At 72.7% G+C, this 56,091-nt stretch carries 56 protein-coding genes and 1 tRNA gene (1 of these 57 only partly in view); 41 read left to right on the top strand and 16 right to left on the bottom strand.

All coding sequences use genetic code 11. From position 1 onward, the window contains the following. Positions 1–1,191, top strand: part of the annotated coding region (locus tag AAG827_RS08170; RefSeq protein ID WP_341925410.1) for a DUF3516 domain-containing protein (this coding region is incomplete at its 5' end). The annotated region extends 256 nt beyond the left edge of the window; 1,191 of its 1,447 annotated nt are in view. A gap of 99 nt (positions 1,192–1,290) precedes the next feature. Here the strand turns inward: AAG827_RS08170 and AAG827_RS08165 are convergent. Further along, positions 1,291–2,517 (bottom strand): glycosyl hydrolase, encoded by a 1,227-nt coding sequence (locus AAG827_RS08165; protein WP_341925408.1) that lies wholly within the window; start codon positions 2,515–2,517, stop codon positions 1,291–1,293. Between the two features lie 405 nt (positions 2,518–2,922). Here AAG827_RS08165 and AAG827_RS08160 point away from each other — a divergent pair, with 405 nt between their 5' ends. The 13 genes from AAG827_RS08160 to AAG827_RS08100 all read left to right on the top strand — a co-directional run bounded on the left by AAG827_RS08160 (position 2,923) and on the right by AAG827_RS08100 (position 12,836). Further along, positions 2,923–3,759: a ParA family protein gene (locus AAG827_RS08160; protein ID WP_341925416.1), complete on the top strand. Its 837-nt coding sequence runs from the start codon at positions 2,923–2,925 to the stop codon at positions 3,757–3,759. Further along, positions 3,744–4,082 (top strand): hypothetical protein, encoded by a 339-nt coding sequence (locus AAG827_RS08155; protein WP_341925406.1) that lies wholly within the window; start codon positions 3,744–3,746, stop codon positions 4,080–4,082. Before AAG827_RS08160 ends, AAG827_RS08155 begins: the two co-directional genes overlap by 16 nt. A 7-nt stretch (positions 4,083–4,089) precedes the next feature. After that, positions 4,090–4,941 carry a segregation/condensation protein A gene (locus AAG827_RS08150; RefSeq protein WP_341925404.1) on the top strand — a complete coding sequence of 284 codons (852 nt, stop codon included), beginning with the start codon at positions 4,090–4,092 and terminating at the stop codon, positions 4,939–4,941. 5 nt (positions 4,942–4,946) lie between these two features. Beyond that, positions 4,947–5,672 (top strand): SMC-Scp complex subunit ScpB, encoded by a 726-nt coding sequence (scpB, locus tag AAG827_RS08145; protein ID WP_341925414.1) that lies wholly within the window; start codon positions 4,947–4,949, stop codon positions 5,670–5,672. Further along, entirely contained in the window at positions 5,669–6,433 is a 765-nt protein-coding gene (locus AAG827_RS08140; protein WP_341925402.1) for a pseudouridine synthase, read from the top strand. The genes scpB and AAG827_RS08140 overlap by 4 nt, the downstream gene beginning before the upstream one ends. A 177-nt stretch (positions 6,434–6,610) precedes the next feature. Next, positions 6,611–7,054, top strand: coding sequence for a PA2169 family four-helix-bundle protein (locus tag AAG827_RS08135; RefSeq protein ID WP_341925401.1), 444 nt, complete (start codon positions 6,611–6,613; stop codon positions 7,052–7,054). 348 nt (positions 7,055–7,402) lie between these two features. Next, positions 7,403–7,786, top strand: coding sequence for a chorismate mutase (gene aroH, locus AAG827_RS08130; RefSeq protein WP_341925400.1), 384 nt, complete (start codon positions 7,403–7,405; stop codon positions 7,784–7,786). Further along, positions 7,779–8,849 carry a prephenate dehydrogenase gene (locus AAG827_RS08125; protein WP_341925397.1) on the top strand — a complete coding sequence of 357 codons (1,071 nt, stop codon included), beginning with the start codon at positions 7,779–7,781 and terminating at the stop codon, positions 8,847–8,849. The genes aroH and AAG827_RS08125 overlap by 8 nt, the downstream gene beginning before the upstream one ends. A gap of 41 nt (positions 8,850–8,890) precedes the next feature. Continuing rightward, complete coding sequence (cmk, locus tag AAG827_RS08120) at positions 8,891–9,547, top strand: (d)CMP kinase (RefSeq protein ID WP_341925396.1); 657 nt, start codon at positions 8,891–8,893, stop codon at positions 9,545–9,547. Further along, positions 9,544–10,293 carry a lysophospholipid acyltransferase family protein gene (locus AAG827_RS08115; RefSeq protein WP_341925395.1) on the top strand — a complete coding sequence of 250 codons (750 nt, stop codon included), beginning with the start codon at positions 9,544–9,546 and terminating at the stop codon, positions 10,291–10,293. The genes cmk and AAG827_RS08115 overlap by 4 nt, the downstream gene beginning before the upstream one ends. Then, positions 10,290–11,645, top strand: coding sequence for a ribosome biogenesis GTPase Der (gene der, locus AAG827_RS08110; protein ID WP_309648151.1), 1,356 nt, complete (start codon positions 10,290–10,292; stop codon positions 11,643–11,645). The genes AAG827_RS08115 and der overlap by 4 nt, the downstream gene beginning before the upstream one ends. A 19-nt stretch (positions 11,646–11,664) precedes the next feature. Continuing rightward, a complete protein-coding gene (locus AAG827_RS08105) occupies positions 11,665–12,633 on the top strand; it encodes a hypothetical protein (protein ID WP_341925393.1) in 969 nt (322 codons plus the stop codon). 129 nt (positions 12,634–12,762) lie between these two features. Continuing rightward, positions 12,763–12,836, top strand: a tRNA-Pro gene (locus AAG827_RS08100). Between the two features lie 73 nt (positions 12,837–12,909). Here AAG827_RS08100 and AAG827_RS08095 read toward each other — a convergent pair. Further along, the gene (locus AAG827_RS08095) at positions 12,910–13,767 is read right to left on the bottom strand and encodes a GNAT family N-acetyltransferase (RefSeq protein WP_341925392.1); all 858 of its coding nucleotides are present in this window, start codon (positions 13,765–13,767) and stop codon (positions 12,910–12,912) included. 208 nt (positions 13,768–13,975) lie between these two features. Between AAG827_RS08095 and AAG827_RS08090 the strand changes: the two genes are divergently transcribed. From AAG827_RS08090 to AAG827_RS08080, 3 genes are all read left to right on the top strand, one after another. After that, complete coding sequence (locus AAG827_RS08090; RefSeq protein ID WP_341925391.1) at positions 13,976–14,752, top strand: DinB family protein; 777 nt, start codon at positions 13,976–13,978, stop codon at positions 14,750–14,752. 78 nt (positions 14,753–14,830) lie between these two features. Then, positions 14,831–15,292, top strand: a complete 462-nt coding sequence (locus tag AAG827_RS08085; protein WP_341925390.1) for a hypothetical protein — start codon at positions 14,831–14,833, stop codon at positions 15,290–15,292. A gap of 125 nt (positions 15,293–15,417) precedes the next feature. Then, positions 15,418–15,759, top strand: a complete 342-nt coding sequence (locus AAG827_RS08080) for an HPF/RaiA family ribosome-associated protein (protein ID WP_341925389.1) — start codon at positions 15,418–15,420, stop codon at positions 15,757–15,759. Positions 15,760–15,802: 43 nt separating this feature from the next. Here AAG827_RS08080 and AAG827_RS08075 read toward each other — a convergent pair whose 3' ends face one another. Further along, positions 15,803–16,627 (bottom strand): ceramidase domain-containing protein, encoded by an 825-nt coding sequence (locus tag AAG827_RS08075; RefSeq protein ID WP_341925388.1) that lies wholly within the window; start codon positions 16,625–16,627, stop codon positions 15,803–15,805. Positions 16,628–16,738: 111 nt separating this feature from the next. Here AAG827_RS08075 and AAG827_RS08070 point away from each other — a divergent pair, with 111 nt between their 5' ends. The 3 genes from AAG827_RS08070 (at position 16,739) to AAG827_RS08060 (ending at position 21,757) form a co-directional block, all read left to right on the top strand. Next, positions 16,739–18,547, top strand: a complete 1,809-nt coding sequence (locus AAG827_RS08070; RefSeq protein ID WP_341925387.1) for a 1-acyl-sn-glycerol-3-phosphate acyltransferase — start codon at positions 16,739–16,741, stop codon at positions 18,545–18,547. Between the two features lie 3 nt (positions 18,548–18,550). After that, the gene (locus tag AAG827_RS08065) at positions 18,551–19,990 is read left to right on the top strand and encodes an HAD-IB family hydrolase (protein ID WP_341925386.1); all 1,440 of its coding nucleotides are present in this window, start codon (positions 18,551–18,553) and stop codon (positions 19,988–19,990) included. Positions 19,991–20,095: 105 nt separating this feature from the next. Continuing rightward, positions 20,096–21,757: a bifunctional 3'-5' exonuclease/DNA polymerase gene (locus AAG827_RS08060; protein WP_341925385.1), complete on the top strand. Its 1,662-nt coding sequence runs from the start codon at positions 20,096–20,098 to the stop codon at positions 21,755–21,757. A gap of 53 nt (positions 21,758–21,810) precedes the next feature. Here the strand turns inward: AAG827_RS08060 and AAG827_RS08055 are convergent, their stop codons facing one another. From AAG827_RS08055 to AAG827_RS08045, 3 genes are all read right to left on the bottom strand, one after another. Further along, entirely contained in the window at positions 21,811–22,437 is a 627-nt protein-coding gene (locus tag AAG827_RS08055; RefSeq protein ID WP_341925384.1) for a vitamin K epoxide reductase family protein, read from the bottom strand. Further along, complete coding sequence (locus AAG827_RS08050; protein ID WP_341925383.1) at positions 22,434–23,204, bottom strand: DsbA family protein; 771 nt, start codon at positions 23,202–23,204, stop codon at positions 22,434–22,436. Before AAG827_RS08050 ends, AAG827_RS08055 begins: the two co-directional genes overlap by 4 nt. A gap of 78 nt (positions 23,205–23,282) precedes the next feature. Continuing rightward, the gene (locus AAG827_RS08045; RefSeq protein WP_341925382.1) at positions 23,283–23,996 is read right to left on the bottom strand and encodes a hypothetical protein; all 714 of its coding nucleotides are present in this window, start codon (positions 23,994–23,996) and stop codon (positions 23,283–23,285) included. Between the two features lie 289 nt (positions 23,997–24,285). Here AAG827_RS08045 and AAG827_RS08040 point away from each other — a divergent pair, with 289 nt between their 5' ends. The 3 genes from AAG827_RS08040 to bluB are packed head-to-tail and all read left to right on the top strand — an operon-like array spanning position 24,286 to position 27,445. Further along, positions 24,286–24,954: a SatD family protein gene (locus tag AAG827_RS08040; protein WP_341925381.1), complete on the top strand. Its 669-nt coding sequence runs from the start codon at positions 24,286–24,288 to the stop codon at positions 24,952–24,954. Further along, complete coding sequence (locus AAG827_RS08035) at positions 24,905–25,666, top strand: hypothetical protein (RefSeq protein ID WP_341925380.1); 762 nt, start codon at positions 24,905–24,907, stop codon at positions 25,664–25,666. Before AAG827_RS08040 ends, AAG827_RS08035 begins: the two co-directional genes overlap by 50 nt. A 45-nt stretch (positions 25,667–25,711) precedes the next feature. Then, complete coding sequence (gene bluB / locus AAG827_RS08030) at positions 25,712–27,445, top strand: 5,6-dimethylbenzimidazole synthase (protein ID WP_341925379.1); 1,734 nt, start codon at positions 25,712–25,714, stop codon at positions 27,443–27,445. A gap of 28 nt (positions 27,446–27,473) precedes the next feature. On the opposite strand, the gene AAG827_RS08025 is transcribed toward bluB, so the two are convergent. Together AAG827_RS08025 and AAG827_RS08020 are read right to left on the bottom strand one after the other, a co-directional pair. Beyond that, entirely contained in the window at positions 27,474–28,352 is an 879-nt protein-coding gene (locus AAG827_RS08025; protein ID WP_341925378.1) for a helix-turn-helix domain-containing protein, read from the bottom strand. Between the two features lie 17 nt (positions 28,353–28,369). Then, the gene (locus tag AAG827_RS08020; RefSeq protein ID WP_341925377.1) at positions 28,370–29,518 is read right to left on the bottom strand and encodes a CDP-glycerol glycerophosphotransferase family protein; all 1,149 of its coding nucleotides are present in this window, start codon (positions 29,516–29,518) and stop codon (positions 28,370–28,372) included. A gap of 196 nt (positions 29,519–29,714) precedes the next feature. Between AAG827_RS08020 and AAG827_RS08015 the strand changes: the two genes are divergently transcribed. Further along, positions 29,715–30,602: a pseudouridine synthase gene (locus AAG827_RS08015; protein ID WP_341925412.1), complete on the top strand. Its 888-nt coding sequence runs from the start codon at positions 29,715–29,717 to the stop codon at positions 30,600–30,602. Here the strand turns inward: AAG827_RS08015 and AAG827_RS08010 are convergent. After that, on the bottom strand, positions 30,566–31,582 hold the full coding sequence (locus AAG827_RS08010; RefSeq protein ID WP_341925376.1) for a hypothetical protein: 1,017 nt from the start codon (positions 31,580–31,582) through the stop codon (positions 30,566–30,568). The two genes, AAG827_RS08015 and AAG827_RS08010, sit on opposite strands and share 37 nt — an antisense overlap. 61 nt (positions 31,583–31,643) lie before the next feature. Between AAG827_RS08010 and AAG827_RS08005 the strand changes: the two genes are divergently transcribed. Together AAG827_RS08005 and AAG827_RS08000 are read left to right on the top strand one after the other, a co-directional pair. Further along, positions 31,644–32,375, top strand: a complete 732-nt coding sequence (locus tag AAG827_RS08005; RefSeq protein ID WP_341925375.1) for an SDR family NAD(P)-dependent oxidoreductase — start codon at positions 31,644–31,646, stop codon at positions 32,373–32,375. Between the two features lie 42 nt (positions 32,376–32,417). After that, positions 32,418–33,062: a hypothetical protein gene (locus AAG827_RS08000; RefSeq protein WP_341925374.1), complete on the top strand. Its 645-nt coding sequence runs from the start codon at positions 32,418–32,420 to the stop codon at positions 33,060–33,062. 88 nt (positions 33,063–33,150) lie between these two features. Here AAG827_RS08000 and AAG827_RS07995 read toward each other — a convergent pair whose 3' ends face one another. From AAG827_RS07995 to AAG827_RS07980, 4 genes are all read right to left on the bottom strand, one after another. Then, positions 33,151–34,398: an acyl-CoA dehydrogenase family protein gene (locus AAG827_RS07995; protein WP_341925373.1), complete on the bottom strand. Its 1,248-nt coding sequence runs from the start codon at positions 34,396–34,398 to the stop codon at positions 33,151–33,153. A 99-nt stretch (positions 34,399–34,497) separates the two neighbouring features. Further along, positions 34,498–34,929: a VOC family protein gene (locus AAG827_RS07990; RefSeq protein ID WP_341925371.1), complete on the bottom strand. Its 432-nt coding sequence runs from the start codon at positions 34,927–34,929 to the stop codon at positions 34,498–34,500. 32 nt (positions 34,930–34,961) lie between these two features. Beyond that, entirely contained in the window at positions 34,962–35,276 is a 315-nt protein-coding gene (locus AAG827_RS07985; RefSeq protein WP_341925370.1) for a hypothetical protein, read from the bottom strand. A gap of 127 nt (positions 35,277–35,403) precedes the next feature. Next, complete coding sequence (locus AAG827_RS07980) at positions 35,404–36,594, bottom strand: ATP-binding protein (RefSeq protein ID WP_341925369.1); 1,191 nt, start codon at positions 36,592–36,594, stop codon at positions 35,404–35,406. 115 nt (positions 36,595–36,709) lie between these two features. Between AAG827_RS07980 and AAG827_RS07975 the strand changes: the two genes are divergently transcribed. Both AAG827_RS07975 and AAG827_RS07970 read left to right on the top strand, forming a co-directional pair. Further along, a complete protein-coding gene (locus AAG827_RS07975) occupies positions 36,710–37,132 on the top strand; it encodes a hypothetical protein (protein ID WP_341925368.1) in 423 nt (140 codons plus the stop codon). Positions 37,133–37,204: 72 nt separating this feature from the next. Continuing rightward, positions 37,205–38,758, top strand: coding sequence for a hypothetical protein (locus AAG827_RS07970; protein ID WP_341925367.1), 1,554 nt, complete (start codon positions 37,205–37,207; stop codon positions 38,756–38,758). Between the two features lie 45 nt (positions 38,759–38,803). Here AAG827_RS07970 and AAG827_RS07965 read toward each other — a convergent pair whose 3' ends face one another. After that, positions 38,804–39,238 carry an SRPBCC family protein gene (locus AAG827_RS07965; protein WP_341925366.1) on the bottom strand — a complete coding sequence of 145 codons (435 nt, stop codon included), beginning with the start codon at positions 39,236–39,238 and terminating at the stop codon, positions 38,804–38,806. Between the two features lie 171 nt (positions 39,239–39,409). Here AAG827_RS07965 and AAG827_RS07960 point away from each other — a divergent pair, with 171 nt between their 5' ends. The 5 genes from AAG827_RS07960 (at position 39,410) to AAG827_RS07940 (ending at position 46,626) form a co-directional block, all read left to right on the top strand. Continuing rightward, positions 39,410–40,159 carry a fused MFS/spermidine synthase gene (locus AAG827_RS07960; protein WP_341925365.1) on the top strand — a complete coding sequence of 250 codons (750 nt, stop codon included), beginning with the start codon at positions 39,410–39,412 and terminating at the stop codon, positions 40,157–40,159. A 218-nt stretch (positions 40,160–40,377) separates the two neighbouring features. Beyond that, positions 40,378–41,382, top strand: a complete 1,005-nt coding sequence (locus AAG827_RS07955) for an iron ABC transporter substrate-binding protein (RefSeq protein ID WP_341925364.1) — start codon at positions 40,378–40,380, stop codon at positions 41,380–41,382. A 116-nt stretch (positions 41,383–41,498) separates the two neighbouring features. After that, the gene (locus tag AAG827_RS07950; protein ID WP_341925362.1) at positions 41,499–42,974 is read left to right on the top strand and encodes an iron ABC transporter permease; all 1,476 of its coding nucleotides are present in this window, start codon (positions 41,499–41,501) and stop codon (positions 42,972–42,974) included. Further along, entirely contained in the window at positions 42,971–44,017 is a 1,047-nt protein-coding gene (locus tag AAG827_RS07945) for an ABC transporter ATP-binding protein (RefSeq protein ID WP_341925360.1), read from the top strand. The genes AAG827_RS07950 and AAG827_RS07945 overlap by 4 nt, the downstream gene beginning before the upstream one ends. Continuing rightward, positions 44,014–46,626, top strand: a complete 2,613-nt coding sequence (locus tag AAG827_RS07940; protein ID WP_341925359.1) for an AMP-binding protein — start codon at positions 44,014–44,016, stop codon at positions 46,624–46,626. The genes AAG827_RS07945 and AAG827_RS07940 overlap by 4 nt, the downstream gene beginning before the upstream one ends. Here AAG827_RS07940 and AAG827_RS07935 read toward each other — a convergent pair. Then, on the bottom strand, positions 46,592–46,903 hold the full coding sequence (locus AAG827_RS07935) for a hypothetical protein (RefSeq protein WP_341925357.1): 312 nt from the start codon (positions 46,901–46,903) through the stop codon (positions 46,592–46,594). The genes AAG827_RS07940 and AAG827_RS07935 overlap by 35 nt on opposite strands. A 171-nt stretch (positions 46,904–47,074) precedes the next feature. Here AAG827_RS07935 and AAG827_RS07930 point away from each other — a divergent pair, with 171 nt between their 5' ends. From AAG827_RS07930 to AAG827_RS07900, 7 genes are all read left to right on the top strand, one after another. Then, on the top strand, positions 47,075–47,962 hold the full coding sequence (locus AAG827_RS07930; RefSeq protein ID WP_341925356.1) for a B12-binding domain-containing protein: 888 nt from the start codon (positions 47,075–47,077) through the stop codon (positions 47,960–47,962). Positions 47,963–48,034: 72 nt separating this feature from the next. Next, positions 48,035–48,481, top strand: coding sequence for a pyridoxamine 5'-phosphate oxidase family protein (locus AAG827_RS07925; protein ID WP_341925355.1), 447 nt, complete (start codon positions 48,035–48,037; stop codon positions 48,479–48,481). Between the two features lie 32 nt (positions 48,482–48,513). Beyond that, entirely contained in the window at positions 48,514–49,419 is a 906-nt protein-coding gene (locus tag AAG827_RS07920) for a carbamate kinase (RefSeq protein ID WP_341925354.1), read from the top strand. Positions 49,420–49,530: 111 nt separating this feature from the next. Next, entirely contained in the window at positions 49,531–50,469 is a 939-nt protein-coding gene (locus tag AAG827_RS07915) for a universal stress protein (protein WP_341925353.1), read from the top strand. Then, complete coding sequence (locus AAG827_RS07910; RefSeq protein ID WP_341925352.1) at positions 50,462–52,837, top strand: phosphoketolase family protein; 2,376 nt, start codon at positions 50,462–50,464, stop codon at positions 52,835–52,837. Before AAG827_RS07915 ends, AAG827_RS07910 begins: the two co-directional genes overlap by 8 nt. A 93-nt stretch (positions 52,838–52,930) precedes the next feature. Next, positions 52,931–53,827: a universal stress protein gene (locus AAG827_RS07905; RefSeq protein WP_341925351.1), complete on the top strand. Its 897-nt coding sequence runs from the start codon at positions 52,931–52,933 to the stop codon at positions 53,825–53,827. Between the two features lie 68 nt (positions 53,828–53,895). After that, positions 53,896–54,528, top strand: a complete 633-nt coding sequence (locus AAG827_RS07900; protein WP_341925350.1) for a helix-turn-helix domain-containing protein — start codon at positions 53,896–53,898, stop codon at positions 54,526–54,528. Between the two features lie 10 nt (positions 54,529–54,538). Here the strand turns inward: AAG827_RS07900 and AAG827_RS07895 are convergent, their stop codons facing one another. After that, positions 54,539–55,774 (bottom strand): DUF222 domain-containing protein, encoded by a 1,236-nt coding sequence (locus AAG827_RS07895; RefSeq protein WP_341925349.1) that lies wholly within the window; start codon positions 55,772–55,774, stop codon positions 54,539–54,541. Positions 55,775–55,882: 108 nt separating this feature from the next. On the opposite strand from AAG827_RS07895, the gene AAG827_RS07890 reads away from it, so the two are divergent. Then, a partial coding sequence (locus AAG827_RS07890; protein ID WP_341925348.1) for a GrpB family protein occupies positions 55,883–56,091 on the top strand: 209 nt, incomplete at its 3' end.

Here is a 56,091-nt window from a genome sequence, read left to right as displayed (position 1 = left end):
GAGGACCGGCGCAGCCAGCTCCGGCTGGCGCGTCGCGCGCTGCGGCTGCTGCGCAGCCTCGTGCACTCGGGCACGGTGACGCGCCTGGAGGAGCCCGACGAGCACGGGCGCCGCTACGTGCTGACCGTCGACCTGCCGCTCGACTTCGCGCTCAACCAGCCGCTCGCGCACTTCGCGCTGGCGGCGCTCGACGTGCTCGACCCCGAGGCGGAGACCTACACCCTCGACATCGTCTCGGTGATCGAGGCCGTGCTGGAGGCGCCGCGGCAGATCCTCTTCGGCCAGCAGCGCCAGGCCCGCGGCGAGGCGATCGCCGAGATGAAGGCCGACGGCCTGGAGTACGACGAGCGGATGCTGCTGCTCGACGCGATCACCTGGCCGCAGCCGCTGGCCGAGCTGCTCGAGGCGACGTACGAGATCTATCGCCAGCGTCACCCGTGGCTGCGCGAGGACGCGCTCGGGCCGAAGACGATCGTGCGCGAGATGTATGAGCAGGGGATGAGCTTCACCGACTTCGTCAGCCGCTATGAGCTGGCCAGGTCGGAGGGGCTGGTGCTGCGCTACCTCACCGACGCCTACCGCACCCTGCGCCAGACCGTGCCCGAGGCGCACAAGACCCCCGAGCTCGACGACCTGGTCGACTGGCTCGGCGAGACCGTGCGTCAGACCGACTCGTCGCTGCTCGACGAGTGGGAGGCGCTCTCGGACCCCGAGCACGTCGCGCGGACCGTGGCCGAGGGCGCGCCGCCGCCGATGAACCGGCCGATCTCGGCGCAGGAGCGGCCCTTCCGCACGATGATCCGCAACGCGATGATGCGCCGCGTCGAGCTGGTCGCGCGCGACGACCTCGACGGGCTGATGAAGCTCGAGCGAGCTGCCGCCGACCGCACGGACCCGCCCTTGGAGGTGCTGGTCACGCGGTCGGTGTGGGACCAGGCGATCGAGGAGTACTACGCCGAGCACGACACGGTCGACATGGGTCCGGACGCGCGCGGCCCGGAGCTGTTGTCGATCACGCCGTCGGAGGTTGACCCCGAGTCGCCCGGCCGCAGGTGGGACGTGCAGCAGACGATCCACGACCCGGAGGGCCACCACGACTGGGTGATCGAGGCCGTGGTCGACCTCGACGCCTCCGACGAGCTCGGTGAGCTGGTGCTCACCACGACCGCGATGCGGTGCCTGGGGGACTAGGTCGACTGCTGGGGCGTTTGCAGCCGGGACGTCATGCGGATCGTGGAGGCGACACCTCGCGACGCATGACGTCGCGAGACGGCAGCAGAGCCTCGGCGGTCAGGGGAGGGGACAGAGCCCGTCGGGGCAGGAGTCGAGCCACGCTCGGCCTGTGCGCAGCGAGCCGATCTGCTTGAGCCCGGTGTAGCCGTCGGCGCCGTCGCCGTCGTCGAACCACAGCAGCGCGTAGGTCGGGCGCACCCCGAGCGCGATCGCCGAACGGGCGATGACGGTGGGGTCCCAGTCGCCGTCCGTGCTGCCGTGCGGGCCGACCTCGGTGATCGCGGTGCGCGGGCGGTTGGCCGCAAGCTCGGCGAGACCGGTCAGGTCGAGGGGGTCGGCCTGGCCGGAGCCGTCGCCGACCGGGTCGTAGGAGTCGATGCCCACCAGGTCGACGTCGTCCGGGACCAGCGAGAGCGGGTCGGCGATGCCGTCATAGCTGACCACGTTGGCCGACCAGCCCCACACGATGTTGTGGACACCGGCATCCACCGCGCGCTCCTGCATCGCGGCCCACAGTGCGCGGTAGTCCTCCGGATCGGGGTGACCCCACCAGAACCAGTCGCCGTTGGCCTCGTGGAAGGGGCGGAACAGCACGGCGGCCGGCTGGAACAGCCCGTCGTCGCCGGACTGGAGCCGCTCGAGCAGCGCGAGCTTGGCGTCGTAGTCGGCCCAGAAGGCCACGGCCTGAGGCGTCCCCGGCTCGAGCAGGGCCGCCAGGTCGGTCCACCTCCGGTCGCGGGCGTCGAGTCCGCTGTCGGGGTTGGGCGTGTGCCACGAGGCCGTGAGGACGACGCCGTCGGCCGCCAGCTCGAGCAGTCGCTGGAGTGGCGGGTCGTAGAAGCCGAACTGCTCGCCCTGCTCGAGCTCCTGGAGGTCGAAGCCGACCAGCGCCACCTGGCGCCCGCCCAGCTGCCGCAACGGCGCCTGATAGGCATCGTTGGAGAGGTTGAGCTGCTGCCCCACGCCCATCAGCCCGTCGCGCTGCCACGTGTCGAGCGTCTGGGCGAGGCAGCGGGCCTCGGGCGTGGCGTCCTCGTCGACCAGCGGGACGTCGGGCGTGCAGTCGGGGGTGGGCGTGAGGGGCGTCGACGGTGCGGGGACGGTCGCCTCGGGCGTGGGGGACGGCGTCGGGGTGCTGGTCGTGCTCGAGGTCGGGCCCGAGGAGGCGGAGGGCCGGGCGTCGCCGTCGGTGTCCGTCATGAGCACGACGCCACCGCCGGCGAGGACCCCGAGGACGAGGACGAGGGCACCGACCTCCAGGACCCGAGCTGCTCGTCGACGCACCCTGCCAGTGTCTCACCCACACCCTCGTTTGCCCCCCGAACAGGACCGGACCTAGAGTCCGCGGCGAGTCGCCGCAATGTCGTCGTGTCGACATTGTGTGATGGGGGAGCACGACCCCCGGACCGGACCTAGGAGTGGCACATGAGCGACAACCAGATGTTCCCCGGATTCGGCGGGAGCTCCGCCCCCGCGATGCCGCCGAGGTCGCCGATCCCTTCCCCACCGCTCGGAGATGACGTGTCTGACCTTCCCCTCAACGACCCCCTGCCGTTCGAGAAGCCGATCCGCCGCGAGGAGGCCCCCAAGGAGGAGCCGCACCGTGGCGGCGTGCCCGAGGTGGCGGCCAGCAACGAGGCACCCTCCGTCGTGCGCGAGAGCGCTGCTCCCACCGATTCTCCCCTCGTGATGGGCCCGACCGGGCGCCCGATGCCGCACCTGCCCGAGCCGTCGGTGCTCACCAGCCACGGCAACGCCCGCGTGATCTCGATGTGCAACCAGAAGGGCGGGGTCGGCAAGACCACGACCACGATCAACCTGGGGGCGGCGCTCGCGGAGTACGGCCGCAAGGTCCTGCTCGTCGACTTCGACCCGCAGGGCTCGCTGTCGGTCGGCCTGGGCCTCAACCCGCACGAGATGGACCTGACGATCTACAACCTCCTGATGGAGCGCGACGTCAAGGTCGAGGACGTCGTCGTGCCGTCCGGGGTGCCCGGCATGGACCTGCTGCCCTCCAACATCGACCTGTCGGCCGCCGAGGTGCAGCTGGTGCACGAGGTGGCGCGCGAGCAGACCCTCCAGCGGGTGCTGGCGCCCGCCCTCGAGACCTACGACGTGATCCTCATCGACTGCCAGCCCTCCCTGGGGCTGCTGACCGTCAACGCGCTCACCGCCTCCCACGGCGTGATCGTGCCGCTCGAGTGTGAGTACTTCGCGCTGCGCGGCGTGGCGCTGCTCAAGACCACGATCGACAAGGTCCGCGAGCGCCTCAACCCGCGCCTCGAGATCGACGGCGTCCTCGGCACGATGTTCGACGGCCGCACGCTGCACTCGCGCGAGGTCATGGACCGGCTGGTCCAGGCATGGGGCGACAAGGTCTTCCACACCGTGATCCGTCGCACCGTGAAGTTCTCCGACTCGACCGTGGCCGGCGAGCCGATCACGACCTACGCCTCGTCGTCCGCCGGTGCCGACTCCTACCGCCAGCTCTCCAAGGAGGTGGCGGCCCGGTGTCTCGACGTGTGAGCATGCCCGCGGCCGACGACCTCTTCCGGCCCACCGCAGCCGTCCGTGCCGTCCCCGACGCTCCCGAGCCGGCCGAGACGAGCCAGGAGGCGGCCGCGCCGGCCAAGCCGTCGGGTCGGATCCGGCACGACGAGAAGATGACCGTCTACGTCACCTCCGACGAGCTGCTCCAGATCGAGCACGCCCGGCTCGCGCTGCGTGCCGGTCATGGCCTGGCCGTCGACCGCGGCCGCCTCGTGCGCGAGGCGGTGGCGCTGGTCCTGGCCGACTTCGACACCCATGGCGCCGACAGCGTGCTGGTGCGGCGGTTGACCGACGGATGACGGGCGGATGACCAGCCTCGCCACCCCGGGCGAGACCGGTGAGACTCCGGGCTTCGAGCTGCGCCTCGACAACTTCGAGGGGCCCTTCGACCTCCTGCTGAGCCTGATCTCCAAGCACAAGCTCGACGTCACCGAGGTCGCGCTGGCCAAGGTGACCGAGGAGTTCATCACCTTCGTCAAGATCGGCGGCCCGGTCTGGGACCTCGAGCAGACGACGTCGTTCCTGCTGGTCGCCTCGACCCTGCTCGACCTCAAGGCCGCCCGGCTGCTGCCGCAGGGCGACGTCGAGGACGAGGAGGACCTGGCGCTGCTCGAGGCGCGTGACCTGCTCTTCGCCCGCCTCATGCAGTACAAGGCGTTCAAGCAGGTGGCGGGCTTCCTCGAGGTCCGCCTGGCCGAGGAGTCGCGGCGCTACCCGCGTGCGGTCGGTCTCGAGGACCGCTTCGCGACGCTGCTGCCCGAGGTGCTGATCGGCATCGGGCTCGACCAGTTCGCCCAGCTCGCCGCCAAGGCGCTGGAGCCCAAGCCGGTGCTCGAGGTCTCCCTCCAGCACATCCACGCGGCCAAGGTCAGCGTGCGTGAGCAGGGCGCGATCGTGATGGAGCGGCTGCGCCGCTCCGGCACCCTCACCTTCCGCTCGTTGTGTGGCGACTCGCCCGACCGGCTCACCACCGTGGCCCGCTTCCTGTCCCTGCTGGAGCTCTTCCGCGAGGGCGCCGTCGCCTTCGAGCAGGTCACCGCGCTGGGCGAGCTGACCATCCGCTGGACCGGCGGCGAGGACGACGAGATCGAGATCACCGACGAGTTCGACGGAGCGCCGCCCGAGGAGGGCGCCCCCGTCGACGAGGAGACACCATGACCGACATGCCCACCGACGGCGAGCAGCTCGACGTACCCCTGGCGGAGCTGCGGCCCTCCCTCGAGGCGGTGCTGATGATCTCCGACCAGGCTCTCGACGACGCCAGCCTGGCCTCGGCGGTGGGTTACCCGGTCGACGAGGTGACCGCGGCGCTCGCGGCACTGGCCGCGGAGTACACCGAGCAGGGGCGCGGCTTCGAGCTGCGCAACGTCGGAGGTGGGTGGCGGTTCTACTCGAGGGACGCCTACGCCGCCGTGGTGGAGGCGTTCGTGCTCGAGGGCCAGCAGGCGCGGCTCACCAACGCGGCGCTGGAGACCCTCGCGGTCGTGGCCTACAAGCAGCCGGTCTCGCGCGCCCGGGTGTCCGCGATCCGTGGCGTCAACGTCGACGGCGTCATGCGCACCCTGATCTCGCGCGGGCTGGTCGAGGAGGCCGGGCAGGACGGCGAGACCGGAGCCAACCTGTTCCGCACCTCCACCTACTTCCTCGAGCGGATCGGCGTCACCTCCCTCCAGGACCTGCCGGAGCTCGCGCCCTACCTGCCCGACCTCGACGACCTCGAGGACGAGCTCGCCGAGATGGCTGCCTCCGAGATGCCGCACGAGAGCGCGGCAGGCTCCGCCGGCGAGGCGGCAGCCGCGTCGGGGGCCGGTGACGCCGCCGTCGAGGCCGCTGCACCCGCCGACTCGGCGGTGCCGGAGGATGAGCCCGTGACCGAGGACCAGCCATGACCCGTGAGATCGCCACCGACGAGGACGGCCTGATCCGCCTGCAGAAGCTGCTCGCGCAGTCGGGCGTCGCGTCGCGCCGCAAGTGCGAGGAGCTGATGCTCGACGGCGAGGTCGTCGTCGACGGCGAGACGATCACCCGCCTCGGCACCAAGGTCGACCCCCGCACCGCGGTGATCCGGGTCAGCGGCAAGCGGCTCCCGCCGGTCTCCGAGCTCGTCTACCTGGTGCTCAACAAGCCCCGTGGCGTCGTCTCGACCATGTCGGACCCCGAGGGGCGCCGCACGATCAGCGACGTCGTCGCGCACCGGTCCGAGCGGCTCTTCCACGTCGGTCGCCTCGACACCGACACCTCCGGCCTGCTGCTGCTCACCAACGACGGCGACTTCGCGCAGCGCATGGCCCACCCGTCCTACGAGGTCGACAAGACCTACGTCGCCGAGGTCGACGCCGAGGTCACCAAGGCGACCGTTGCCGAGCTCCTCGAGGGCGTCACGCTCGACGACGGCCCCGTGACCGTGACCGCGGCCAGGATCATCAGCGTCTCCGGGCGAGGTCGCGGCGCCAAGTCGATCGTCGAGCTGGTCATCCACGAGGGCCGCAACCGGATCGTGCGACGGCTGCTCGAGCAGCTCGGCCACCCCGTGCGCCGGCTGACCCGCACCGCGATCGGACCGGTCCAGCTCGCCCAGCTGCCCAGCGGCGGCCTGCGCGACCTGACCAACGACGAGCTCGGCGAGCTGCTCGACAACGCCCAGCTCTGACGGGGTGTGTCCCTGCTCGGTTTACACCGGCTCCCCTAGACCGCCACCGTCCACGGGGCGCTGGCTGTTGGTTGCCATCCGCTTCCCGACTGCGCTGCTCTGGCGCTGAGCCGGACACGGTTTGCCGCACTGCCCGACGGGTACCGCTCGGCAACCCATTCGATCGAAGGAGCGGACGTGACGGACGACGCGCAGGTTGCCAAGGAACTGGTCGAGACGCTGAAGGACGGTGAGCGAGGCTTCGCCAGCGCCGCCGAGAAGCTGAGGGACAGCGACCGTGCGACGTGGGCGGAGACGCTGCAACGCTTCGCCGAGCAGCGCGCCGGCTTCTGCCGCGAGATCGTCGAGCTGGGTCACGAGTACGGCGACGATGTCGACGCGAGCGGATCGGTCGCCGCGGCCCTGCACCGCGGGTGGATCTCGCTGAAGGACGCCGTGAGCGGCGACGACGCCGGCGCTGTCCTCTCGGCCGCCGCGACGGGCGAGGACCACGCGGTCTCGGAGTACGAGAAGGGGCTCGAGAGCGACCTCAGCCCCGGCTTCCGCGAGGTCGTGAGCCGGCAGCACGTCGCGGTCCTCGCCGCCCGCGACGAGATCAAGGCCCTGCAGAGCGCCGACTGACCTGAGGGGCGCGAGGCGGTCATGGCCTCTCGCCGAGCGGCCGCCGCGCCGTCAGCGGCTGATCCAGAGGCACTCTCCCGTAGCCGGACGTACTCATTGTTCGATCTTCGCCTTGCTCCAGCGTGACTGCATGGGCTCAGACTCAGATGAGTACGTCCGGCTACGGAGCACCGACTCACGGCATCAGCGTGCGCTGTGGTCAGGCATGAGCGGGTTCGACCGAACCATCGCCGTGGTGAGCCGCCCGCCTGACGGCGCCGCGCCCGGCGTCCCCGGCCCGGGCACTAGCCTTGCTCGCGACCAGGGAGGGCCCGAGGACGGCCCGACGACGCGGGACGAGGAGCAGACGTGGCAGTGCGAGCGGTGCGGGGAGCGACCCAGCTCGACGAGGACGTGCGCGAGCAGATGCTCGAGCGGGTGGCCGAGATGGTCACGGACGTGATGACCTCCAACGGCCTCGAGGTCGACGACTTCATCTCGGTGATCTTCACCGCCACCAGCGACCTGGTCTCCGAGTTCCCCGCCTACGCCGCCCGCGGGCTGGGCTTCGGCGAGGTGCCGCTGATCTGTGCGCGCGAGCTCGAGATCGAGGGCTCGATGCCCCGCGTGGTGCGGATGATGGCCCACGTCGAGACCGACCTGCCCCGCGCGGACATCACCCACGTCTACCTCCACGGCGCGGCCGCGCTGCGCTCCGACCTCACCCGGGTCAGGTCCGTCCCTGATGCCTGAGGGCAGGGGGCCGCTCGTCGGACCGGTCGAGGTCGTCGGCGTCGGCCTGATCGGCACCTCGATCGGCCTGGCCTGCCGCCGCGTGGGCCTCGAGGTCCTGCTGACCGATCCCTCCGACGACCACCTGCGCACCGCCTCGGGCCTGGGCGCGGGCCGCGTCAGGACCGACGACGACCGGCCGCAGCTCGTCGTGGTCGCCGTGCCCCCCGACCACCTGGGCCAGCAGATCGCCCGGGCCCTCGACTCCGGTGCCTTCGTCACCGACGTCGGCAGCGTCAAGGCCGGCCCGCTGGCGGCGGTCGCCGCTCACCCCGCCCTCCCGCACTACGTCGGCGGGCACCCGATGGCGGGCAGCGAGCGCTCCGGCCCCCTCGCCGCCAGCGCGTCGCTCTTCGACGGCCGCCCCTGGGCGGTCACCGCCCACGGCACCGCGGATCCTCGCGCCGTGGACCTGGTCGAGGCCCTGGCGGCGCTCTGCGGCGCCGTGCCCGTGCGTCTGACGCCCGACGAGCACGACCGGGCCGTCGCGCGCACCTCGCACCTGCCTCACCTGATGGCCTCCCTCGCTGCCGGAGCCCTCGCGGACGCCCCGAGCGACCACCTGGCCCTGTCGGGGCAGGGCGTGCGCGACGTCACCCGCGTGGCAGCGGGCGACCCGCGTCTCTACGGCCAGATCGTGTCGGCCAACGCCACCGCGGTCGCGGCCCTCCTCCGCGGGGTGCGCGAGAGGTTGGACACGCTCATCGAGGCGTTGGGTGCGGGGGACCGGACCGGTCTCGAGGCCGTCCTGAGCCAGGGGGTGGCCGGCACGCAGGCGATCCCGGGCAAGCACGGCGGCCCGGCGCGCCCCAGCGGCAGGGTCTTCGTCGCGGTGCCCGACCACCCGGGCGAGCTCGCGCGGCTCTTCGCCGACGCCGGCGCCAGCGAGGTCAACATCGAGGACGTCCGCATCGACCACGACCCCGGCCGACCCGTCGGCCTGGTCGAGCTGGTCGTCGACGTGGACCGGATCGACCACCTGCTCGCCTCTCTCGAATCCCGGGGTTGGGTGACTCACCGGTAAGGTGCCCTCCCGTGGTGAGCAGTGCGGGGTCTCGTGTGGTGGTGGCTGTCGACGGGACCTCCGGGTCCGGCAAGTCGAGCACCTGCCGCGGCGTCGCGACCCGTCTGGGCCTGCGCTACCTGGACACCGGTGCGCAGTTCCGCGCGATCACCTGGTGGATGCTGCGCGAGGGTGTCGACGTCCACGACGCGGAGGCCGTCGCCGCCCGCTGTGACGAGGCGCCGATCGTCTCCGGCACCGACCCGTCCGGTCCCACGATCGAGATCGACGGCGTGGACGTGGCCGTGGCGATCCGCAGCGACGAGGTCACCCGCCACGTCTCGCCCGTGAGCACCGTCCCCGCCGTGCGCGCGCGGCTGCTGGAGCTCCAGCGCGCCATCATCGAGGACGCGACCACCGACGGCGGCATCGTCGTCGAGGGCCGCGACATCGGCTCCGTCGTGTGGCCCCAGGCCGACGTCAAGCTCTACCTCACCGCCGACACCGAGGCGCGGGCCCTTCGTCGCGCCGCCGAGCAGGGTGGCTCCGACGTGGCCGCCACCGCACAGGTCCTCGCCGAGCGCGACCGCATCGACTCCGGGCGCGCCACCGCACCCCTCGTGCGCGCCGACGGTGCCGTCCACGTCGACACCACGCCGTACTCCCTCGAGGAGGTCATCGACCTCGTCGTCGGGCTGGTCCTCGAGGCCGGGTCATGAGCGTCCACGACACCCTGCCGCGCACGACCACGACGCCCCACCCGCCGACCTGGATGCTGCGGGGCCTGCGGCCGGTGTCGCGCTGGCTGCTCCGTCGCCGGTACGACGTGCGGGTGCACGGCAGCGAGCGGGTCCCCGCCACGGGGCCCGTGATCTTCGCGGCCAACCACGTCGGGGTGATCGACGGGCCGCTGCTGGCGATCTTCGCGCCGCGGCCGGTGCACGCGCTCACCAAGATCGAGATGTTCGCCGGACGCATGGGCGGCTTCCTGCGCCACTCCGGCCAGATCCCCCTCGACCGCTATGCCACGGACCCCCGCGCGGTGAAGCTCGCCCTGCGGGTGCTGCGCGACGGGGGAGCCGTCGGGATCTTCCCCGAGGGCCATCGTGGTGCGGGTGAGCTCGAGCGCTTCCACCGCGGTGCGGCCTACCTCGCCCTGGTCACCGGCGCGCCGATCGTCCCGGTCAGCATGATCGGCACCCGCGAGCCGGGCGGCCACACCGGCTCGATCCCGCCGCGCCGCGCCAGGCTCGAGCTGGTCTTCGCGGCGCCGTACTCCCTCGACCCGACCCCCTGGCCACGCCGACGCGACCACGTCGAGCAGGCCTCCCTCGAGCTGCGCGAGCGCATGCTCCATGATCTACGTGAGGCGCTGGCGGCCACCGGCCGCAGCCTCCCGGGCCCGCTCCCAGCCGGCGAGCAGCTGCCCGACCCCTCCGGTGGCGTGACAGGAACGACGACGTGAGCGAGACGCTGGAGCCCGACGAGACGACGACGGACGGGCCTGTGCCCGTCCTGGCGGTGGTGGGACGGCCCAACGTGGGCAAGTCGACGCTGGTCAACCGGATCATCGGCCGCCGCGAGGCGGTCGTGGAGGACGTGCCGGGCGTGACCCGCGACCGGGTCTCCTACGACGCCAACTGGAACGGTCGCGCCTTCACGGTCGTCGACACCGGCGGCTGGGACCCCGATGCCAAGGGTCTGGCGCTGAGCATCTCCGCCCAGGCCGAGATCGCGGTGACGCTGGCCGACGCCGTCCTCTTCGTCGTCGACGCCGGGGTCGGCATCACCGACCAGGACGAGGCGGTCGTCAAGATCCTGCGCAAGTCCGGCAAGCCGGTCGTGCTGGCGGCCAACAAGGTCGACGACCAGCGCACCGAGGCCGAGGCCTACGGGCTGTGGAACCTCGGGCTCGGCGAGCCCTACCCCGTCTCCGCCCTGCACGGCCGCGGCTCGGGCGACATGCTCGACGCCGTCCTCGCCGCGCTGCCCGAGCCCCCGCCCGAGCGCATCGGCGAGATGGGCGGCCCGCGACGCATCGCGATCGTCGGCAAGCCCAACGTGGGCAAGTCGTCGCTGCTCAACCGCCTGGCGGGGGAGAACCGTGTGGTCGTCGACAACGTCGCCGGCACCACCGTCGACCCCGTCGACGAGCTGATCGAGCTGGGCGGCCAGACCTGGCGCTTCATCGACACCGCCGGCATCCGCAAGCGGGTCAAGGAAGCGTCGGGGCACGAGTACTACGCCTCCCTGCGCACGACGACCGCCATCGACCGCGCCGAGCTCGCGGTCCTCGTCGTCGACGGTGGGCAGTCGCTCTCGGAGCAGGACATCCGGATCATCCAGACCATCCGTGACGCCGGCCGCGCGCTGGTCATCGCCTTCAACAAGTGGGACCTCGTCGACGAGGAGCGTCGCTACTACCTCGAGCGCGAGATCGAGCGCGACCTCGTGCAGGTGCAGTGGGCGCCGCGGATCAACATCACCGCGCGCACCGGCTGGCACGTCGACCGGCTCGTCCCCGCGATCGAGAAGGCGCTGGCCGGCTGGGAGACCCGCATCTCCACCGGCACGCTCAACGCGTTCCTCGGTCGCCTGGTCGCGGAGCACCCGCACCCGGTGCGCAGCGGCAAGCAGCCCAAGATCCTCTTCGGCACGCAGGCGACAACGGCGCCTCCGACGTTCATCCTGTTCACGAGCGGCAAGCTGGACGCGGGTTACGAGCGCTACATCGAGCGGCGGCTGCGCGAGGAGTTCGGCTTCGCCGGCACGCCGATCATCCTGCAGCAGCGACCCCGCGAGAAGCGCAAGCGGTAGTCCACGACAGGAGAGCGTCATGAGGGTCCGGATCACCACGGTCGTGGGGGTGCTCGCGCTCGTGGCGCTCGTCCCGTCAGCGGCAGCAGCGCCGGCCGCAGCACCGGTCGCGTCGACGGCGTGCTCGGTCCTCCCCGCCGACAACTGGTGGCACGCGGACGTCTCGTCGCTGCCCGTGCACGCCAGGAGCGCCCAGTGGCTGTCCCACATGTCCACCGGGTCCGACCTGCATCCTGACTTCGGTCCGTCCTTCGGCGACGGCCCCGACTACGGCATCCCGGTCACCGTGGTCGGCTCGAGCCACGCCAAGGTGCCCGTGCGGTTCACCTACGCCGACGAGTCCGACCGGGTGCGCTACCCGCTCGGCCCGGACACCCGCATCGAGGGCGGGCGGTCCTCCGACGGCGACCGGCACGCGATCGTCGTCGACCGGGGCCGCTGCCGGCTCTACGAGACCTACGAGACCCGGCTGCGCGACGGGCGCTGGCGGGCCGGCTCCGGGGCCGTGTGGTCGCTGCGCAGCAACGCCCTGCGGCCCGACGGGTGGACGTCGGCCGATGCGGCGGGCCTGCCGATCCTCCCGGGTCTGCTGCGGTGGAACGAGGTCCGCGACGACGAGATCGACCACGCGATCCGCTTCACGACCGACGTCACCGGCAAGCACCACCTGTGGCCGGCCCGCCACGACGCCGGGTCCCGCTCGAGCCTGGCCTACCCGCCCATGGGCGCCCGGTTCCGGCTGCGTGCGGGCTGGTCGGCGGCCGGGCTGTCGTCGTACGCCCAGCGGGTGGTGCGGGCCATGAAGACCTATGGCCTGGTGCTCGCCGACAACGGCTCGCCGTGGTTCTTCCAGGGCGAGCAGCACGCTGCCTGGCCCGAGCGGCTGATCGAGGACCTGAAGACGATCCCGGCCTCGGCCTTCGTGGCCGTAGACACCTCCTCGCTGCAGGTCTCGCCCGACTCCGGCGCCGTCCGGACCGGCGGCTGACCGGATCTCCGGCGTGAGCGTCGACTAGCAGACGTCGTTGGGTGAGCCCGATTCCCGGGTGCGCGCCGCCCTGTTGTAGGGTTCACGCGCTTGGGAAAAGGCCGGTCTGACCGGCCTCGACCAGGCGTTCGGGCTGTGGCGCAGCTTGGTAGCGCACTTGACTGGGGGTCAAGGGGTCGCAGGTTCAAATCCTGTCAGCCCGACCGAAGAGGACCGGCTCTGACCTGCATCACTTCAGGTCAGGGCCGGTTCTGTCGTCCAGGGGGGGAGGGTCCGTCAGGCGGGCCGTCGCAGGTCCCGCACGGGCGGCTTCTCGTCGTAGCCGGCGGCACGGTAGGTTGCCACGGCACCCAGGTTGCTGCTCGGGGTGCTCACGAACGCGTGCGAGGCCCCCATCTCCTGCAGGGCCGCGGCGGCCGCGAGGCAGATGGCGCGACCGTGACCGCGGCCGCGGTGGTCACGACGGACGCCCATGGGCTCGAGCTCGCCGGGTCCTCCAGACCGGCCCGCCCACACGGTGACCATGGCGACCGCGTCGCCCTGGTCGTCGTAGCCCACCAGCGACCGGGCTCGTGCGTAGGCGGGGCCCTGCGTCAGGGCACGCCACCGCTCCTCGGTGAAGGTGCTGGGGGCGAACGCCGAGCGGTGGACGGCGAGGCGGTCCTCCAGCCGACCCGGGTCGACGTCCTCGGTGCGGAGGCGGGGCGAGGGCACCTCCTGCGACAGGTTGCGCACCAGCGGGGTCCACGGCTCGTCGTGCTCCCAGCCGTCCGCCAGCAGCAGGTCGTGCAGCGGGCCCTCGAAGCGCGCCTCGAGGGCGACGTCGCCGGGTGGAAGGACGCCTCTGTCGGCAGCGGCGAGGTCTGCCGCCAGGTGGCGCACGAAGTCCTCGTCGTGACGGAGGCCCGGTGCCACCGTGAGGCGCAGGAGGTCCGGCTCGTCGAGGAGGCCGACCGCGGCGAGGCGGTCGTCGACGCGCCATACGCGCAGGGCGGCGGCGAGAGCAGGCGCTCCGAGCTGGTGGTTCCACCCCAGGTCGCCCACGTGCAGCGTGGCCAGGTCCGGGTCGTGGGCCCAGGCACGCATCTCCTCGATGATCGCGGCCAACGACTCCACGCACGGGGTGACCGACATGTCCCCAGGTCTACCGGCGGGCGCGGTGCGGCAGCAACCGAGTATCGAGGCGCCGAGACGCCGAGCCGCCGAGACGTCCGGGCCGGTTGCGCCGCCATTTCGTCCGCAACCCGCTCTACGGTCGGAGACATGACGACACGTGAGACGACCGATCCACTGCCCGACCACGCGACCGGCAGGCCTCGGGTCGCCCGAGGCCCGGTGCGCCGTGGCTGAGTTCGGCGAGGAGGACCTCAGCGGCTCGACCTTCGACTGGACCGACCTGAGCGGATCGACGTTCCGCGCGGCGTCGCTCAGCAACGTGACGATCCGCGGCACCGACCTGCACCACGTGCGGATGAGTGGCGTCGAGCTCTGGGACGTCGACATCACCGGCGAGATCCAGGGCCTGCGGATCAACGGCGTCGACGTGACGGACTACGTCGAGCAGGAGGTGCTGCGCCGCGAGCCCGAGCTGGCCAGGATGCGTCCCGACGACCCCGCGGGCTTCCGCGAGGCCTGGGACCTGGTCGAGCGGCGCTGGGACGGCACCGTCGAGCGGGCCCGGGGGCTCGATCCGGAGCTCCTGCACGAGCAGGTCGACGGGGAGTGGTCGTTCGTCGAGACGCTGCGGCACCTCTCCTTCGCGACCGCCGCGTGGGTCAGCCGTGCGATCGAGGGCGACCCCGCCCCGTGGCACCCGCTCGACCTGCCGTGGGACGAGGCACCCGAAGGTCGTGGGTTCCCCCGCGACCGCTCGGTCAGGCCGTCGCTCGACGAGGTCCTCGAGATCCGTCGCGCCCGCCAGGCCGACGTACGTCGCGTGGTCGAGAGCCTCACCGAGGAGATGCTCGCCACCGAGCACACCCCGCCCGACGACGAGAGCTGGCCGCCGGCGCGACCGTTCTCGGTCAAGGACTGCCTCTCGATCGTGCTCAACGAGGAGTGGTGGCACCGGACCTATGCCGAGCGTGACCTGGCCGTGCTCGAGACGCGCTCGACGTAGCCCGGGGCCGAGTCCGGGGTGCCGGGGCGCTCCGGGGAGGATGGGACGACCAGCCCGGCACCCACGTGAGGACCTGTCATGACGCTCCGCCCCCTGACCCTCTCCGCCGCCGCCCTGACGGCGGTCCTCGCCCTCGGCGCGTGCTCCGGTGCGGCCGACGAGGACGCAGCCCCGGTGGACGCGCCGTCCACCCAGGCGACCGAGACGCCGAGCGCCAGCCCGTCGGCCCCTGCCGCGACCGACCAGCCGACGGAGGCACCGACCAGCGAGGCACCGGTCGAGGCCGACCTCGCGATCGTCATTGCGGGGGACGAGGTCTCGCCCAACGCCGTCGAGATCTCGGTGGGTCGCGGCGAGCCCGTCCTGATCTCCTTCGACACCGACCGGGGCGGGGAGCTGCACGTCCACTCCAAGCCCGAGCAGTACGTCGAGTTCGAGGCGGGCACGTCGCAGCAGGAGCTGGTCATCGAGGTGCCCGGCCAGGTCGAGGTCGAGGACCACGACACCGGCGACGTGGTCGCGGTCATCTCGGTCACCTAGGCACCGCCACGGCCGTCGTCGGCCCGCGTGATCGGGACGTAGGGCCCTGCTCGCGCGGCCCGGACGGTGCTCTGCTGGGAGGAGTCGGAGGATCGACTCCGGCACCCAGCCGAGGAAGTGATGACGTGGACATCCAGATCAACACCGACAGGCACGTCGCCGTCGACGACCAGCTCCGGGACCGTGTCCGGGAAGAGCTGGACAGCGTGCTCGCGCACTTCGAGCACACGGTGACCCGGGTCGAGGTCCACTTCCGTGACGACAGTGCAGCGCGGGCCGTCGGCCCCCACATCAGGTGCCTGCTCGAGGCGCGGCCATCGGGCCGGGAGCCCGTGACGGTCGAGGCCTTCGCCGCGACCGCGACCCAGGCCCTGGTGGGCGCCGGTGCCAAGCTGGAGTCCCGCCTGCAGCACGTCTTCGACCGCGTGGGCGCCACCCGGCTGCGGGCGACGATCCGAGGCCGCTAGCGCGCCGGAGTGCCCTGGCAGGCGGATGTCCGTGAGCGGCTGCTCACCGACCTGCCGGCGACGCCCCGCCCCCGGGGACGTCCGAGGTCCGCTCGCTCGCATACAGGCGGAACAAGAAGTACGCCGCGACGGCCCCCAGCAGGTGCCACGCCGCATGGCCCTGGAGCAGCGAGTCCGGGTCGCACCAGCCGTGCTGGGACAGGATCCAGATCGTGAACGCGAGGAGCATCGAGGCCAACGCGGCCGAGCCGAACCTCAGGTCCGCACGTGCTCGACCACGCCGCCACAGCCGGGTCTCCACTCCCACAGCGATCATCAGGAGGAGGCCGAACGCGGCGTTGCCGGCGAAGTGCACCACCGGGATCTCCCGGTCCCAGAGGCCGATCAGCTCGCACCCGGCAACGAGCAGCAGGAACAGCTGCCAGAAGAACACCGAGTCTCGCTGCCACCAGCGGGTCAAGGCGTAGGCCGCGGCGAAGCCCGCGACGAGATACATCGAGGTCACGTCCAGCAGACCGCCCAGCGACGACTGGGTCGCGTGCATGGCCGCGCTCGCCGGTCCGAGGAGGACCACGATGCATGCGAGTCCTGTCGCTAGCCCGGGGAACCGCGGCAGCGTGTCGCCCAGCAGCTCCGGACGACGAGCCCGCCACGCGATGGCCAGACCGGCGACGACGAACCCCAGGTTGGACAGGGCGTTCGCCGGCTGCTTAACCCACCCGGTGCGGGCGGCCTCGCAGAAGTTGGCACCACGGCCCGTGTCCGCGCCCAGCCATCCGAAGCGAACGCCCAGGACCAGCAGCCCGATCGACGCGGTCGACGTCGCGATCGCCGCCACCAAGGGACGGGGATCACGGTCGGCGGACACCTGGTGAACCTAGCGGCACGCGGAGTCGAGCGCGCGAGACTGCGGCGACGGGATCGACTCGCGCGGCAGCATGCTCGATCCTGCTGTGACGCGCGCCACTAGGCTGCGCGGATGAGCAACGTCGATCGTGAACGCCGGGCTGTCGAGCTGGTGATGGGCACGACCCAGTACTCCGAGACGCTCGACGCTCTCGTGGAGCGGACCGGTCGCACCGAGGCCGACCTGAGGGACGACTCGCAGACCGCGCTGGTCGAGATGTCGGCGTACGTCGACGAGTCGGCCTCGCGGGTGTGGGACCGGATGGGTCGCTGGTTGACGCGCTCCTACGAGGTCGACGTCGACACCAGCAGGCTGAAGGAGCTGGCCGAGCTAGGACGTCAGCACTCGTTGGTGTTCCTTCCCAACCACCGCTCCTACCTCGACCCGCTGGTCCTGCGGGCGGCCACGACCGGGCACGGCTTCCCCAGCAACTACACCCTCGGCGGCATCAACCTCGCGATGTGGCCGTTCTCGGAGCTCGGAAAGCGCAGCGGGTTGATCTTCATCCGCCGCTCGAGCCGCGACGACCCGGTCTACCCGGCCATGCTCCGTCTCTACCTGGGATTCCTGCTGCGTCAGCGTGCCAACCTCGAGTGGTATTTCGAAGGGGGGCGCACCCGCACCGGCAAGCTCCGCCCGCCGCGGATGGGGGTGCTGCGCTACTTGGTCGACGCCTTCCGCGCCAACGGCGACGACGCCGACGACGCCTATCTCGTGCCGGTCTCCATCGTCTACGACCAGCAGCACGAGGTCTCGGCCCTCTCGCGCGAGGAGAGCGGCGGGACCAAGGCGCCCGAGAGCCTGACCTGGCTCTACCGGTTCGCTCGCGCCCAGGGGCGGCGTCGCGGGCGCGTCCACGTGCGGTTCGGTCCTCCGCTGTCACTGCGCGAGGCCCTGGCCGATGCCGGCTCGCGCGCCGAGTCCGACGATCTCACCGCCGTGGTGCCCCGTGTCGCGTTCGAGGTGGCCCACCGCATCAACGCCGCGACCCCGATCACACCGTCGGCCCTGGTCACCTTCGGGTTGCTCGACAACGACGGTCGGGCGATGACCCTGGCCGAGACGCTCGGCGTCCTGGAACCGCTGGTCGCCTACGTACGTCGCCGCCAGCTGCCGCTCACCGCCGATGTCGATCTCGGGCGCCCCGAGGGCCTTCGCAGGGCCCTGGCAACCCTGGTGCGCGAGGGCGTGGTGGTCGAGTACGCCGGCGGGCTGGAGCCCGTCTACGCGATCGCGCCCGATCGACAGCACGAGGCGGCGTTCTATCGCAACACCGTCACCCACTACTTCATCGACCGCGCCATCCTCGAGGTGGCCCTCGTCCAGGCCGCCGCCGAGGACTCGGCCGCCGACGTCGACGTCGTCGCGGCCACCTGGACGCGCGCCCTGGCGCTGCGCGACCTGCTCAAGTACGAGTTCTTCTTCGCCACCAAGCGGGAGTTCGACACCCAAATGCGCTACGAGACCGACCTGGTGCGTCCCGGTTGGGCCGAGGAGAGGCCCACCACGAGCGAGATCACCCAGCTGCTCTCGGGCACCCAGCTGCTCCTCGCCCACCGGGTGATCGGTCCGTTCCTGGAGGCCTACTCCGTGGTGGCCGAACGCTTGGTCACCCGAGAGCCTGCTGCACCGCTGGACAGCGACGGACTGATCGCCGAGAGCCTCGGGGTCGCCCACCAGCGGTGGCTGCAGCAGGACCTCCACTCGCCGGAGTCGATCTCCAAGGACCTCATGGGTGGCGCGCTCAAGCTCGCCGGCAACCGCGACCTCCTCGGGCCCGGGGGCGACGAGCTGCGCCAGGCGCGCCAGCGCTTCGCCGATGAGCTGGTCGCGGCGGTCGACGCGATCGCCGTCGTCCGCTCCCTCGCGCTGGAGGAGTGATCCGTGGCTGACATCGACGTCCTTCTGGCCGCCGTCGCAGCGGGCCCGCAGGGCCCCGACGTCGGTGCCTTCTTCGACTTCGACGGCACCCTGATCCACGGCTACTCGGCGGCCCTCTACTTCCGACAGCGGTTGGCGAGCAGGGCGGTGAGCCCGCAGGAGCTCATCGGGACCATCGTCGAGGTCTTCAACATGCAGCAGCGCGGACACGATGTGACGCGCCTGGTCGGCGTCGGTCTCGGCGCCTTGACCGGCAGCGCCCTGACCGACCTGGAGGAGATGGGGCAGCAGCTCTTCCGGTCCCGGATCTCGGGCCGGCTCTACCCCGACGCCCGCCGTCTGGTCCGGGCCCACCTGCGCGCCGGCCACACGGTTGCCCTGGCCTCCTCGGCCACGAGGTTCCAGGCCCAGGCTGCCGCGCAGGATCTCGGGATCGAGCACCTGCTCGTCACCGAGGTCGAGGCTCTCGACGGCATCGTCACCGGACGCGTCGACGGGCCGATCCTCTGGGGACCCGGCAAGGCAGCGGCCGTGGAGGCCTTCGCCGAGACTCAAGGCCTGGACCTCGGGGAGTCCTACGCCTACGGCAACGGGGGAGAGGACGTCTTCTACCTCGAGACCGTGGGGCGACCCCGACCCCTCAACGCCGACAGCACCCTGACCCAGGCGGCGGCGGAGCGCGGCTGGCCGGTGCATCGGCTGCATCGCCAACGGCGTCTCACCGCTGCCAACGTGCTCCGCTCGGCTGCGTCCTTCGCTGGTCTGGCCACGGGGGTCGCCGCAGGGTTGGGGATGGGACTGCTCAACCGGGACCGACGTACGGCGCTCACGGTTGCCGCTGCGATCAGCTCCGAGCTCGCCCTGGGCGCAGCCGGTGTCTCACTGGAGGTCGAGGGTCAGGAGAACCTCTGGCTCTCGCGCCCCGCGGTCTTCGTCTTCAACCACCAGAGCCAGCTCGACGTCGTCGTCCTCGCCGCGCTCCTGCGTCGCGACTTCACCGGTGTGGCCAAGAAGGAGCTTGCCAAGGACCCCACCTTCGCCGCGATGGGCTGGCTCGCCGACGTCGCCTACGTCGACCGCACCGACCGGATCGCCGCCCGCGAAGCCCTCGCGCCGGCCCTCGAGAGCCTGGGGTCGGGCACCTCCCTGGTGATCGCCCCCGAGGGAACCCGCTCGCCCACGGCACGGCTGCTCCCCTTCAAGAAGGGGGCCTTCCACCTGGCCATGCAGGCGCAGGTGCCGATGGTGCCTGTGGTCCTGCGCAACGCCGGCGAGATCATGCCGGCCCACTCGATGATCCTCACGCCGGGAACCGTGCAGGTGCGGGTGCTCGCCCCTGTGCCGACCGCCGACTGGACCGCTGACAACCTCGACGAGCAGGTCGCCCTGGTCGAGCAGCTGTTCGCCGACACCCTGGACGATTGGGACCGACCACCAGCGTGACCCTGCGGTCGGAGGCTCCCTGAGACCTCGGGGTCGCCGGTGGTCACCGGTCTCGCCCGACCACGGCCGCGCCAGATCTCCACCGTGAGGTGTCAGGGTGTCCTCGTGAACCGCGTCTCGCTGTCGCGCCTGCCGGGCGAGCGCGTGCTGGTGGTCGAGGGCGACGAGGTTCACGAGGTGGCGACAGCCGACCTGGCGTCGTACGTCGGGGCGCGCGAGGCCGAGGGCACGCCCGGGCTGCGGTGGGTCTGGGACGACACGGCCCGGTGGGCGCCGATCCTCCTCGAGGCCGGCGTGCGCGTGCAGCGGTGCCACGACCTGCGGCTGGGCCACCACCTGCTGCGGTGCGCACCGGCGGCCGACGCGCGACTGCTGGAGGGCGAGCAGAGCGTGCACTGGGACCGGCTCGGGCCGAGCGCGCCGTCGGACCCGGCGCTCTTCTCGGTCGACGACACCGCCGAGCACCTGCGCGCCGACTGGGAGGACGCGCGTCAGCTGGCAGTCGTCGCCGCGTCCGCCGAGCCGGCCGCGCTCGGGCTGCTCCTGGCAGCCGAGTCGGCCGGTGCCCTGGTGGCGGCCGAGATGACCTTCGCCGGGGTGCCGTGGCGGACGGACGTCCACGAGCGGCTGCTCACCGACCTGCTGGGTCCGCGCCCGCCTCGTGGCGCGCGACCGCCGGTGCTGGAGGCGCTCGTGGCCGAGGTCCGGGAAGCCTTCGCCGCCCCGGGGCTCAACCCCGACTCGCGTCCGGAGCTGCTGTCGGCGCTGCGGCGAGCCGGGCTCGAGGTGGCCGACACCCGGGCGTCGTCGTTGCGGGCGCTCGAGCACCCGGGCATCCCGGTCCTGCTGCGCTACAAGCAGCTCTCCCACCTCTTCCAGACCAACGGGTGGGCCTGGAGCGACCGCTGGGTGCGCGACGGCCGCTTCCGTCCGTCGTACCAACCGGCGGGCTCGAGCACGGGCCGCTGGTCGAGCAACGGTGGGGGAGCGCTGTCGTTCCCCGTGCAGGTGCGGCCTGCGGCGGTGGCCGACGACGACTGGACCTTCGTCGTCGCCGACGTCGCGCAGCTGGAGCCGCGCGTGCTGGCCGGCATGAGTGGTGACCGTGCGTTGGCCAGGTCGGCCCGGGGTGCCGACCTCTACCAGGGGATGGTCGAGGACGGTGCGGTCGCGACCCGCACGCACGCCAAGCTCGGCCTGCTCGGCGCGATGTACGGCGCCACGAGCGGCGAGAGCGGTCGCTTGGTCGCGGGGCTGACCCGGCGCTATCCCGACGCCTTCGGACTCGTCGAGGAGGCGGCCCGCGCCGGCGAGCGCGGGCAGGTCGTGCGCACCCTGCTCGGCCGCGGCTCGCCGGGGCTCGGTGAGGCGTGGGACCGCGACCCGGACGATCCGCCGGCCGACCCGGACAGCCAGACCCGCTACCGGCGGGCCTTTGGGCGCTTCACCCGCAACTTCGTCGTGCAGGGCACCGGTGCGGAGTGGGCGCTCTGCTGGATCGCCGACCTGCGCAACCGGCTGTGGCTGCTGGGTGCGGACGGCTCGCTGACCGAGCGCCCGCACCTGGTCTTCTTCCTCCACGACGAGGTCGTCGTGCACACCCCGGTGGCGCTGGCCGAGGCCGTGGCCGAGCAGACCCGGCAGGCCGCCGAGACGGCCGGACGCCTGCTCTTCCGCGACCTGAGCATCGACTTCCCGCTCACGGTCTCGGTGGTGCCGTCCTACGCCGACGCCGGCAAGGCCGGCGCGACGGTCATCCCCGGTTGAGCGCGACGGCCGCGCGGGCCCGACCCGGCAGCCGCACTCACCCTCTGGACCGGTCAGACCAGCGTGCTCCAGTAGTCCCAGAAGCGGACCAGCGCGAGCACGACCACCAGCAGGTACCAGCCGAGCACGAGCAGGTAGCGCACCGACCAGAGCGCGTCGACGACCCGGCTCCGGGTGGTGGTCCGCAGCGCGACCAGCACCGACCAGACCGCGATCGGGATCGTCACCGACCAGACCACCAGGCACCAGGGACACAGGGCGCCGATGCGGTAGAGGCTCTGGAACGCGAGCCAGTGCACCAGCGCCAGCCCCAGGCTCGCCCCGCCAGCCAGGCCGACGAGGACCCACGAGGGGAGTCGGGCGCCGGAGGCCAGCAGCACGCCGACGGTGACGACGACGCTGAAGCCGACGAGTCCCAGCAGCGAGTTGGGGAAGCCGAACGCCGACGCCTGGTCGGTGACCATGACCGAGCCGCAGGACAGGACCGGGTTGAGGTCGCAGGACGGCTTGAACGTCGGGTCCTCCAGGAGGCGGATCTTGTCGACGGTGAGCGCGAACGCCGCGGCCAGGCCGATCGCGCCGAGCACGGCCAGCCCGAGGCCGAAGCCGCGCGTCGGCACGGCGTCCGCGCGCGGCTCTGCCTGATCCTCCTCGTGAAGCTCCGCGCCGAGGTCGGTCATGACAGGGCCGCGTCGACGGCCGCCTCGAGCTGCGCGGCCTCGACCGGCTCGCCGTTGACGAAGACGGACGGGGTGCCGGTGACGCCCTCGTCGAACACGGCCTGGGTGGTGTCCGCGGCCCAGTCGTCGTAGGGGCGGTCCGCGATGCAGGTCGACACGTCGCCGGCCCCGGCGTCCGTGGCGATCCGGGTGAGCTCGTCGTCGCTCAGCCCGGCGCCACCCTCCGGAGGCTGCTGGTCGTAGAGCGCCTCGTGCATCGTCATCCACGCGTCAGGACCGGCGTCCTCGAGCACGCACATCGAGGCGTTGAGCGCCCGGCTGGAGTAGTCGGTGGTCGACGCACGGTCGAGGAACGCGATCGGGCGGTACTCCACGGCGACGTCCTCGCTGTCGCGGTACTGCGCGAGCAGGTCACCGAACGCCGTCTCGAACTCGCGGCACGCCGGGCACTGGAAGTCCTCCACGGCCTGGATGGTCACGGTGGCGTCGTCGGCGCCGAAGCGGACCGAGCCGTCGCTGGTGAGGCCCGGGGGAGTCGCCCCAGGCTCGTCGGAGCCACGGTTGGCAAGGATCCCGACGGTGGTCGCGACCACCACGATGAAGGCCGTGGCGCCGATGCCGGCCTGGATGAGCAGGGTGCGGCGCTTGGCCCGCTTGTCCTGGTCGCGGACCAGCCGGGCGGCTGCGGCGCGTTGCTCGCTGCGGTCCTGTGCGCCGGAGCGGGGGACAGGTGGGAGGTGGGGCTGCTGCTTCTTGTTCTTGGACATGGAGGTTCCTTCGCGGACGTCCGGGTGCCGCGCGAGCGTCGGGATGGACGGGGCGCGGGCAAGGGGTGGGTGACGAGGTCAGGCCGCGAGGAGCGGTGGCCCGCGCCGGCTGCGCGGCGACGCGAGGTGGTCGGTCGTGCGGACCGGCAGCCGGTGCGCGGGGAGCGGGACGACCCTGGCGGGGAGGCCGACCGGGTGGTGGACGACCACCTCCGGCACGACTTGCCGGCCGGCCAGTGCCACCAGGGTCCACAGGGCACGCTCGCCGCGGGCGAGCCAGAGCCCGACGAGCACGGCGACGGCGAGGTGCGCGGCCATCATCGGCGCGTTGGCCTGGACATCGTCGAGGAGGTGCCCGACGGGCAGGACCGGTCTCGGCGCGTCCACACCGGCGACCGGCGCGTAGGCGTCCTGGAGCGAGCCCAGACGACGTCCGTCGACCATCGGCAGGGAACCGGTCGCGCCTGGGACCGTCGTGCCACGGCCGGTCCTGCCGAGGTCGGTCGTTGCTGCGCGCGCGACGTCACCGACGTGACCGGCGGTGGCACCCAGCAGGACGTGGAGCAGCGTCTGGCCGACGCTCACGACGGCCACGACACGGGCGGTCGAGGCCGGGCGGGTCAGCATCGGCACGCTCAGGAGGACCGAGACGGCGAAGAACGCGATCAGCACCGGCAGGCCCGGGAGCCGGCCGTCGGCTGTCACATGGCCTGCGACACCGAGGAAGAAGAACACCGAGGCGACCACGAGCGCGCGCGACCACAGCACGGCTGCATCGACCCGGGTCACCACGACGTCAAGGTCCCACAGCTTCCTGAAGGCGCTCTCAGGCGAATGCAGCAGTTCACCCCTTGACAGTCCGAGGTTCCCAAGGGGTCGGATACGTGTCACTGTGGGGTGTCACGTCGTGGGGGTGACCGTCCTCGAGGCCGGATCACCATCTCCTCGTGCGCGTGGGTCATCGTTCCCGTCTACGGAGACGGGAACGGTGGTGCCGCGAGGTCCCCACACCGGTCTGGGGCGGCCGAGGACGACCGGGCGAACGCTTAACTTTGCGATAGTTCAGGTATATCCTGAACTAGTGCCCCTCCTTCATCCCTTGATCGGCGACGTCGTCGGCTCCCGTGCGATCGCCGACCGGGCCGGTTTCCAGGTGCGGCTCGCCGAGGTGCTGGACGAGGTCTCCGCGTTGCTCTCCCCGGCGCAGGTGCTCGAGACGACCGTCGGTGACGAGTTCCAGGGTGCCTTCACCACCATCGCGGACGCAGCCCTGGCCGCGCTGCTGGTCCGACTGGCGCTGCTGCCCGACGCCGACGTGCGCTGCGGCCTCGGCCACGGCGAGGTGACGGTGCACGGCCAGGAGCGACGCCCCCTGCTCCAGGACGGTCCGGGCTGGTGGGCCGCGCGCGACGCCCTCGACGTGCTGGGCGCGCCGCGCCGCGCCGCGCAGCGGACCTGGTACGTCGGACCCGACGCCGGCCGTGTCAACGCCTTCCTGCTCACGCGCGACGCCCTGGTCGACCGGCTCGGTGACCGGGGCTGGCGACTGCTCGCGTCGGCCCTGGCCGGGGCCAGCCAGACCGAGATCGCGGCGGCCGAGGGGATCAGCAAGTCGGCGGTCAGCCAGCAGTTCGCCCGGGGTGTCGGTGCCGTGCGCGATGCTCATCGCAGCTTCGCCGCCGATCTCGAGGAGGACTCACGTGAGCCTGGTGCTGGTGGGCCTGTGGCTGGCCGCGATCGGGGTCGGTGACCTCCTGCGCGCCTCCCACGACGTCGTCACGCTGCGCCGGCTCGGTGGCTGCCTGGGTGCCGCGGCCGCCGTGCTGCTGCTGGGCCTGGTCCTGCTCGAGCCCGGCCTCGCCCGGGGGCTGCTGCTCCTCGTCCTGCTCGGCGTCCTCGTGGCCGCCTGGCTGGCTGCCTCCACCGCGGCTCTTGACCCGCGGCGCAGCGCTCGTGAGCGTGACCTGGCCCGGGCGGCGGCCTTCGCCGCGCTCGCCACCGGAGCGGTGGCGGCGACGCTCGGGGTCCAGCTCATCGACGACCCGCTGACCTGGCCCGGCTTCGTCGACCGCACGATCGCCTCCCGGTGGCCGGCCTCCGACCTCGTGGTCGCGCTCGGTGTCGTGGCCGCCCAGCTGGTGACGGCCAACATCGTGGTGCGGCTCCTGCTCGACGCCGTCGGGGTGCCGGCCACGACCAACGAGAAGCAGCTCAAGGGCGGTCGCGTGCTAGGCCCCATGGAGCGGATCTTCATCGTCGGCCTCGGTGCCCTGGGCGAGCTCACCGCCGCCGCGATCGTGGTCGCCGCCAAGGGGCTGCTCCGCTTCCCCGAGCTGCAACGCGCCCAGCAGCAGACGCTGCCGGCGGACGGGCCCAGCGACGTGACCGAATACTTCCTCATCGGCAGCTTCGCCAGCTGGCTGCTCGCCCTCGGCGGCGCCGCGCTGATCCACCTCGCCTGATCCCAGCCCCGGACCGCGAGGAGGACCGCCCTAGACTCGCCGACCGTGACCTGGAAGCGGCCGGTGCCCCTCATCGGCGACCGCACGACGGCAGCCGAGAGGGCTGCCGACGTCGCTGCCTGGGCGTTCCCCGACGAGGCGCGCGGGGCGTTCTACGAGGTGCTCGCCGCCCGTCGCGACATCCGTCGCTTCCGACCCGACGCGGTCGGCCCCGAGGTGCTGGAGCGGGTGCTGTCGGCGGCGCACGCCGCACCGTCGGTGGGCCACAGCCAGCCGTGGCGCTTCATCGTCGTCTCCCGCCCCGAGACCCGCGAGCGGGCCGCGCGGATGGCCGACGAGCACCGGCTGCGCCAGGCGCGGGGGCTGGACCCCGACGCCGCGCGACGCCTCCTCGACCTCCAGCTCGAGGGCATCCGGGAGGCGCCCCTGGGAGTCGTGGTGGCCTGCGACCGGCGCACGCCCGCGGCCGGGGTGCTGGGCCGCGCCACCTTCCCCGACTCCGACCTCTGGTCCTGCGCGACCGCGATCCAGAACCTCTGGTTGGCAGCCCGCGCCGAGGGCCTCGGGGTCGGTTGGGTGACGCTCTTCGACCCGGTGGAGCTCGAGGACCTGCTCGGGCTGCCGGAGGGCGTCGTGACCCTCGGGTGGCTGTGCCTCGGCTGGCCCGACGAGCGGCCGCCCGCGCCCGGCCTGCAGCGCGCGGGCTGGTCGCACAAGCGGCCGCTGAGCGAGGTCGTGCTGGCCGAGCGCTGGAGCGAGGACGCCTCCGCACCGCCGGTCTCCCACCTCCGCGCCCCCGACCGGGGCGAGGTCGTGGGGGTGCGCGACGAGGCCGACGCGCTGCTCACCCCGCCGGGGTCGCTGGGGGTGCTGGACCGCTACGTCGACCGGGTCGAGGCCGTGCTGCGACACCGCGCCCCCGGTGGCGACCAGGACCACGACCCCACCGGTGCGCTGCTCCTGGCGGTCGGCCGCCACCCGGTCACCGCGCTCGGCGTCTCGGCCTTCGCCGACGACGTCACCGACGAGGTGCTGGCCGCCAGCCTGGCCGGGGAGTCGATCGGGGCCGCCACCGCGCGCTCGACCGGACTGGCCTTCCGGGCGGTCGACGCCGGCACCTCCACGGGCGACCTGGTGCACACCGACGCCCTCAGCCACGCCCGGGTCGAGGAGCTCCTCGAGCACGGGCGTCGCCTCGGTGCCGAGCTCGCCCGGGACCACACCGTGCTCGCGCTGGGTGAGGCCGGCATCGGCAACACCACGGTCGCGGCCGCCCTGACCGCGGCCCTGCTGGACCTGCCCGCGACCGAGGTCGTCGGGCTGGGCGCCGGCTCCGACTCCGCGATCCTCGACCGCAAGACCTGGGTCGTCGACCAGGCCCTCGCCCGCGCACGGGACCAGCACGCCGGCACCCGCCGCCTCGACGCCACCGCGGCGCTGGCCGCGCTCGGCGGCCCCGAGACCTGCCTCCTCGCCGGTGCGGTGCTCGGCGCAGCCGCCCACGGCGCCGTCACCGTCCTCGATGGGCTGGCCACGAGCGTCGCCGGCCTGGTCGCCGTCGAGCTCGAGCCCGGCGCCGCGGCCTACCTCGTCGCCGGCCAGCGCAGCCGGGAGCGCGCGCACGCGCCGGTGCTCGAGCACCTGGGGCTCGAGCCCCTGCTCGACCTCCGGCTGCGCGCGGGCGAGGGAGTGGGCGCCACCCTGGCGGCGGGCCTGCTGCTCACCGCGATCGACGTACGACGTCGCACGGGTCGCACCACCGCCCCCGCCGAGCGCTGAGCGCTGAGCGCCGAGCGCTGAGCGGGCCTCAGCTCGGGGTGCGCCCCACCCACCGCACCAGGTCGAGCGCGAAGTCGACGTACTGACGCGCGACGTGCTCGGCCGGCTCGGGTCCGTCGGCCCGGAACCACTGAGCCAGTGCGGTGCACATCGTCACGACCGCGCGGGCCGCCTCGTGCGGCTGCGTCGTCAGGAACAACCCGGCCTCCACGGCCGCGTCGACGTCGGCGTCGACGAGGTGCTGCACGTCGCGCCGCAGGCCGGTCAACCGCTCCCGCGCCTCGGGCTCCAGGCTGCGCATCTCCGAGGCACCCACGAGGCCCAGCTCGCGGCGGTGCGTGTGGTAGAGCGCGAGGCACTCCACGACCAGGGCGAAGCGCTCGACGGGATCGGAGCCCTCGCTGCGCGCCGCCTCGCACCGTGCCCCCAGGTCGGACATCGTCAGGTCGAGGAGGGCGACGAGCATCTCCTGCTTGCTGGCGTAGTAGTGGTAGAGACCGGGCACGGAGAGGTTGGCCCGCTCGGCGATCGTGCGCATCGGGGCGCCGTGGTAGCCCAGGTCGACGAACGACAGCAGCGCTCCGTCCAGGGCGGGGTCGAGGAGCAGCGGGGCGAAGGTCCGCCAGTGACGCGGCTCGCTGCTCGGCACCGGCAGGCTCGGGGCCTCAGCACCGGACCCGGCCGCCTGGCCGAAGAGCCGGTCGACGCTCACGTCGAGGACGGCGGCGAGGCGCTGCACCCGGTCGGTGGTGACCCCGGTCCGGCCGTTCTCGATGGCGCTCAGCGTGGCGGGGCTGACCTCGAGCAGGTCCGCGAGGTCGCGCAGGGTGAGTCCCCGCTCGGCGCGCACGTCTCGCAGCCCACGCCCCAGGGCGGCCCGGTGGGCGGCGGTGGGAGTCGAGGTCATGACGCCATCATCGCGGGTCAGGCGGTGATGGCGTCGCTCCCGTCGTCGGTCGTCGTGGCGCCGAGGAGTCGGTCGCGCCGCGCGACCAGCGCGGAGACGGAGTCGAGGAACCGTACGGTGCTGTCGCCGACCTGGAGGTCGTCGAAGTAGTGGTGCCGCATCGCCACCCGGGCGAGGTGGTGCTCGTCGTGGTCGAGCCGGGCGGCGACGAGCGCCGTGAGCGAGGCCAGGTCCTGCTCGTCGACGACGTCGGCGCAGCGGCTCACCGGCACGTCGCGGCGCAGCCGGTCGGCGTCGTGGTGCCGGTCGGTGATGAAGATCGGCTTGTCGGTGCGCAGGTAGAGCCAGTCGAGCCCCACGGACGACACGTCGGTGACCATGGCGTCGCAGTCGGGGATGATCGCCAGGATGTCGCCGACGGTGACCGCCACGTGCCCGGCGTCGGGATCGCGGTGCGCGGCATCACCCACCAGCGCGAGGATGTCGAGGTGCGCGGCCGCCACGGCGGGCGTGGTGCTGGTGACGACCTTGGGGTGGGGCTTGTAGACCAGCCGGACGTCGGGGACGTCGAGGATCGCGCGCACGAGGTCGACGCCGCGCGTGTCCAGGGAGGTGTAGTCGTTGTAGTCGGCGTCGCCCTCCCACGTGGGGGCGTAGAGGACCGTGCGCCGGGTGCTCGGCGCGAGCAGGGGCGACGGGCGGAGGTCGAGCTGGGGGCGCCCGATGCGGACCAGGCGGGTGGTGTCGAACTCCATGAGACCGGCCACGTGACGCTCGACGGCGGCCTTGCCGGCGACGAAGACGCGGTCGTAGGCCTTGGCGTTGTTGCTCGCCATGGACTGCTTGTCGCTCTCACCGTGGTTGATGTGCACGTGCAGGAGGCGGGCGTCGATGAGCGACTGGAAGTTGAGGATCGAGTTGTTGCAGTAGAGGACGACCTTGGCGTCGAGGCGCGCGTAGAGGTCGGTCAGCTCGGGGAACGACGGCGCCTCGAAGACGGGCAGCGTCGTGCGGGCCCGGATGACGGCCGCGGACCCTGGGTCGCGGACGACGATCCCGACCGGGTGGGCAGCGTGGAGCACCTCGAGGACGGGGAGCCACTGGACCAGCTGGTAGGTCCGCGTGGGGTCGTCGGCGAAGTAGGCGATGACCGAGACTTCGTGCACTTGAGAATTCTACGCCGGGAGCGTGAGTCGCCGCCTCGCCCGGGTGGGTGGGACCTGACGGCCCTCGTCGGTGGGCCCCTAGCCTGGCGTCGTGCCCCCTCGCTCCCCGCTGCCGCCGCGCCACGGGCTGAGCGCCGCCTGGGTGCGTACGCCGGACCGGGTGCGGCCCGGCGGGACCCCTGCGACCTGGTCGACGATGGGGGGTTGGCTGCGCGACAAGGTGGGCGGGCGCACCGACCTGGACGCGATGCTCGGCGACGGGCGCTTCGTCTACGACGACCTGCGGCCCGTGGCGGACGACGATCCCTACCAGCCCCACACCTTCGTCTGGTTCCACCGGGACCTGCGCGAGGAGGTGGTGGTGCCGGGGGAGATCCGGGTCGTGCACCGCGACGAGCGGATCCTGGTCGTCGACAAGCCCGCCTTCCTCTCCACGATCCCGCGCGGGCAGCACGTGCAGCAGAGCGTCGTGGTGCGGCTGCGTGACGAGCTCGGGCTGCCGGAGCTCTCGCCCCTCCACCGGCTCGACCGCATCACCTCCGGGCTGCTGCTCCTCGCGACCGAGAAGCGCTGGCGCGGGGCCTACCAGGTGATGTTCGAGCACGGGACGGTCCGCAAGACCTACCGCGCGCTCGCACCGTGGCGCGCCGACCTCGACCTGCCGCGCACCGTCCGCGACCACCTCCGCAAGCAGCGCGGAGTGTGGCAGGCCGAGGTGGTGCCGGGTGCTCCTGTCAACGCCGAGACCCTGGTCGAGGTCGAGTCGCGGGTCCCGGGGGACGGGCCCGGCGAGCAGGACCTGGCGGTCTACCGGCTCACGCCGCGCACCGGTCGCACCCACCAGCTGCGCCTGCACCTGCACGGTCTCGGGATCCCGATCGTGGGCGACCCGCTCTACCCCGTCGTGCGCGAGACCTCGATCGACGACTTCAGCCGGCCGCTGCAGCTGCTGGCCGCCGAGCTGTCCTTCACCGACCCCGTCGACGGGACCCCACGACACTTCGTCAGCGACCGACGGCTGCCCCTGGTGGCGGAGGGCGGCGCCGCTCACCCGAGCAGCGCGGCGACCTCGGGGGAGTCGTAGAACGGCGCCACCTGCTCGCGCAGCAGCCGCTCGAGGTCGCCGGACTCCTCGAGGGCCCCGACGACGCCCGGAGCGATCCGGACCAGGTCGGCGACCAGGTCGGCGCGCTCGAGGTCGAGCTCGGCGAGCAGCTCGGTGGGGGTGTAGCCGCCGAAGCGCTCGAAGAACGCCTCCACGACCGCATCGGAGAGCCGAGCGACCCGCTCGTGCGCCAGGGTGCTGATCGCCAGGTCGTGCACGGCGTCGACGACCCCCGACATCTCGTCGGTGCTCACGTGCTCGCCGAGACCGGACACCGGCTCCTGGGCGACCAGGTCCCACACCTGCAGCACGGCCTCGCGGGTGGTCGGGTCCTGGAGGGTCTCGATGATGATGCGGTTGAGACGTCGTACGGCGAAGGTCCCGCCCTTGCCGACCGTGTCACCGATGAGGCCCTCGAGCTGCTTGTCGGCGGCGCCGACCATCTTGCTGGCGGCGCTGGTGCCGAAGGACATCAGGGAGCCGAGGCCGGGCACCTTGTCGGCGACGGCCTTGTTGGCCTGCAGCACCTCGGCGACGACGCGTCCCATGAAGCGCGAGGCCGTCGTGCCGACCAGCGGGCTGGCGGTGAGCCGCTCGAGACCGCGCTCCAGCACCGGGCTCAGCGCGAGCAGCTCGTCGAGGAGCGCCTCGACCTGGTCGCGGTCGACGACGTCGCCGAGCGGGTAGGCCTGGTCGGGTCCGTCGTGGACCACCTGGACGGCGAGCTCGACGATGGCGCTGACCGCGGCGCTGCTCGGGACGCTCGCGAGCGAGCGCGTGACGATGTCCTTGACCGCCTCGAGGTCCACCAGGTCGGCCAGCTGGTGGGTGCCGGCGGCGTCGAGCAGGCTGTCGGCGATGGTCGCGACCGTCGGACCGAGGTCCTCGCCGGTGAGCCGGTCGAGGTGGAAGCGCACCTGGGCGTCGAGGAGCTGCTGTGCGAGGGTCGGTGTGGGCACGAGGGAGAACTTAGTGCCAGACTGCAGAACTAGATCGTGTTCTAGTTTGTGGAGGTTGGTCATGGGTGGACGGTTCGACGGCAAGCGGGTCCTCGTGACCGGGGCGTCGGGCGGTGTCGGCCGCGCGACGGTCGAGCTGCTGGCGGCGGAGGGGGCCGCGGTGGTCGGGCTCGACCTGGCGCCCAGCGACGAGTCGGGCGCGACGGTGCTGGCCTGCGACGTCAGCGACGAGTCGTCGGTGCGGGCCGCCGTCGCTGCGGCGGCCGAGCGGCTGGGCGGGCTCGACGTGGTGGTCAACGTCGCCGGCATCGACCAGTTCCGCCGGTTCGAGGACCTCGACGTCGCCACCTGGCAGCGCCACCTCGGCGTCAACCTCACCGGGCCCATGCTGGTCAGCCACGCAGCGCTCCCGCATCTGCGGGAGTCGCGGGGCAACATCGTCACCATCGCCTCGATCGCGGGGCTGCGGGCCCAGCCCTACCAGGCGGCCTACTGCGCCTCCAAGGGCGGCGTGGTCCTGCTGATGAAGTCGCTCGCGCTGGAGCTCGCCGCCGACGGCATCCGGGTCAACACGGTCTGCCCCGGCGGGGTCCAGACCGACCTGCCGACCAACGCCGCGGCTGAGCACCCCGACAGCGACCTCGACTGGGGGCTGCTGATGGAGACCGCCGGGGCGCGCTACGGCTTCATGCCGCCCAGCGACATCGCCGACGCGGTGGCCTACCTCGCCTCCGACGCCGCGGCCTCCGTCACCGGCGCCGTGCTGTCGGTCGACCGCGGCACCGCCTGCTGAGGCAGTGCCGGCGTGGTCCGGTGGGTGCGGCAGGCTGGACCCATGACCGCCGACGACGCACCGCTCGGGGAGCGCCTGGCCTCCTGGCTGGAGGACCTCGACCTCACCGGTCAGCTCGCCGCGGCCGGGCTGCCGACCTTCGAGCGCGACGAGGGTGGTCGCGCGCTGTGGACCGACCCGCTCACCGGGTCACCGCTCGCGGCCGACCAGCTCGAGGAGCTCGACCGGCTGCTGCACGAGCAGGGCGCCGAGCCCGAGCACGCCGTGCCGGTCGCCCTGGTGCTCATGGCGCGACAGGCCAGGCTGCGCGAGGAGCTGCTGGGCAGCGCGTGGTTCGGCTACGAGGAGCTCGCGCAGGTGCGCGGGGCATCGGTCAACGCGACCCGCTTCGCCGTGCACAAGGCCGGCACCGACCACCGGCTGCTGGTGCTCGCCACCGACCTCCGCACGGTCGTCCCCGCCTTCCAGCTCGACGAGTCGGGCGAGCCGCGGCCCGAGCTCGCACCCGTGCTGGGACCGCTGCTGGCGGCCGGCATGGACCCCTGGCGCGCCTGGGCCTGGCTGACGCAGCCCGCCGCGCTGCTCGGCGGCCTGGTGCCGGAGCAGGCTGCGCGCGACACCGACGACGCCGCCCTGGTGCAGCACGCGGCGGTGCGGCTGGCCGAGCGGGTGACCGCTCGGCCCTGAGCCGCCGGGCTCCTGGTGGCCGAGCCCGTGACGTCATCCGGGGGTGGAGTCGCCTCCACGCTTCGCATGACGTCCCGCGCTGGCAGCGTCAGACGACGACGGCGCCGGGCGGCAGCACCGGCGTACGACCGAGCTCGGAGCGCGCGATCGAGCGCAGGTGCACCTCGTCGGGGCCGTCGAAGAGCCGCATGGCGCGGTGCCAGGCATACATCGCGGCCAGCGGGGTGACGTCGGTGATGCCGGCGCCGCCATGCACCTGGATGGCGCGGTCGATGACGTTGGTGGCAGCGCGGGGGACGGCGACCTTGGCCATGGCGACGAGGTCCTTGGCGGCCTTGTTGCCCTCGGTGTCGATGACCTGGCAGGCGCGGTAGCACAGCAGCCGGGCCTGCTCGATCTCCAGACGGGACTCCGCGATCTGCTGGCGTACGACGCCCTGGTCGGCGAGCGGCGCCCCGAAGGCGATGCGCGACTCGGCCCGCTCGACCAGCAGCGCGAGCGCCCGCTCGGCCGCACCGAGGGCCCGCATGCAGTGGTGGATGCGACCCGGGCCGAGCCGGGCCTGGGCGGCCGCGAAGCCACCCCCCTCCTCGCCGATGACGTTCGTGACAGGGACCCGCACGTCCTCGAAGGTGACCAGCGCATGGCCGTGCTGGTCGTGGTGGCCGAAGACCGGCAGGTCGCGCACGACCGTCACACCGGGGGTGTCACGGGGCACGATCACCATCGACTGCTGGCGGTGCGTGGCGGCCTCGGGGTCGGTCTTGCCCATCACGATAAGGACCGAGCAGCGTGGGTCCATGGCGCCGCTGGTCCACCACTTGCGTCCGTTGATCACGTAGTCGTCGCCGTCGCGGACGATGCGCGTCGCGATGTTGGTCGCGTCGCTGCTGGCGACGTCGGGCTCGGTCATCGCGAAGGCGGAGCGGATCTCGCCGGCGAGCAGCGGCTCGAGCCAGGTGGCCTTCTGCTCGTCGGTGCCGAGCAGGTGCAGCAGCTCCATGTTGCCGGTGTCGGGAGCCTGGCAGTTGATCGCCTCGGGTCCCAGGTCGTTGCTCCAGCCGGAGAGCTCGGCGATCGGGGCGTACTCGAGCTGGGTGAGCCCGGACTCCGAGGGCAGGAAGAGGTTCCACAGGCCGAGCTCGCGCGCCTCCGCCTTGAGCCGCTCGATGACCGGCGGGACGTCGTGCCCGTGCGGACCGCTCGCGGCACGGTGGGCGGCGTACTCCGCCTCGGCGGGCAGCACCCGGTCACGCATGAAGCCCTCCATGGCCAGGCGCAGCTCCTGCGCACGGGCGGACGGGGCGGGGATGGTGTGGTCGCGCAGGTCGGTCACGGATCTCCTGAACTAGGGCCGAGCGATCACTCGGGCACCCCTGCACTATCCCTGCTGCCCCGGCGGCCCGCAAGGCGGGCGGCCCGGGCGTGCGCCGGTTCAGCCGAGCGCGGCGGTCAGCTCCAGGTTGATGTCGTCGGGGTCCTGGAAGGAGAGGATCGCCAGCCCCGCGTCCTCCATGACGTTGAGCTCGCCGTGCGGGATGCCGGCCTCGTCGAGGTTGGTCAGCGCCTGCTTCAGCGCCTCGAGGCCGTCGACTTGGAAGCTGACGTGGTCGAGACCGGTGCTGCTCGAGTCGAAGCTCTGCGAGCCGACGGGGCGCAGGCCGAAGAGGGTGCCCTGCGGGGTCTGGTAGATGACGCCGCCGTAGAACTGCTCGGGGGACTCGGTCACCCCGGGCTCGTCGACGTGCGCGGAGGCGTCGATCGCGGCGGGCCAGCCGAAGACGGTGTCGTAGAACGCCTTGGAGCGCTCGATGTCGGTCACGGTCAGGCGGACGTGGGCGTAGCCCTGGGATTCGATGAGTGCCATGCCGGTCCGGTACCCGCTCGGTGATGCGTCACTCAGGCGGTGAGACGTACGTCGCGCAGCAGCCACCGTCGTACGGTCTCGGCCAGCGCCCGCTCGGTGAGCTCGTCGAGCGGGACCACGAGGCGCGGGGGAGCGGCCCGGCCGGGCGTGACGAGCAGCGTGCCCTCGAGCCAGGCGCGGTGGGCGGTGACGCGCTCGCCGGGTCCGACGGTGTGGTCGTTGTGCGTCACCACCTGGACCTCGCGTCCGTCGCTGAGCACACCGGTGAGGGTGGTGTCGGTGGACGCCCACGTGTCGTGGGTGCGGAAGGAGACCGTCGTGCTGACGGTCAGGGGGTGGGGGTCCATGGTCCGCTCCTCGGCTCGACGTCGTCGTCATCGTGAGTGACGTGGATGTCGTGGCCTCCACGTCATGATGAACATCGGCGCACGAGGCCGGGAACTGAGGGATGTCAGCCCTGCGGTCGCGGCGACCTCAGATCGCGACGACCGCGTCGTGGCAGTCGCAGAAGGACGGGACGACCTCGTCGGGGGCCAGCTCGTAGGCGCAGAGCAGGGGGAACGAGATGTCGCGGCGCAGCTCGTTCCAGCACGCCTCGAGCTCCAGGGCGAGGTGGTCGTCGCCGCGGCGCGAGTAGAGGTCGACGATCTCGCCGTAGACGCGCACGGTCTGCCAGCGACGGGCCACCGCGGTGACGGGACCCGCGATCCGGGTCGCGAAGCGCTGGGGGTCGATGTGGTCGTCAGGGGCGAGGTCGTGGTGCAGCTCGTCGGCGTCGAGCGCGACGTACTGCCCGGCGGCGATCGCCCCGTGCGGGTCGATCCCGAGACCCGTCAGCGCCTCGTGGAGCAGGTCGTGGTGGGCGGCGGTCGCCGCGACGACGACCGCCTCGCCGGCGACCAGGCCGTGGGCGACGTAGGTCATGAGGTCGCGCGCCATCCGGTCGGTCGCGGTCCAGAAGGCGACCGAGTGGCCGGCGTGGGCGACGTCGCGGCCGCTCACGGGCGCGTCGGAGGTGGGCAGGGCCGCGAACGTGGCGGTGAACCTGGCGCCGCCGTCGTGGGCGTAGGACACGCTGCCACCCATGGCCTCGCAGAGCTTGCGGGCGATCATCAGGCCCAGCCCGCTGCCGCCCAGACCGGGGGAGGACGCACCGCGGACGTAGGCGTCGAAGAGGGTGTCGACGAGGTCGTCGGGCACGCCGGGGCCGTCGTCGCTGACAGCCAGGTGGACCACGCTGCCGGCGCGGGTCGCGCTGACCCGCACCTGGGCGCCGCCGTAGCGCAAGGCGTTGGTGACCAGGTTGTCGAGGACCTGGGTCACGCGCAGCGGGTCGGCGAGCACCACGGCGTCGTCGTGGAGGTCCAGGACGAGCTGGGTGCCGACGGGTCGGTCGCCCTCCTGCAGGACCTCGCGGCACAGGGCCGCGAGGTGGACCGGCTGCAGGGACAGCGCGAGGTCGTCGCGCTCCACCTGGTGGCTGGTCGTCAGGTCGGCCAGCAGCCGCACCAGCATGTCGCTGCGCCGGACCAGCATGGCCGTCAGGTTGGCGCGCATGGCAGGCGGCAGCGACGCGTCGTGCTCGTGCAGCTGCTGCGCTGCGCCGCGCAGGACCAGGGCGGTGTTGCGCATGTCGTGGATCAGCTGTGCTTCGTCATCTTTCATGACCGCGGCTCCTCACCTGCCGACCACCATCCTCCGGTCGGGCAGATGAGGCATCACCCGATGGACGGGACCTCCCTGGCCCGTTGTGACTAAATGGTTTGGGACCATGGTCCCTATGAGGTTCACCGAGCACGAGATGACGGTGGCCGTCGACGCGGTGGCCCGACGGTTGCACGCCGCCACCCGCCCGCCGTGGCGGCGGGGTGACGCCGACACGGCCTACGACGCGCTGGACCGGATGAGGAGGTGGCGGCTCAAGGTGAGCGCCGGCGAGGTCGTGCTGCCGGTCCTGACCGCGCTGCCCGAGCGCCCCACGGTGGGGGCGCGGCCGGAGTTCACCGACGCGGAGCTGGCCACGGCGGCGGAGTCGGCCAGCCGTGACGTGATGGAGCACCGCAAGCCCGGGGCGTGGGACGCCCTGCCGGCCAAGCGGCGTGGTCGGGTGCTCGCCACCGCCGTCGAGCTCACCCGGGTGGCGGTGGCCGGGATGCCGGTGCGGCAGGACCCCGATGCGCTGATCGTGCCCGACCACCTGTGACGGGGCATCTGTGAGGGGGCATCTGCGAGGGGCCGGCCGTGACCTGAGCACGGACGGCGTCGTTGTGGTCCCGTGCTCCCACCCCCGCTCCGACGACTCGTCGCCGTCACCGCCGCCCTGGTCCTGTCCGGCTCCCTGACCGCGTCCCTCACGGCCTGGGCCGCGACCCCGGCCGTGCCGATCCCCTCGGACCCGCGTGACGCGCTGGTGGTGCCGTTCACCGGCGAGGCTGCGACCGCTCGTCCCTTCGCGCCCCAGCCGCTGCCGCAGAACCCCTTCATGGCCGCCAACGGGGGCAGCAACATCCACAACGACGGCTACCAGTCCGACTCCTACGACGTCGCCGGGCCGCTGGGCCGGGACCTGCAGGTCTCGACCACGCTGGTGGGCGGCGAGTGCGCGTCGGTGACCTTTGACCGGCAGGGGCGCATCGTCACCGTGTGCGTCTCGCCGACGGGCGCCAGCCTGCGGATGATCGACCCCGACGACCTGTCGACGCTGGCGTCCTACGAGCTGCCGCCGCGCGAGGTCGGCAGCTTCTCCTTCAGCAGCTTCTCCGGCGGGGGCTACTTCTACCTCGACCACCGTGACCGCGCGGTCGTGTCGACCTTCACCGGCCACGTCCTGACGCTGGCCCGGGCCGGTGACACCTTCCGCGTGGTGCGCGACGTCGACCTGAGCCGGGTCGTGGACGGCTCGGGCATCCAGAGTGCGCTTCCGGACTGGTCGGGCCGGCTGTGGTTCGTCACCGTCTCAGGGGTCGTCGGCTTCGTGACGCGGGGCGGCGAGGTGCGCCACCTGCGGCTCCCGCGCCCCGAGACGATCGCCAACAGCTTCGCGATGGACGAGTCGGGAGGCGTGTTCGTCGTGTCGACGCACGCGCTCTACCGCTTCGACGTACGACGCGGGAAGCCCCAGGTGACCTGGCGACAGGTCTACGACCGGGGCAGCCGCCTCAAGCCCGGCCAGGTCAGCCGCGGCAGCGGCACGACCCCGACCCTGATCGGTCGCGCCGACTCACCGGGTGGTGGGTCGATCGCGATCACCGACAACGCCGATCCCCGGATGCACGTCCTGGTCTACCGCCGGGGCGAGGCAGGCCCCGGACGGCGCCCCGTGTGCCGACAGCCGGTCTTCCCCGCCGGGCGCGGCAACACCGAGAACAGCCTGATCTCCGTGCCGGGCGGTCTGGTCGTGGAGAACAACTACGGCTATACCGGACCGCTCCCCGAGGTGCCGTCGGGCCGCTCCGCCGACACGGTGCCGGGGATGGTCAAGGTCGCGGTCGACTACCGCGACGGCGGTTGCCGGGTGGCGTGGAGCAACTCCCGCGTGCGGGTGCCGAGCCTGGTCAGCAAGCTCAGCCGCGGCTCGGGGCTGATCTACACCTACACGCACCCGGCGGCCGACGAGGTCCCGATGACGGGGGCCATCCCGGGCGAGATCGCCCCCGACGCCTTCTTCTTCACCGCGATCGACGCGCGGACCGGGCGCGAGGTCTGGTCGCGCTACGCCGGCAGCAACCTGGGCCACAACAACAACTACGCGCCGGTGAGCCTCGGGCCCGACGGCACGGCGTACGTCGGCGTCGTCGGCGGTCTGCTGCGGGTGGTCGACGGCGGCTGACCGGTCTTCGCGCTGCCCCGGTCGGCCGGCAGCAGCGCGCCGCGCTCAGAGCGCGTCGAGGTGCTCCTGCATGCTCTTGGCGACCTTGTCGGCGAGGACCTTGAGCCCGAGCGGCATCAGCGGCTCAGCGAGCTTGGCGGCGCCGTGCGGCTCGAACTCCGCGTGGTAGGTCACCGCCGTGCCCGAGCCCTCGCGGGCGAAGGTGATCGTGTCGAGCAGGCTCAGCGAGTCCCCGGCGTCGCCCTTGAGCTGGAGCCGCTCGAGCGGCACGTGCTCGGTGACGACGTAGTGGACCTCGCTCTCGTTGCCGAGGAACTTCGAGACGTTCGTGTACGTCGTGCCCACGCCGCCGTCGCCGGCCGTGCGGGTGGTCGTGACGGTGGGCGGGTCCCACTGCTCGGTGGTGGTGAAGTCGGACAGGTAGGCCCAGACCTTCTCGATCGGCTGGTCGGTCGTGACGGTGCGCTCGACGCTCGGCATGGGGTGTCTCCTCAGGTTGGACGTGCAGGTGGTCGGGCAGGTGGTCAGGTCGGGAACTGGTCGGCGGTCGGGGCCGGTCCGGTCCGGTGACCCGTCACCGACATCCGCAAACCCGCCCGCTCGGACGACCTCGCCGCGAAGGCTCGTCACCGGCGTGCGAGATTGACGCCCATGTGGGAGATCGCGTCGACGGAGCGACCTCGTGCCTTCGTGCTCAGCCACGACGGTCGCGACCAGTCGCACGTCGACCTCGACGACCCGACCTACCTCGCGTTCGACTACGTGCGCCGCATGGGGGACATGGTCGACGCCGTCGCCCCGGCCGGCGTCCCGATGCGGGTGGTGCACGTCGGCGGGGCCGCGATGACCCTGGCGCGCTACGTCGCAGCGACCCGGCCCACCTCGGCGCAGGTCGTGCTGGAGCCCGACACCGAGGTCACCGAGCTGGTGCGCGACGAGCTGCCACTGCCACGTCGCAGCGGCATCAAGGTGCGTCCCGTCGACGGGGCCTCAGGCGTGGCGGCGCTGCGTGACGGGCAGGCGGACCTGCTCGTCCTCGACGCCTACGACGAGGGGCGGGTGCCGGCGTCCCTGGTCACCGTCGCGCACTTCGAGGAGGTCGCGCGGGCGCTGGCGCCGGAGGGTCTCTACCTCCTCAACCTCTCCGATCGGGCACCCTTCGCGCACACCCGCCGCGTGGTGGCCGGCCTGCGCGCCGTCTTCTCCGACGTCGCCCTCGGCGCCGAGCCCGCGACCCTGCGCGGGCGGCGCGACGGCAACCTGCTCGTGCTGGCTTCCCGCGCATCGGTGCCGGTCGCAGCGCTGCGCGCACAGGCGGCGCGCTCGCCGGCGCCGTACAAGGTGCTGGACGCGGCGCAGGTGAGCGACTCCTTCGGCGGCGGCACGGTCCTGACGGGGTGAGCGGCGCCCACCCGTCGCCGACGTCGCGACCGTCGTGGCCGCCGCCGCGGAGGCCGTCCTCGGCGACCTCGACACGTCCGCCTCGCGCTGAAAGCGTGACTCCGGTCACGTCCCCCGCGGGGGACGGTGCCGGACCGGTCGAGACCGCTTCGGCTCGCGGCGTCGCACCTAGTACGGTAAGCCTGTCCTAACGAACCTCCCCCGGATAGGAACCACCCGTGAAGCGCTCCGCTGCCGTCGTGTCCCTCCTGCTGCTGACCTCGGTCGCCGCGACCGGATGCTCCGGCGACGACGGGCCCTCCATCACCGTCTACAACGCCCAGCACGAGCAGCTGCTCGAGGAGATCGCGCCGCTCTTCGAGGAGGAGACCGGCATCGAGGTCGAGCTGCGCAACGGCAAGGACTCCGAGCTCGCGGCCCAGCTGGTCCAGGAGGGCGACGCCTCGCCCGCCGACGTCTTCCTCACCGAGAACTCCCCGGCTATGTCCGCGGTCGAGCGGGCCGGTCTCTTCGCCGAGCTCGGCGACGAGGCGACGGCCCCGATCCCGGCGCAGTACCGCCCCACCAGCGGCCTGTGGACCGGCTTCGTCGCCCGCTCCACGGTGCTCTTCTACAACCCTGACCTGATCGACGAGGCCGACCTGCCGGAGTCGATCCTGGACCTCGCGGACCCGGAGTACGACGGTCTCATCTCCTTCTCCCCGACGGGCGCCGACTTCCAGGCGATCGTCGCCGCCGTCCTCGAGCTCGAGGGCGAGGACGCCACCCGCGCGTGGTTGGCGGGCCTCCAGGCCAACGGCACCGTCTACGACGGCAACAACGTGGTGCTCGAGTCGGTCAACGCCGGCGAGTCCGCGATGGGCATCGCCTACCACTACTACTGGGACCGTGACCAGGCCGAGAGCGGCGAGGTCAGCGACAACACCGAGCTGCACTTCTTCGGCAACCAGGACCCCGGGGCCTTCCTCAGCGTCTCCGGCGCCGGCGTCCTCGCCTCGAGCGACAACCCGACCGAGGCCGAGCAGTTCGTCGAGTTCCTCACCAGCGAGGAGGGCCAGCAGGCCCTGGCCGACAGCTACGCGCTGGAGTACCCGCTCAATCCCGCGGTCCAGCTCGACCCGCCGGTCAAGCCGCTCAGCGAGCTCCAGCCGCCGGTCGTCAACGTGTCCGACCTCGACGGCGACACCGTCGTCGACCTGATGACCGAAGCCGGGTTCCTCTGAGCCTGGTCGAGCCCCCGGTCCGCGACACCCGCCCCACGTCCCGCCCGGTCCGGCTCCGTCCCGCCGACCAGGCCACCACCCGCGCCCCGGTCTCCCTGGTCCTGACCTGCCTGGTCGTGGCCGGGCTCAGCCTGATGCCGCTGGGCTTCGTGATCTTCTCCTCGGCCCAGGTGCCGCCCGGCGAGGCGATCGACTTCCTCGTGCGTCCGCGCATCGGCGAGCTGCTGTGGAACACCACGCGGCTCCTGGTCGGCGGGGTGCTGCTCAGCGCCGCGATCGGCGTCGGGGCCGCGTGGCTGGTCGTCCGCACCGACCTCCCGAAGCCCGGGCTGTGGCACGGCCTGCTGTGCGCGCCGCTCGCGGTGCCGGCGTTCGTCAACGGCTTCGGCTGGGTCTCCACGACCCACGCGGTGCAGAGCTTCCCGGGTGCCGTCCTCGTCGTCAGCCTGTCCTACTACCCGCTGGTCTACCTGCCGGCCGTGGCCGCGCTGCGGCGGCTCGACTCGAGCGTCGAGGACGTCGCGGCCGGGCTCGGCCACCGGCCGGTCTCCGCGTTCTTCCGCGTGGTGCTGCCGGCGATCAGCCCAGCCGTCCTGGGTGGCTCGCTGCTGGTGGGACTGCACCTGCTGGGGGAGTACGGCGCCCTCCAACTGCTCAACTACCCGACCCTGACGACCGCGATCCTCGCCCAGTACGCCTCCACCTTCAACGGCCCGGCCGCCACGTTGCTGGCCCTCGTGCTCGTCGCGTTCTGCCTGGTGCTGCTGGGCCTGGAGCTGCTCATGCGCGGGCGCCGTCGCCACGCCCGCGTCGGCGCCGGCGTCACCCGCAGCCCGATGCGTCACCGGCTCGGACGGCTGCGGCTCCCGTCGGTGGCGGCGCTTGTGCTGCTGCTGGTCCTGGCGCTCGGCATCCCGCTGCTGAGCCTGACCCGCTGGATGGTCCGCGGCAGCTCCACGCGCTTCCCGGCCGGCGACCTGTGGGCCTCGGCCACCTCCACGCTCGGCCTGGCCGTCGTGGGCGGGGCGCTGGCGACCGCCGCGGCCGTGCCTGTCGCCTGGCTGGCCGTGCGCCACCGGCGCCCGCTCGGCACCCTGGTCGAGCGCTCGATCTATCCCGCCAACGCGCTGCCGGGCATCGTCGTCGCGCTCGCCCTGGTGACGATCTCGATCCGGGTCGTGCCCGCGCTCTACCAGACGCTCCCGGTGCTGCTGCTGGGCTACGCGATCCTCTTCCTGCCGCGCGCGGTCGTCAGCGTCCGCTCGACCTTCGAGCTGGCCCCGCCCGTGCTCGAGGACGTCGCCCGCTCGCTCGGCTGCTCCGGACGTCAGGTCGCCCGCCGCGTCACGCTGCCGCTGCTGCTCCCGGGGCTGACCTCCGGCATGGCCCTGGTCTCGCTGGCGATCAGCACCGAGCTCACCGCCACGCTGCTGCTCGCGCCGACCGGCGTCTCGACGCTCGCGACCGACTTCTGGCAACGCGCCGCCTCGGTCGCCTACGGTGCCGCGGCGCCCTACGCCGTGCTGATGATCCTGCTCTCGGTCCCGGCGACGGTGCTCCTCGCCCGCGCCGCCACGCGGGAGGCCCGATGAGCGAGCTGAGGGTCACCGGGCTGACCAAGTCCTACGGCGCCACGCGCGTGCTCAACGGCGTCGACCTCACGGTTCCGGTCGGCATCACCTCCGTGCTCGGCTCGTCGGGCTGCGGCAAGACGACGCTGCTGCGCATCATCGCGGGCTTCCTCGATCCCGACGCCGGCTCGGTGCGCCTCGGCAGTCGGGCGCTGGTCGGCGACGGTCGCACCGTGCCGGCCCACGAGCGGCACATCGGCTACGTGCCGCAGGAGGGCGCCCTCTTCCCGCACCTCGACGTGCGCGCCAACATCGCCTTCGGCCTGACCCGCCGCGAGCGCCGCGGCAGCAAGGGCAAGGTGGGGGAGATGCTCGAGCTCGTCGAGCTGCCGGCCGCCACGGCCACGCGCTTCCCCCACGAGCTGTCCGGCGGCCAGCAGCAGCGCGTCGCCCTCGCCCGTGCGCTCGCGTCCGACCCCGCGGTGGTGCTGCTCGACGAGCCGTTCTCCTCGCTCGACGCCTCGCTGCGCGAGGACACCGGGCGCGCCGTGGCGCGGGCCCTGCGCGCCCGCAACGCCACCGCCCTGCTGGTCACCCACGACCAGGGCGAGGCGCTCTCGCTCGCCGACCAGGTCGCGGTGATGGCCGCCGGTCGCTTCCTCCAGGTGGCCACGCCCGACGAGCTCTACCTCTCGCCCGCCACCCCGGGCGTCGCCGCCTTCGTCGGCAATGCCGCCCTGGTCCAGGCCGACGCCACCGGTGACACCGCCACCTCCAGCCTCGGCGTGGTCCGGCTGCGCACGCCCGCGAACGGTCCGGTGCTGCTGGCGATCCGCCCCGAGCAGGTCCAGGTCAGCCCCGCCGGTGACCAGGCGGGCTCCGAGGTGGGCGAGGTGGTCGAGGTCAGCTACTTCGGTCACGACGCCACCGTGCGCACCTCGGTCGGCGACCGCGGCGCCGTGGTCACCGCGCGGGTCCCCGCCGACGTCGTGCCTGCCGTCGGCAGCCGGGTCCTGCTCACCGTCTCGGGATCGGTGATCGCCTTCCCCGCGGGGTTGACGTGACGGCCGACCTGACCGGCCACCGGTCGCGCACCGACGTGGGCGACGTCGCCACGCTGCCGTTCCTGGCCGGCCCCGACCACGCGACGGCGCTCGTGGCTCCGGGCGGCGACGTGACCTACGCCGAGCTCCGGCGCCTCGTCGAGGCGCGCGGTCACCAGCTCGGCGGCGTACGACGACTCGTGCTGCTCGAGGCCGCCCACGACGTCGACAGCGTCGTGACCTACCTCGCGGCGCTGGCCGGGCGGCACCCGGTGCTGCTCCTGGGGCCGGGGGAGCTCCGGCGCTCGGCCCACCTCGTCGACACCTACCGCCCCGACGTCGTCCAGGACGCAACTGGGCTGCGGGAGCTGCGCCACGGCACGGCCCACGACCTGCACCCCGACCTGGCCCTCCTGCTCAGCACCTCGGGATCGACCGGGGCGCCCAAGCTCGTCCGACTCTCGTTGGCCAATCTCGTGGCCAACGCCCGGAGCATCGCCGCCTACCTCTCGGTCCGTGCGACCGACCGCGCGGTCACCTCGCTGCCGCTGCACTACTGCTACGGGCTCTCGGTCCTCAACAGCCACCTGCTGGCCGGAGCGGGCGTCGTCCTCTCCGACCTGTCGGTGGCCGACGAGTGCTTCTGGGACCTGGTGCGCACGCACTGCGTCACCAGCCTCAGCGGGGTCCCGCACACCTTCGAGCTGCTGGAGGCCAGCGGCTTCGAGCGACGCGATGCTCCCTCCCTGCGCTACCTCACGCAGGCCGGTGGTCGGATGGACCCGGCGCGGGTCCGCGGGTTCGCCGAGCTGGGTCGTCGGCGCGGCTTCGACCTGTTCGTGATGTACGGCCAGACCGAGGCGACCGCCCGGATGGCCTACCTGCCCCCCGACCTGGTCTCCGAGCGACCCGACGCGATCGGGGTGGCCGTCCCGGGCGGCCGGCTGCGGGTGGAGCCGCTCGAGGGCTTGGAGGAGGGCGTGGGCGAGCTCGTCTACGACGGCCCCAACGTCATGCTCGGCTACGCCCACGAGCCGGCCGACCTGGCGCTGGGCGCCACCGTCTCCGAGCTGCGCACCGGCGACCTCGGTCGGCTCGCGCCCGACGGCCTCGTCGAGGTGGTGGGCCGACGCAGTCGCGTGGGCAAGGTCCTCGGCCTGCGCATCGACCTCGACCGGGTCGAGCGGCTGCTCGAGGAGCGTGGCCTGGACGCCCGCGTGGTCGCCGACGACGGGGTCGTCTGCGCGTTCGTCGACCGGCCCCGGATGCGGGCCCGCGTCCGCGAGGCCCTGGTCGAGGTCACCGCGCTCCCGCCAGGGGCGCTGCGGGTCGAGCAGCTGGCGGCGCTGCCCCTCACGCCGACCGGCAAGCCCGACCTCGTCGCCCTGGCCGGGCACCTCGCGCGACTGCGGTCGTCGGAGCCGGGCCCGCCCTCGGACGGGACTCCGGCCACCCGGTCGGCCACCGCGCCACCCACCGCGTCGGCCACCGCGTCACCCGACGCGGTCCGCGACCTCTACGCCGTGCTGCTCGGGAGGCCGGAGGCCTCGACCGACGACAGCTTCGCCGCGCTGGGCGGTGACTCGTTGTCCTACGTCGAGGTGTCGATGCGTCTCAGCGCGCTGCTGGGCGAGCTGCCGCCGGGATGGGCACACCTGACCCCGACGCAGCTGGCGGCCACGGCCCGCACGCCACGACGCTTCCTGGTCCGCGTCGACGCCTCCGCCGTGCTCCGGGCCGTGGCGATCCTGCTGGTGCTGGTCACCCACGCCGACATCGTGCTGGTGGCCGGGGGAGCCCACGTGCTGCTCGCCGTCGCGGGCTACAACCTGGCGCGCTTCCAGCTCGGGCTCACCGATCGGGGCGATCGGATCCGGGGGGTGCTGCGCGGGGCGTGGCACGTCGCGCTGCCGGCCTTCTGCTGGATCGGCGCCGTCGCCGCGGCGACCAGCGCCTACGACGCCTCTACGGTCTTCCTGCTCAACGGCTTCCTGGGGCGCGACTCCTGGGACGACAACTGGCAGTTCTGGTTCATCGAGGCCGTGGTGCTCGGCTACCTCGCGCTCGCCCTGCTGCTCGCGGTGCCCGCGCTCGACCGGTGGCAGCGGCGTGCACCGTTCGGCGCCGCGCTGGTCGTGCTCGCGGTGACGCTGGCCGTGCGCTACGCGACCGTCGGGGTGGACGCCGGGTCGACCGAGCGCTACTCGGCGGCGGTCGTGCTGTGGTGCGTGGCGCTCGGCTGGGCGGCCGCTGCGGCTCGTGGCCGGCTCCAGCACGCCGTGGTCGCCGTCCTGGCGGTCGTCGCGACGGCCGGCTTCTTCGCCGACAGCCAGCGCGAGGCGGTCGTGGTCGCGGGCGTGCTGGTCCTGCTGCTCGACCGACCCGTCCCGCTGCCGCGTGCCGTGGGGCTGAGCGTCGGGGTGGTCTCGGCCGCGAGCCTGTGGATCTACCTCACCCACTGGCAGGTCTACCCGCCGCTGGAGGATGCCGGTCACCCCTACCTCGCGGTGCTGGCCTCGCTCGGCGTCGGCGTCGCCGCCCACGCGGCCTACACCCGCATCGGCGCGCGTGGGACCGGTCTGGTCCGGGTGCGGCTCAGGAGGCGGCGGGCACCGGCGTCAGCGGCCTGACCTCGCGGGCGACGTCCAGGATCCAGGTCACAGGATCGTGACCGGCCTCGAAGCCGGGGGCACGCCGCCAGACCTCGTGGAAGACCTCGACGACCCGGTCGCCGCCCGCGTCGCAGTGGCCCTGGGGTGCCACCGTGGCGAGGACCGGCGCGTAGAACAGGTCGAAGAGCGTGCCGAGGGCGTCATCCTCGCCATCGGCACACCGCAGCACGAGGGTAGAGATCAGGCCGGCACACGGGTCGAGCGGTGGTACGACGCGCAGTCGGTGCTGGGACATCGGTGTCTCCTCGTTGCTTCCTCGGGCTGCAGGATCAGCCTGGAGGGAGGAGATCGGCAGCGACAGGTCAGAACTTATGCAAAAATCACAAGAGGTTGCACAAGTTGTCGACGAGGTTAGGCAATGTCGGGCGAGACGAGCTTGCCCGGTCCATGGGGGACGAGGAGCAGCGTGAGGACGTACGACGGCGACCCGGTGCCCGGAGGCCTGGCGATCCAGCAGGTCAGCGACCTGCTCGGGGTGCCGGCGCCCACCCTGCGCTCCTGGGAGCGCCGCTACGGCATCCCCGCGACGCCGCGCAGCGACGGTGGTCACCGTCGCTACTCCGCCGCGGCACTGCACGAGCTGCGGTTGATGCGCGACGAGGTGGCGCGCGGTCGCAAGGCGTCGGACGCGGCCCGCTCCGTGCGGGCGCTGCTCGACACCGACAACCCGGCCCACGCGCGGATCCAGCGGCTGCTCGCCGCCTCGCACGAGCTCGAGCCCCGGGCAGTGCGCGAGGTCCTCGAGGGGGCGCGCGCCGAGCTCGGCCTGGGCGCCACGCTCGACGACGTCCTGATGCCGAGCATGCGCCAGATCGGCAGCTGGTGGGAGAGCGGCCACTGCGACATCGCCCAGGAGCACCTCACGACCGAGGCGGCCCGGGCCTGGCTCTCCTGGTTGATCTCCCACGCACCTCCACCGGTGCAGGCCGCCCCGGTGCTGCTCGCGTGCGGACCACGCGACCTGCACACCCTCGGCCTCGAGGCGCTGGCCGCGCTGCTCGCGCAGGAGGGCCTGGCCACGCGTCTGCTCGGTGCCCGGACGTCGCAGCGGACGCTGGTCGCCGCCGTCGCCGCGACGGAGGCGCCTGCGGTCGTGGTGGTCTCCCACCTCTCGACCCAGCGCCGTCCTGCCGTGGAGGCACTGACCGTGGTCGCCGGGACCGGGCCGCTGGTGTTCTACGCCGGCAACGCGTTCCTCTTCCCCGACTCGCGTGAGGGGGTCCCGGGGACCTACCTGGGCGCCACGCTCACCGGAGCGGCCGCGACCCTCTGCCAACGGCTGCTGCCGGCCTGAGCAGGACCAACGGCCCTACCGGAGAGCAGGAGCCGGGGCGAGGCTGGAGCCAGTCCACCGGAGGAGGCTGTCGTGCTGGAGTCCATCGAGATGTCACGCCCCGAGGCCGAGGCCCTGCTGCGCATCGGTGTCGTCGGCCGCGTCGCCGTCTGCACCGAGGACGGACCGCACGTCATCCCGGTCAACTACTCGGTGGTGGACGACCATGTCCTGCTCCGGACGACGTCCTACAGCGTGCTGGGCCGGCTCGCGCGGGACAAGGTCGTCGCCTTCGAGGTCGACCACCTCGACCTCGAGCAGCACCACGGCTGGAGCGTGGTGGTCCGTGGCCGCGCCGAGGTCGTGACCGAGCCCGCCGAGCTCGACCACATCGAGGCCGTGTGGCCACCCCGGCCCTGGGCCGGTGGCAACCGGCCGCTCGTGATCCGCATCCCATGGAGCGAGGTGACCGGTCGCACTCTCGGCCGCGGCTGGGACCCGCAGGCCCAGGCGGTCTACCGGCGTACGCTCTCGACGTGAGCAACCACCTCCCCACGTCGGGGACCTGAGGCGTGCGCCTGGTCGTCGCTCTCGGGGGCAACGCGCTGCTCCGCCGCGGGGAGAAGCCGGACGCCGCGATCCAGCAGGAGCACGTCGCCGAGGCGGCGCCCGCGCTCGCGCGCATCGCCGGCGACCACCAGCTCGTGCTCGTGCACGGCAACGGCCCGCAGGTCGGGATGCTCGCCCTCGAGAGCGCGGCTGACCCGACCCTCACGCGGCCCTACCCCTTCAGCGACCTGGTCGCCGAGACCCAAGGGGTCATCGGTTACTGGCTCCAGCAGGGTCTCGCCAATGCCGGTCTGGTGACCCCGGTGGTGACGCTGGTCACCCAGACGCTCGTCGACGCCGACGACCCGGCCTTCCAGGACCCCACCAAGTTCGTCGGCAGCGTCTACGACGAGTCGCATGCCCGCGAGCTCGCCGAGGCCGGCGGCTGGACGGTGAAGCCGGACGGCGACGGCTGGCGTCGCGTCGTGGCGTCGCCGCGCCCCAGCGGGATCGTGGAGATCGAGATCGCTCGAGCGTTGCTCGAGCAGGGCACCACTGTCGTGCTCGGCGGGGGTGGCGGCGTGCCCGTGGTGCGCACGCCGCGGGGACTGCTGGGCGTGGAGGCGGTCGTCGACAAGGACTACGTCGCTGCCCTGGTCGCGGAGACGCTCGGCGCCGACCTGCTCGTGATGCTGACCGACGTGAGCGCGGTGCAGACGGACTACGGCACGCCGCAGGCGCGCGCGCTGCACCGCGTGAGCGTCGCGGACCTCGACGCCCTGGACCTGCCTGACGGCTCCATGGGGCCCAAGGTCGAGGCGGCCTGCGCGTTCGCCACCCGCACCGGCGGGCGGGCCGCCATCGGCTCCTTGCCCGACGCGGCCGCGGTCGTGGCCGGCACCGCCGGCACCCAGGTCCGCGCCGACTGAGTCGCCCACGGCAGCGGCACCCCGGCGGTGGTCCCGGTTGCGGGCCGAGGTCACTGCCCCGTGGGACCTTCGGCTCTAGGGCGCGGGTGCGGCCGGGGCCAGAGTCGAGCCATGGTCGACACCACCGAGTCCCGCCCCGTCCTCGTCGCCGTTGCCGGCGACGGCTCCGAGTCCGCCGTCCGCTACGGCGTCGCGGAAGCCGCACGTCGTCGTACGACGGTGCACCTGGTGCACGTCATCGACCTGGTGCCGTGGCGCGAGCCAGCGGTGCTCGGCGTGGCGGAGCGGCGCGCCCGCACGGGTGAGGAGACCCTGTGGGACGCGGTCACCTATGCGCGGTCCCTTGCCCCGGAGGGCGTGCTGGTGACCAGCGAGCTCTTCCACGGTGAGGTGATCCCGGGTCTGCTCGAGGTGGGCCAGGAGGCGGCGCTGCTGGTGCTGCGCCGCCGACCCGCGCTGGTCCCCAGCGGGCCGCCCCCGGCGATCTGCCTCAAGGTGGCCGCGCGCTCCCGGGTGCCGGTCGTGTGCGTCCCTCACGACTGGCACGGTGTCCAGGGCGCCGCGACGGTCACCGTCGGCGTCGACCACGCCGCGACCAGCGAGCCGGCCATCCGTGAGGCGATGGCTGCTGCCCGCCGCCGAGGCGCCGGGCTGCGCCTCGTCTGCGGCTGGTGGATGGCCCGCGACAACGACCATGCCGAGGCGACGAACGGCATCGACCCGCGCTCGGTGCGTGGCGACCTCGAGCGGGTCGTCGCGACGGTCGTGGCCGGCGACGAGCGTCTCGCCGCCGTCCCCGTCACCATCGACGTGCAGCACGCCCGTCCGGCCGACCTGCTCGTCGACGCCTCGCACGGCACCGACCTGCTGGTGGTCGGGCGTCACGACCCGCTCGTGCCGCGCGGCTCGCGGATCGGGCCCGTTGCCCGAGCGGTGATGGCGCGCGCTTCCTGCCCGGTCCTGCTGCCCGTCCCCGACGGCAGCTCCCACCTGTGGCACGGCGGTGCCCAGCGACAGGTCCAGCAGCTGCAGACCGGCGCCCATGCTTGAGGCCCGGCGCGACCTCACCGCGATCACCGACAACGAGGTCGAGGCGCTCGACGCCTGGTGGCGGGCCAGCCTCTACCTCACCGTCGGCCAGATCTACCTGCGCGACAACGTCCTCCTGCGCGAGCCCCTGCTCCCGGCGCACGTCAAGCCGCGGCTGCTGGGTCACTGGGGGACCAGTCCCGGTCTCGCCTTCGTCTACGCACACGCCTCGCGACTCATCCGGGAGACGGGCGACCGGGCGATCTACCTCGCCGGCCCCGGCCACGGCGGACCGGCCCTGGTCGCGGCCTCCTGGCTCGAGGGGTCCTACACCGAGACCTACCCGCGGGTGACCCAGGACGAGGAAGGGCTGCGGCGCCTGTGCCGGCAGTTCTCCAGCCCGGGTGGCATCCCCAGCCACGTGTCCGTCACGACGCCCGGATCGATCCACGAGGGAGGCGAGCTCGGCTACGTGCTGGTGCACGCCTTCGGTGCGGTCATGGACAACCCCGACCTGCTGGCCATCGCGGTCGTGGGGGACGGCGAGGCCGAGACCGGCCCGCTGGAGGGGTCCTGGAAGGGCATCTCCTTCCTCAACCCCGAGCGCGACGGTGCGGTCCTGCCGGTCCTGCACCTCAACGACGCCAAGATCAGCGGCCCGACCGTCCTGGGCCGCAAGGACCGGGCCGAGGTGCGTTCTCTCTTCGAGGGCCACGGCTACGAGGTCATCGAGGTCGAGGGCTCCGACCTGCCCGGGACGCACCACCGCTTCGCCGCCGCCATGGGCGGGGCGTGGCGACGCATCCGGGAGATCCAGGACGATGCCCGCAACGGGACGTGGACGGGCGAGCGCCCGCGCTGGCCGATGATCGTGCTGCGCACCCCCAAGGGCTGGACCGGTCCGGACGTCGTCGACGGCGTGCAGGTCGGTGGCACCTTCCGCTCGCACCAGGTCCCGTTGTCGGGTGTGCGCGAGAACCCCGAGCACCTGACCAGGCTGGAGTCCTGGCTGCGGTCCTACCGTCCCGAGGAGCTCTTCGACGAGCGTGGGTGTCCGACGACGACCGGCTTCGGCGCCGAGGGCGACCAGCGGATGAGCGCGTCCCCGCACGCCAACGGAGGCGTCCTGACCCGGAGCCTGGTCCTGCGCGACTTCCGGGACTACGCCGTGGAGGTCGCGAGCCCCGGAGCCGAGCGGGCCGAGTCGACCCGACGCCTGGGACACCTGCTGCGTGACGTCTACAGCGACAACCCGGAGACCTTCCGGCTCTTCTGTCCCGACGAGACCAACAGCAACCGGCTCGGTGACGTGCTCAGCGTCTCCGACCGGGCGTTCATGGAGCGGGTGGAGACCAACGACGACCACCTCTCGCGCGACGGTCGCGTGATGGAGGTGCTCTCGGAGCACAACTGTCACGGCTGGCTCGAGGGCTACACGCTCACGGGACGGCACGGACTCTTCGCCACCTACGAGGCGTTCGCGATGGTGAGCGCCTCACAGACGGTGCAGCACAGCAAGTGGCTCGAGGAGGCGCGGTCCCTGCCGTGGCGGGCACCCGTCCCGAGCCTCAACATCCTGCTGACGTCGACCGCCTGGCGCAACGACCACAACGGCTTCTCGCACCAGGGTCCGGGCCTGATCCAGGTCATGCTCACCCACCGCGGCGACGTCACGCGCGCCTACTTCCCGCCCGACGCCAACTGCCTGCTGTCGGTGGCCGACCACTGCCTGCGCTCGCGCTCCTACGTCAACCTGATCGTGATCGACAAGCAGCCGCAGCTGCAGTACCTCTCCATCGACGAGGCGGCCCAGCACTGCGCAGCCGGTGCCGGCGTCTGGGACTGGGCAGGGCACGACGACGGCACGGCGCAGCCCGACATCGTCCTCGCCTGCGCTGGCGACACCCCCACGCTCGAGACGGTCGCAGCAGCCCAGATCCTGCGCGAGCGCGTGCCCCAGCTGCGGACCAGGGTGGTCAACGTCGTGGACCTGATGACGCTGGTGCGCCCGCGCAGCCACCCGCACGGGATGAGCGACCTGCGCTTCTCCGAGCTCTTCACCGACACCGCGGACGTCGTCTTCGCCTTCCACGGCTTCCCCGGTGCCATCCACCAGCTCGTGCACGGACGTCCCGACGCGGACAGGTTCCACGTGCGCGGCTTCATCGAGGAGGGCACCACGACGACGCCGTTCGACATGACGGTGCTCAACAAGATCTCGCGCTACCACCTCGTCATGGACGCCCTCAACAACGCTCGCACGACCCCGCGGGGCGCCCAGGAGCTCTACGGCTGGTGCGAGGACCAGCTCGACCGGCACCGGGCCTACGTGCGCGAGCACCTCGAGGACCTGCCGGAGATCAGCGACTGGCGCGTCGGCTCGCGCTGAGGCAGAGCGGGGCAGGCAGGGCGGGGCGAAGGCCCGGCCAGGTCGGGCCCTTGGACCCTGCTCCGGGGTCCGGCCCGGGAGCACGATCGGAGCATGACCATCCTCGTGAAGCACTGCATCGTCGTCGGTGTCGACGGCTCGCCCTCCTCTGACGCAGCCCTCGACTGGGCTGCCGCGGAGGCGGTCCGCCGTCGGCGCCGTCTCCACCTGTGTGCCGTGGGGCAGCGGGAGCTGCCGGGCGGCGACGCCGCCCTCTATGTCGGTGAGGTCCTCGAGCTCGCCGAGGCCGACGCGATCACCCGCGCGGAGACGGCGCTCGACGCCGCGATCGCCCGCGTCGACGCGGGCTGGCCGGAGCTCGAGGTCACCCGCGAGAGCATCCTCGGCTCACCTGCCGGCGTGCTCGTGGAGCACTCCGCCCACGCCGACACGATCGTCGTCGGCCACCGCGGGCACGGTGTCCTCGTGGGGGCGCTGCTCGGCTCGGTGGCCTACCAGGTGGCCGCCCACGCGGTCTGCCCGGTCGTGGTGGTCCGGGCACCCGACGTGCCCGGCTCCCCGAACCCGGCGACCGGTGGCGTGGTCGTGGGCGTCGACGGCTCCGCTGGGTCGGAGGCCGCTGTTGGCTTCGCCTACGAGGAGGCGGCCTCCCGCGGCTGCGACCTCCACGTCGTCAAGGCCTGGTGGACCTCCAGTGCCGGGCTCTTCCACGACCTCAAGCTCGACTTCCAGAACGCCGAGCGCTTGGCCGTCTCGGAGACCCTCGTGGGCTGGGGCGACAAGTACCCCGACGTCACCGTCCACGTCACCGTCCCCATGTCGCCGACCGTCGGCGGGCTCGTGGCCGCGGGCACCGGGGCCGAGCTCCTGGTCGTCGGCCACCGCGGACTCGGAGGCTTCCGTCGGCTGCTCCTCGGCTCCGTCAGCCACGGCGTCCTGCAGCACGCGGTGTGTCCCGTCGCCGTCGTCCGCGACGCCGAGTCGGGCTGATCCGGCACGCCGGGGGAGATGTACAAGAGGCCTTGCCGGCCTCCTGGGGTCCTCCTTACCGTCGCTGCATGACCGATGACACGACTGGCGACACCACTGGCGACCTCACTGGCGACATCACCGACCTGAGCGACCTGAGCGACCTCGTCGCCTTCCACGACCCGATCCGACGCCGCCTCGTCGATCACCTCACCGGCCACGGCCCGAGCACGGTCACGAGCCTGGCCCGGGCGCTGGACCTCCGGGTCGGCAGCGTGAGCCACCACCTGCGCACCCTGGAGCGAGCCGGCTTCGTCGAGCCCGCTCCCGAGCTGGCGACCGACGGTCGCACATCCTGGTGGCGTCTGGTGGACCGCACCTGGCACTGGTCCCCGGAGGACTTCGACCAGCCCGCTGACCGGCACCGGGCCCGGGCTGCCCAACGCCTGGCGGCCCGCCACCAGGGGCAGGTGCTGAACGCCTGGGCCGCCCGGCAGGGGGAGCACGACGTCGAGTGGCGCAGGGCCGCCTTCTCCACCGAGGTGACGACGCGCGCCACCGCCCCGGAGCTCGCCGCCCTGCTTGAGCGCCTGGACGCGACCGTCCAGGAGTGGCTCGGCACCATCACCCGCGACGACGGGCAGCAGCGGGAGCCGGTCACCTTCTTCGGCTACGGGCTGCCGGTGTGCGTCGACGCACCCGGTGCCTCGCGGGTGGGCTGAACCGGGTGCCTCACTCGCGTCTGGTGAAGGAGACCTTCCGGCTCGGGTGGTGCGTCATCTCGTAGGCCGGGTGGTGGGCGAGGTGGTGATGTCGTGAGCAGAGCAGGCGGTCGTCGTCGACCGACGTGCCGCCGCCACGACTCCACGGCACCTCGTGGTGGGCCTCGCACCACGATGGGGGCCGAGTGCACCCGATCGTGGTGCAGCCGCCGTCACGGGTCGCGAGGGCGATGCGTTGGGTCGTGGTGTGGAAGCGACGCTTCCTGCCGACGTCGAGGACCTGGGAGCCACCGCCGAGCACGACCGGGATGACACCGGCCTTGCACGCGAGCTGTCGGGCCAGGCCGGGGCTGATCATGGTCCCGGTGTCGAGGCTCGCGGCCTTCAGGCCGCCCATCAGGGTGGTGACGTCCATGGTGACGACCACGGTCGCGCTCACGCCACCGGCGTCGGGGAGCTTCTCGGTCGGGAACCGTTGGACGTAGTCGCCGAACGCGTTCCCCATCCCCTCCGGGGTGGACCCGCGGCCGCCCTCACGTCGCGGTGAGGCCAGTGCGTGCAGCGCCGTGCGAAGCAGGTCGGCCTTCCACGTCGGCAGGGTGAAACGGCCGTAGGTCCGGCCGTGGCCGTCGTCGTGCATCGTGAGCCGCTGCACCGCCTCCGCAGCCTTCTCCTCGGCATCGAGCTGCTGGGCGAGCTGGGCCTCACCGATCTCGGGGGCGACCACGTCCAGGACCCGCTTGCCCAGGACCCGCAGCGCCTTCGCGTCATGGTGCGCCGCCTCGGCGAGCAGGTGCGCCCGTGCCTGGTCCACCACCACCGGGTCAACCTCGGCCGGGAGCGCGTCGACCGCGTCCACGACCACCCGTGCCTGCTCGGGCCGCAGACCGCCCGCGGCCAACGCCGCGCCGACCTCCGGGTGGTGGTCCTCGACCGCCACCGCGTGGGTGACCCGCCGATGGGCCTCCACGGGCGTCAACCGGGACTCGTGCGCCCACCACGCCGCCACCGACGTCGCCCCGACCTCCTCGACCGCGCCCGTGCGGTGGGCGTGGGCGAGAAGGGTGATCTCGAGGGCCGCGAGCATCGAGGTGACCTCGCTCAGGTCCAGCACCGCCTGACGCACCTCGACGTCACGCATCGACCACACCGGCCCCTGGGCCAGCAGCGCGACCCGGTCCCTGAGGTGGCCCACACCGACGCTGACCGGGTGTCCCCGGTCCACGAGCTGGCTGGTGCTGGTCATGGACCCATCGAAACATTGCCCACCGACAGTCCGACCCCTGAAGACGCGCGGGTTCCCCTATCTGACTGGGGGTGTTCCGATTGGCGACGCCAGTTACAGGATCTGCCGATGACAGTGCGCGACGTCGTGCCGAGAGTCGGGCGCTGCGTGTCGTCCTGGGAGACTGGTTTCATGACAGTTGAAGTTGTGGCTTACCGAGAGGAATGGCCTGCGCAGTTCGCCGTCATTGCTAGCCGGTTGGGTGAGGCACTGGCAGCCGTCCCATCTGCCCGGGTCGAGCACGTCGGCTCAACCGCCATTCCGGGCTTGGTAGCGAA

Source organism: Nocardioides psychrotolerans, assembly GCF_943371775.1.
In the GTDB taxonomy this organism is placed as follows: domain Bacteria; phylum Actinomycetota; class Actinomycetes; order Propionibacteriales; family Nocardioidaceae; genus Nocardioides; species Nocardioides psychrotolerans_A.
The sequence above is the reverse complement of the archived record's forward strand: the minus strand, read 5'-3'. Positions and strand labels throughout refer to the sequence as shown.

What these genes read in the sequence shown, in the direction of transcription:
- AAG827_RS08105 (WP_341925393.1), top strand. Translation starts at nt 11,665, where the DNA reads ATGAGGGTCCGGATCACCACGGTCGTGGGGGTGCTCGCGCTCGTGGCG.
- AAG827_RS08160 (WP_341925416.1), top strand. Translation starts at nt 2,923, where the DNA reads ATGGGCCCGACCGGGCGCCCGATGCCGCACCTGCCCGAGCCGTCGGTG.
- AAG827_RS08125 (WP_341925397.1), top strand. Translation starts at nt 7,779, where the DNA reads ATGCCTGAGGGCAGGGGGCCGCTCGTCGGACCGGTCGAGGTCGTCGGC.
- AAG827_RS07960 (WP_341925365.1), top strand. Translation starts at nt 39,410, where the DNA reads ATGTGGGAGATCGCGTCGACGGAGCGACCTCGTGCCTTCGTGCTCAGC.
- AAG827_RS07985 (WP_341925370.1), bottom strand. Translation starts at nt 35,276, where the DNA reads ATGGACCCCCACCCCCTGACCGTCAGCACGACGGTCTCCTTCCGCACC.
- AAG827_RS08025 (WP_341925378.1), bottom strand. Translation starts at nt 28,352, where the DNA reads ATGACCTCGACTCCCACCGCCGCCCACCGGGCCGCCCTGGGGCGTGGG.
- AAG827_RS08070 (WP_341925387.1), top strand. Translation starts at nt 16,739, where the DNA reads ATGAGCAACGTCGATCGTGAACGCCGGGCTGTCGAGCTGGTGATGGGC.
- AAG827_RS07895 (WP_341925349.1), bottom strand. Translation starts at nt 55,774, where the DNA reads ATGACCAGCACCAGCCAGCTCGTGGACCGGGGACACCCGGTCAGCGTC.
- AAG827_RS08000 (WP_341925374.1), top strand. Translation starts at nt 32,418, where the DNA reads ATGACCGCCGACGACGCACCGCTCGGGGAGCGCCTGGCCTCCTGGCTG.
- AAG827_RS08150 (WP_341925404.1), top strand. Translation starts at nt 4,090, where the DNA reads ATGACCAGCCTCGCCACCCCGGGCGAGACCGGTGAGACTCCGGGCTTC.
- AAG827_RS07910 (WP_341925352.1), top strand. Translation starts at nt 50,462, where the DNA reads ATGCTTGAGGCCCGGCGCGACCTCACCGCGATCACCGACAACGAGGTC.
- AAG827_RS07915 (WP_341925353.1), top strand. Translation starts at nt 49,531, where the DNA reads ATGGTCGACACCACCGAGTCCCGCCCCGTCCTCGTCGCCGTTGCCGGC.
- AAG827_RS08005 (WP_341925375.1), top strand. Translation starts at nt 31,644, where the DNA reads ATGGGTGGACGGTTCGACGGCAAGCGGGTCCTCGTGACCGGGGCGTCG.
- AAG827_RS07990 (WP_341925371.1), bottom strand. Translation starts at nt 34,929, where the DNA reads ATGGCACTCATCGAATCCCAGGGCTACGCCCACGTCCGCCTGACCGTG.
- AAG827_RS08095 (WP_341925392.1), bottom strand. Translation starts at nt 13,767, where the DNA reads ATGTCGGTCACCCCGTGCGTGGAGTCGTTGGCCGCGATCATCGAGGAG.
- AAG827_RS07900 (WP_341925350.1), top strand. Translation starts at nt 53,896, where the DNA reads ATGACCGATGACACGACTGGCGACACCACTGGCGACCTCACTGGCGAC.
- AAG827_RS07945 (WP_341925360.1), top strand. Translation starts at nt 42,971, where the DNA reads ATGAGCGAGCTGAGGGTCACCGGGCTGACCAAGTCCTACGGCGCCACG.
- scpB (WP_341925414.1), top strand. Translation starts at nt 4,947, where the DNA reads ATGCCCACCGACGGCGAGCAGCTCGACGTACCCCTGGCGGAGCTGCGG.
- AAG827_RS08115 (WP_341925395.1), top strand. Translation starts at nt 9,544, where the DNA reads ATGAGCGTCCACGACACCCTGCCGCGCACGACCACGACGCCCCACCCG.
- AAG827_RS08085 (WP_341925390.1), top strand. Translation starts at nt 14,831, where the DNA reads ATGACGCTCCGCCCCCTGACCCTCTCCGCCGCCGCCCTGACGGCGGTC.
- AAG827_RS07965 (WP_341925366.1), bottom strand. Translation starts at nt 39,238, where the DNA reads ATGCCGAGCGTCGAGCGCACCGTCACGACCGACCAGCCGATCGAGAAG.
- AAG827_RS08050 (WP_341925383.1), bottom strand. Translation starts at nt 23,204, where the DNA reads ATGTCCAAGAACAAGAAGCAGCAGCCCCACCTCCCACCTGTCCCCCGC.
- AAG827_RS08055 (WP_341925384.1), bottom strand. Translation starts at nt 22,437, where the DNA reads ATGACCGACCTCGGCGCGGAGCTTCACGAGGAGGATCAGGCAGAGCCG.
- AAG827_RS07975 (WP_341925368.1), top strand. Translation starts at nt 36,710, where the DNA reads ATGAGGTTCACCGAGCACGAGATGACGGTGGCCGTCGACGCGGTGGCC.
- AAG827_RS08015 (WP_341925412.1), top strand. Translation starts at nt 29,715, where the DNA reads ATGGGGGGTTGGCTGCGCGACAAGGTGGGCGGGCGCACCGACCTGGAC.
- AAG827_RS07980 (WP_341925369.1), bottom strand. Translation starts at nt 36,594, where the DNA reads ATGAAAGATGACGAAGCACAGCTGATCCACGACATGCGCAACACCGCC.
- AAG827_RS07905 (WP_341925351.1), top strand. Translation starts at nt 52,931, where the DNA reads ATGACCATCCTCGTGAAGCACTGCATCGTCGTCGGTGTCGACGGCTCG.
- AAG827_RS08140 (WP_341925402.1), top strand. Translation starts at nt 5,669, where the DNA reads ATGACCCGTGAGATCGCCACCGACGAGGACGGCCTGATCCGCCTGCAG.
- AAG827_RS07935 (WP_341925357.1), bottom strand. Translation starts at nt 46,903, where the DNA reads ATGTCCCAGCACCGACTGCGCGTCGTACCACCGCTCGACCCGTGTGCC.